This window comes from Tessaracoccus luoxuelianae (genome assembly GCF_055326245.1).
In genome coordinates this window covers 1-57,187 of sequence record NZ_JBUZNO010000011.1, presented here as the reverse complement: position 1 = coordinate 57,187, position 57,187 = coordinate 1, and the positions used below count along the sequence as shown (strand labels likewise).

49 protein-coding genes and 1 pseudogene (1 of these 50 cut by a window edge) are annotated in these 57,187 nt (G+C 68.3%); 26 read left to right on the top strand and 24 right to left on the bottom strand.

What is annotated here, in order from left to right; genetic code table 11:
- The 4 genes from ACZK39_RS14875 to ACZK39_RS14860 form a co-directional block, all read right to left on the bottom strand.
- Window positions 1–274, bottom strand: the start of a protein-coding gene (locus ACZK39_RS14875) for a hypothetical protein (RefSeq protein WP_463613751.1). 356 nt of this gene lie to the left of the window's left edge; only the first 274 of its 630 coding nucleotides appear in the window; the start codon lies at window positions 272–274; its stop codon lies off the left edge, out of view.
- Window positions 271–1,173: a carbohydrate ABC transporter permease gene (locus ACZK39_RS14870; RefSeq protein WP_463613750.1), complete on the bottom strand. Its 903-nt coding sequence runs from the start codon at window positions 1,171–1,173 to the stop codon at window positions 271–273. Before ACZK39_RS14870 ends, ACZK39_RS14875 begins: the two co-directional genes overlap by 4 nt.
- Window positions 1,170–2,054, bottom strand: a complete 885-nt coding sequence (locus tag ACZK39_RS14865) for a carbohydrate ABC transporter permease (RefSeq protein WP_255422278.1) — start codon at window positions 2,052–2,054, stop codon at window positions 1,170–1,172. Before ACZK39_RS14865 ends, ACZK39_RS14870 begins: the two co-directional genes overlap by 4 nt.
- A 142-nt stretch (window positions 2,055–2,196) precedes the next feature.
- Window positions 2,197–3,483 (bottom strand): ABC transporter substrate-binding protein, encoded by a 1,287-nt coding sequence (locus ACZK39_RS14860; protein ID WP_463613749.1) that lies wholly within the window; start codon window positions 3,481–3,483, stop codon window positions 2,197–2,199.
- Between the two features lie 349 nt (window positions 3,484–3,832).
- Here ACZK39_RS14860 and ACZK39_RS14855 point away from each other — a divergent pair, with 349 nt between their 5' ends.
- The 8 genes from ACZK39_RS14855 to ACZK39_RS14820 all read left to right on the top strand — a co-directional run bounded on the left by ACZK39_RS14855 (window position 3,833) and on the right by ACZK39_RS14820 (window position 12,304).
- Entirely contained in the window at window positions 3,833–4,822 is a 990-nt protein-coding gene (locus ACZK39_RS14855; RefSeq protein WP_463613748.1) for a serine hydrolase domain-containing protein, read from the top strand.
- 150 nt (window positions 4,823–4,972) lie between these two features.
- Complete coding sequence (locus ACZK39_RS14850) at window positions 4,973–5,905, top strand: TIM barrel protein (RefSeq protein ID WP_463613747.1); 933 nt, start codon at window positions 4,973–4,975, stop codon at window positions 5,903–5,905.
- Between the two features lie 20 nt (window positions 5,906–5,925).
- Window positions 5,926–6,930 carry a Gfo/Idh/MocA family protein gene (locus ACZK39_RS14845; protein ID WP_459055907.1) on the top strand — a complete coding sequence of 335 codons (1,005 nt, stop codon included), beginning with the start codon at window positions 5,926–5,928 and terminating at the stop codon, window positions 6,928–6,930.
- A 96-nt stretch (window positions 6,931–7,026) separates the two neighbouring features.
- Window positions 7,027–7,896, top strand: coding sequence for a sugar phosphate isomerase/epimerase family protein (locus ACZK39_RS14840; RefSeq protein ID WP_463613746.1), 870 nt, complete (start codon window positions 7,027–7,029; stop codon window positions 7,894–7,896).
- A gap of 128 nt (window positions 7,897–8,024) precedes the next feature.
- Entirely contained in the window at window positions 8,025–9,050 is a 1,026-nt protein-coding gene (locus ACZK39_RS14835; RefSeq protein WP_463613745.1) for a sugar ABC transporter substrate-binding protein, read from the top strand.
- Between the two features lie 63 nt (window positions 9,051–9,113).
- Window positions 9,114–10,613, top strand: coding sequence for a sugar ABC transporter ATP-binding protein (locus ACZK39_RS14830; protein ID WP_459055905.1), 1,500 nt, complete (start codon window positions 9,114–9,116; stop codon window positions 10,611–10,613).
- A gap of 17 nt (window positions 10,614–10,630) precedes the next feature.
- Entirely contained in the window at window positions 10,631–11,626 is a 996-nt protein-coding gene (locus ACZK39_RS14825) for an ABC transporter permease (protein ID WP_182800436.1), read from the top strand.
- Window positions 11,627–11,698: 72 nt separating this feature from the next.
- Window positions 11,699–12,304 carry a histidine phosphatase family protein gene (locus ACZK39_RS14820; protein WP_463613744.1) on the top strand — a complete coding sequence of 202 codons (606 nt, stop codon included), beginning with the start codon at window positions 11,699–11,701 and terminating at the stop codon, window positions 12,302–12,304.
- A 957-nt stretch (window positions 12,305–13,261) separates the two neighbouring features.
- Here ACZK39_RS14820 and iolG read toward each other — a convergent pair.
- A complete protein-coding gene (iolG, locus tag ACZK39_RS14815) occupies window positions 13,262–14,248 on the bottom strand; it encodes an inositol 2-dehydrogenase (protein ID WP_463613772.1) in 987 nt (328 codons plus the stop codon).
- A 176-nt stretch (window positions 14,249–14,424) separates the two neighbouring features.
- Here iolG and ACZK39_RS14810 point away from each other — a divergent pair, with 176 nt between their 5' ends.
- Window positions 14,425–15,285 carry a TIM barrel protein gene (locus ACZK39_RS14810; protein ID WP_463613743.1) on the top strand — a complete coding sequence of 287 codons (861 nt, stop codon included), beginning with the start codon at window positions 14,425–14,427 and terminating at the stop codon, window positions 15,283–15,285.
- A 69-nt stretch (window positions 15,286–15,354) separates the two neighbouring features.
- Here ACZK39_RS14810 and ACZK39_RS14805 read toward each other — a convergent pair whose 3' ends face one another.
- The 7 genes from ACZK39_RS14805 to iolC form a co-directional block, all read right to left on the bottom strand.
- Window positions 15,355–16,482 (bottom strand): zinc-binding dehydrogenase, encoded by a 1,128-nt coding sequence (locus ACZK39_RS14805; RefSeq protein ID WP_463613742.1) that lies wholly within the window; start codon window positions 16,480–16,482, stop codon window positions 15,355–15,357.
- A gap of 100 nt (window positions 16,483–16,582) precedes the next feature.
- Window positions 16,583–16,975, bottom strand: coding sequence for a phage holin family protein (locus tag ACZK39_RS14800; RefSeq protein ID WP_463613741.1), 393 nt, complete (start codon window positions 16,973–16,975; stop codon window positions 16,583–16,585).
- Between the two features lie 789 nt (window positions 16,976–17,764).
- Complete coding sequence (locus ACZK39_RS14795) at window positions 17,765–18,958, bottom strand: Gfo/Idh/MocA family protein (protein ID WP_463613740.1); 1,194 nt, start codon at window positions 18,956–18,958, stop codon at window positions 17,765–17,767.
- A 209-nt stretch (window positions 18,959–19,167) separates the two neighbouring features.
- On the bottom strand, window positions 19,168–20,673 hold the full coding sequence (locus ACZK39_RS14790; protein ID WP_463613771.1) for a CoA-acylating methylmalonate-semialdehyde dehydrogenase: 1,506 nt from the start codon (window positions 20,671–20,673) through the stop codon (window positions 19,168–19,170).
- Window positions 20,674–20,699: 26 nt separating this feature from the next.
- On the bottom strand, window positions 20,700–22,580 hold the full coding sequence (gene iolD / locus ACZK39_RS14785) for a 3D-(3,5/4)-trihydroxycyclohexane-1,2-dione acylhydrolase (decyclizing) (protein WP_182783207.1): 1,881 nt from the start codon (window positions 22,578–22,580) through the stop codon (window positions 20,700–20,702).
- Window positions 22,581–22,599: 19 nt separating this feature from the next.
- The gene (gene iolB, locus ACZK39_RS14780; RefSeq protein WP_463613739.1) at window positions 22,600–23,472 is read right to left on the bottom strand and encodes a 5-deoxy-glucuronate isomerase; all 873 of its coding nucleotides are present in this window, start codon (window positions 23,470–23,472) and stop codon (window positions 22,600–22,602) included.
- Window positions 23,472–24,467, bottom strand: coding sequence for a 5-dehydro-2-deoxygluconokinase (iolC, locus tag ACZK39_RS14775; RefSeq protein WP_182783205.1), 996 nt, complete (start codon window positions 24,465–24,467; stop codon window positions 23,472–23,474). Before iolC ends, iolB begins: the two co-directional genes overlap by 1 nt.
- Window positions 24,468–24,614: 147 nt before the next feature.
- Between iolC and ACZK39_RS14770 the strand changes: the two genes are divergently transcribed.
- Both ACZK39_RS14770 and ACZK39_RS14765 read left to right on the top strand, forming a co-directional pair.
- The gene (locus ACZK39_RS14770; protein ID WP_182800442.1) at window positions 24,615–25,361 is read left to right on the top strand and encodes a GntR family transcriptional regulator; all 747 of its coding nucleotides are present in this window, start codon (window positions 24,615–24,617) and stop codon (window positions 25,359–25,361) included.
- A gap of 147 nt (window positions 25,362–25,508) precedes the next feature.
- Window positions 25,509–26,585, top strand: a complete 1,077-nt coding sequence (locus tag ACZK39_RS14765) for a transaldolase family protein (protein ID WP_182783203.1) — start codon at window positions 25,509–25,511, stop codon at window positions 26,583–26,585.
- 261 nt (window positions 26,586–26,846) lie between these two features.
- Here the strand turns inward: ACZK39_RS14765 and ACZK39_RS14760 are convergent, their stop codons facing one another.
- Window positions 26,847–27,275: a hypothetical protein gene (locus tag ACZK39_RS14760; protein ID WP_463613738.1), complete on the bottom strand. Its 429-nt coding sequence runs from the start codon at window positions 27,273–27,275 to the stop codon at window positions 26,847–26,849.
- A 66-nt stretch (window positions 27,276–27,341) separates the two neighbouring features.
- Here ACZK39_RS14760 and ACZK39_RS14755 point away from each other — a divergent pair, with 66 nt between their 5' ends.
- The gene (locus tag ACZK39_RS14755) at window positions 27,342–28,778 is read left to right on the top strand and encodes an alpha-amylase (protein WP_463613737.1); all 1,437 of its coding nucleotides are present in this window, start codon (window positions 27,342–27,344) and stop codon (window positions 28,776–28,778) included.
- 805 nt (window positions 28,779–29,583) lie between these two features.
- Here the strand turns inward: ACZK39_RS14755 and ACZK39_RS14750 are convergent.
- From ACZK39_RS14750 to ACZK39_RS14730, 5 genes are all read right to left on the bottom strand, one after another.
- Window positions 29,584–30,609: a LacI family DNA-binding transcriptional regulator gene (locus ACZK39_RS14750; protein WP_463613736.1), complete on the bottom strand. Its 1,026-nt coding sequence runs from the start codon at window positions 30,607–30,609 to the stop codon at window positions 29,584–29,586.
- 10 nt (window positions 30,610–30,619) lie between these two features.
- A complete protein-coding gene (locus ACZK39_RS14745; protein ID WP_463613735.1) occupies window positions 30,620–31,483 on the bottom strand; it encodes a sugar phosphate isomerase/epimerase family protein in 864 nt (287 codons plus the stop codon).
- A gap of 3 nt (window positions 31,484–31,486) precedes the next feature.
- A complete protein-coding gene (locus ACZK39_RS14740; protein WP_463613734.1) occupies window positions 31,487–32,689 on the bottom strand; it encodes a Gfo/Idh/MocA family protein in 1,203 nt (400 codons plus the stop codon).
- A 161-nt stretch (window positions 32,690–32,850) separates the two neighbouring features.
- Window positions 32,851–33,960, bottom strand: a complete 1,110-nt coding sequence (locus ACZK39_RS14735; RefSeq protein ID WP_463613733.1) for a Gfo/Idh/MocA family protein — start codon at window positions 33,958–33,960, stop codon at window positions 32,851–32,853.
- On the bottom strand, window positions 33,957–34,865 hold the full coding sequence (locus tag ACZK39_RS14730; protein ID WP_463613732.1) for a DUF6807 domain-containing protein: 909 nt from the start codon (window positions 34,863–34,865) through the stop codon (window positions 33,957–33,959). Before ACZK39_RS14730 ends, ACZK39_RS14735 begins: the two co-directional genes overlap by 4 nt.
- Before the next feature lie 122 nt (window positions 34,866–34,987).
- Between ACZK39_RS14730 and ACZK39_RS14725 the strand changes: the two genes are divergently transcribed.
- Together ACZK39_RS14725 and ACZK39_RS14720 are read left to right on the top strand one after the other, a co-directional pair.
- Entirely contained in the window at window positions 34,988–35,614 is a 627-nt protein-coding gene (locus ACZK39_RS14725) for a bifunctional 4-hydroxy-2-oxoglutarate aldolase/2-dehydro-3-deoxy-phosphogluconate aldolase (RefSeq protein WP_463613731.1), read from the top strand.
- Window position 35,615: 1 nt separating this feature from the next.
- Complete coding sequence (locus tag ACZK39_RS14720) at window positions 35,616–36,719, top strand: sugar kinase (protein WP_463613730.1); 1,104 nt, start codon at window positions 35,616–35,618, stop codon at window positions 36,717–36,719.
- A gap of 239 nt (window positions 36,720–36,958) precedes the next feature.
- On the opposite strand, the gene ACZK39_RS14715 is transcribed toward ACZK39_RS14720, so the two are convergent.
- Window positions 36,959–38,104 (bottom strand): Gfo/Idh/MocA family protein, encoded by a 1,146-nt coding sequence (locus ACZK39_RS14715; protein WP_463613729.1) that lies wholly within the window; start codon window positions 38,102–38,104, stop codon window positions 36,959–36,961.
- A gap of 238 nt (window positions 38,105–38,342) precedes the next feature.
- Here ACZK39_RS14715 and folP point away from each other — a divergent pair, with 238 nt between their 5' ends.
- From folP to scpA, 3 genes are all read left to right on the top strand, one after another.
- Window positions 38,343–39,230, top strand: a complete 888-nt coding sequence (gene folP / locus ACZK39_RS14710; protein WP_463613728.1) for a dihydropteroate synthase — start codon at window positions 38,343–38,345, stop codon at window positions 39,228–39,230.
- A gap of 111 nt (window positions 39,231–39,341) precedes the next feature.
- Window positions 39,342–41,213, top strand: a complete 1,872-nt coding sequence (gene mutA, locus ACZK39_RS14705) for a methylmalonyl-CoA mutase small subunit (protein WP_182783194.1) — start codon at window positions 39,342–39,344, stop codon at window positions 41,211–41,213.
- A gap of 2 nt (window positions 41,214–41,215) precedes the next feature.
- The gene (scpA, locus tag ACZK39_RS14700; RefSeq protein ID WP_182783193.1) at window positions 41,216–43,396 is read left to right on the top strand and encodes a methylmalonyl-CoA mutase; all 2,181 of its coding nucleotides are present in this window, start codon (window positions 41,216–41,218) and stop codon (window positions 43,394–43,396) included.
- Window positions 43,397–43,789: 393 nt separating this feature from the next.
- Here the strand turns inward: scpA and ACZK39_RS14695 are convergent, their stop codons facing one another.
- Window positions 43,790–43,975 (bottom strand): DUF5302 domain-containing protein, encoded by a 186-nt coding sequence (locus ACZK39_RS14695; RefSeq protein ID WP_182783192.1) that lies wholly within the window; start codon window positions 43,973–43,975, stop codon window positions 43,790–43,792.
- Window positions 43,976–44,399: 424 nt separating this feature from the next.
- Between ACZK39_RS14695 and ACZK39_RS14690 the strand changes: the two genes are divergently transcribed.
- From ACZK39_RS14690 to ACZK39_RS14680, 3 genes are all read left to right on the top strand, one after another.
- Window positions 44,400–45,476, top strand: coding sequence for an NADH:flavin oxidoreductase (locus tag ACZK39_RS14690; RefSeq protein WP_463613727.1), 1,077 nt, complete (start codon window positions 44,400–44,402; stop codon window positions 45,474–45,476).
- Window positions 45,452–46,156, top strand: coding sequence for a ThuA domain-containing protein (locus ACZK39_RS14685; RefSeq protein ID WP_463613726.1), 705 nt, complete (start codon window positions 45,452–45,454; stop codon window positions 46,154–46,156). Before ACZK39_RS14690 ends, ACZK39_RS14685 begins: the two co-directional genes overlap by 25 nt.
- A 94-nt stretch (window positions 46,157–46,250) precedes the next feature.
- Window positions 46,251–47,030: a helix-turn-helix transcriptional regulator gene (locus ACZK39_RS14680; protein ID WP_463613725.1), complete on the top strand. Its 780-nt coding sequence runs from the start codon at window positions 46,251–46,253 to the stop codon at window positions 47,028–47,030.
- On the opposite strand, the gene ACZK39_RS14675 is transcribed toward ACZK39_RS14680, so the two are convergent.
- From ACZK39_RS14675 to ACZK39_RS14665, 3 genes are all read right to left on the bottom strand, one after another.
- Window positions 46,994–47,419, bottom strand: coding sequence for a hypothetical protein (locus ACZK39_RS14675; RefSeq protein WP_459055885.1), 426 nt, complete (start codon window positions 47,417–47,419; stop codon window positions 46,994–46,996). The genes ACZK39_RS14680 and ACZK39_RS14675 overlap by 37 nt on opposite strands.
- 98 nt (window positions 47,420–47,517) lie before the next feature.
- On the bottom strand, window positions 47,518–48,471 hold the full coding sequence (locus ACZK39_RS14670; protein ID WP_463613724.1) for a ribokinase: 954 nt from the start codon (window positions 48,469–48,471) through the stop codon (window positions 47,518–47,520).
- Window positions 48,468–49,415, bottom strand: coding sequence for a sugar-binding transcriptional regulator (locus tag ACZK39_RS14665; RefSeq protein ID WP_463613723.1), 948 nt, complete (start codon window positions 49,413–49,415; stop codon window positions 48,468–48,470). The genes ACZK39_RS14670 and ACZK39_RS14665 overlap by 4 nt, the downstream gene beginning before the upstream one ends.
- A gap of 142 nt (window positions 49,416–49,557) precedes the next feature.
- Here ACZK39_RS14665 and ACZK39_RS14660 point away from each other — a divergent pair, with 142 nt between their 5' ends.
- From ACZK39_RS14660 to ACZK39_RS14640, 5 genes and pseudogenes are all read left to right on the top strand, one after another.
- Complete coding sequence (locus tag ACZK39_RS14660) at window positions 49,558–51,174, top strand: alcohol dehydrogenase catalytic domain-containing protein (RefSeq protein WP_463613722.1); 1,617 nt, start codon at window positions 49,558–49,560, stop codon at window positions 51,172–51,174.
- 382 nt (window positions 51,175–51,556) lie between these two features.
- Complete coding sequence (locus tag ACZK39_RS14655) at window positions 51,557–52,012, top strand: nucleoside deaminase (protein ID WP_463613721.1); 456 nt, start codon at window positions 51,557–51,559, stop codon at window positions 52,010–52,012.
- 30 nt (window positions 52,013–52,042) lie between these two features.
- Window positions 52,043–52,759, top strand: coding sequence for an acylneuraminate cytidylyltransferase family protein (locus ACZK39_RS14650; RefSeq protein ID WP_463613720.1), 717 nt, complete (start codon window positions 52,043–52,045; stop codon window positions 52,757–52,759).
- A gap of 205 nt (window positions 52,760–52,964) precedes the next feature.
- A pseudogene (locus ACZK39_RS14645) lies at window positions 52,965–53,124 on the top strand (IS3 family transposase); the annotation flags it as partial.
- Between the two features lie 129 nt (window positions 53,125–53,253).
- Window positions 53,254–54,162: a glycosyltransferase family 2 protein gene (locus ACZK39_RS14640; protein WP_463613770.1), complete on the top strand. Its 909-nt coding sequence runs from the start codon at window positions 53,254–53,256 to the stop codon at window positions 54,160–54,162.
- Between the two features lie 65 nt (window positions 54,163–54,227).
- Here the strand turns inward: ACZK39_RS14640 and ACZK39_RS14635 are convergent, their stop codons facing one another.
- The gene (locus ACZK39_RS14635; RefSeq protein WP_463613719.1) at window positions 54,228–55,166 is read right to left on the bottom strand and encodes a glycosyltransferase family 2 protein; all 939 of its coding nucleotides are present in this window, start codon (window positions 55,164–55,166) and stop codon (window positions 54,228–54,230) included.
- A 422-nt stretch (window positions 55,167–55,588) separates the two neighbouring features.
- Here ACZK39_RS14635 and ACZK39_RS14630 point away from each other — a divergent pair, with 422 nt between their 5' ends.
- Complete coding sequence (locus ACZK39_RS14630; RefSeq protein ID WP_459055881.1) at window positions 55,589–57,010, top strand: IS1380 family transposase; 1,422 nt, start codon at window positions 55,589–55,591, stop codon at window positions 57,008–57,010.
- The last annotated feature ends 177 nt before the right edge of the window (window positions 57,011–57,187 follow it).

The window sequence follows — 57,187 nt, the reverse complement described above, 5'->3', positions numbered from 1 at the left end:
CCGCCCCTACCCCGACGCCGCCGGGCATCGCGCGGCGCACGTCGTCGACGAACTGCCCCACCGTCGAGGACTCACCCCGCAGGAATCGGCGCAAATGCGCGGCGCCGGCCGCGAAAGCCGCCGGCCAGGTGACCAGCGGCAGGCATGCCACCGCCATCAGGATGCCCACCCACAGCACTTCACCGAGGAGCGCGAACTTGGCCGTGGCGCCCGGCCACCGGAGCACGCTGCCATCGGCAGGCTCCTGTACCGCGAACCGCGGCCGTCGCCTCATCCCTTCAGCCCCTGCGTCGAGACGCCCTCCACGAGGAACCGCTGGAAGATGATGAAGAACAGCAGGATGGGAAGCAGCGCCAGGACGGACACCGCGACCGTCGCGCCGTAGTCCGACGTCGAGGTCTGGTCATTGAACACCCGCAGAGCCAGCGGTAGCGGGTAGTTCTCCGGAGAGTTCAGGTAGAGCAACGGCCCGAGGAAGTCGTTCCAGCTCCAGATGAACGCGAAGATCGACGCCGACACCAGGGCCGGCTTGATCAGCGGCAGGATGATCAGCCAGAAGATCCGCCAATGGCCGCAGCCGTCGATGCGTGCAGCTTCGTCCATGTCACGGGGCAGCGCCCTGATGAACTGGACGATGAGGAAGACGAAGAACGCCTCCACGGCCAGGAACTTGCCCAGTAGCAGCGGGACGAAGGTGTCGATCAGGTCGAGCCGCCGAAAGAGCATGTACTGGGGGATGATCAGGACGTGGAACGGCAGCAGGAGGGTGCCGATCATGATGGCGAACCACACGCCGCTTCCCCGGAACCTGACGCGCGCGAACGCGTAGGCCGCCAGCGACGCGGAGATCACGATGCCGATCACCGAGAACGTCGCCAGGATGAACGAGTTGGCGAAGAACCGCCACAGCGGCACCCCGCCGATGCCTTCCAGAACCTTGAAGTAGTTCTGGATGGTGGCATTCTCCGGCAGGAACGACTGGTTGGCGCCGAACTCGGACGTGGGCTTGAACGAGGCCGAGAACATCCAGGCAAGCGGGTAGAGGACCACTGCGGTGAGGAGCACCATGGCCGCTACCCATCCGACGGTTGCCCATGTGCGCCTGCTGCGCATGCCGCGGGGCCGCGGTCCCACGAGGGCGCCCCGCTCAGAGGCGGAGGTGGTGGCGGTCATCGCTTGTCTCCCGAGTAGTGCACCCACTGGTTGGAGGTGCGGAACATGATGAAGGCGATCACGCCGACAACAGCCAGCAGCACCCAGGCCATCGCCGAGGCGTAGCCCATCTGGCTGTTGGTGAAGGCCCGCGTATACAGGTAGACGGTGTAGAAGTTGGTGGCTCCCGCAGGCCCGCCGGTGCCCGAGCCGATGATGTAGGCCGAGGCGAAGATCTGGAAGGCGTGGATCATCTCGAGGAGCAGGTTGAAGAAGATGACCGGCGAAAGCATAGGCAGTGTCACACTGACGAACTTGCGGAAGGGTCCGGCGCCGTCGACGGAGGCCGCCTCGTAGAGCTCCTGTGGCACCTGCTTGAGGCCGGCCAGGAAGATCACCATGGGTGCGCCGAACTGCCAGACGGCCAGCAGGATCATCATGGGCAGAATGAGGGCGGGGACTCCCACCCAGCCCCCGATGTTGATGCCGAAGAGGCTGAGCGAGCTGTCCACGGGGCCACCGGTGGAGAACATGGCGCGCCACACGATAGCGATGCTGACGGATGCGCCGATCAGCGACGGCGCGTAGAACGCCGAGCGGAAGAAGCCGGTGCCCCGGCTGCGGTAGTTGAGCAGCATGGCCACGCCGAGGGCTGCGGCGAGCTTGATCGGGGTACCCACGAGCACGTAGATCAGGGTGATGCGCACCGACCCCCACCACACCTCGTCGCTGAGCATGCGCTCGAAGTTGCCGAGGCCGATGAACTCGGTGGTGCCGAAGATGCTGTAGTTGGTGAACGCGAGGTACAACGAGTAGATCATGGGGCCGGCGGTCAGCAGGAAGAAGCCCACCAGCCACGGCGTGAGGAACAGGTAGCCGGCCGCGTCCTCGCGGCGCTGCAAGGCCCTCCTGCGGCGGGGCGCGGAAGCCGCGTGCTCTGCTGCAGTGACGGGCCCCCCGCCGCGGGCCCGGCGAACCGGGCCCGCGGCGGTTGTGGCCGCACTCTTGGGTGCGATGGTCATGGTGTCAGGTCCGTTTCCGTGCTCAGCCGAGGATGACTTCGGTCTCGGCGAAGAACTGGTCGACGGCCTCGTCGACGGTCACGGCACCGAGCCCGAGCGCCTTGCCCAGGTCCCAGAACTTCTGCTCCAAGGCACCGTATCCGACGACCGGGACGGGCGGGGCGTCGCCGATGCGGTCCTCAACGGAGGCGAGGAAGTCGGCCACCTGCTTGTCGGGACCCTCCAGCACGGCGCCTTCGAGCTTGCTGCTGGAGGCCGGGAAGCCGAGGGTAGTGCCGAAGATCTCGCCGGCTTCGGGGCTGTTGACAACGAAGTCCAGGAAGAGCGCCGCGGCCTCCGGGTGCTCGGTGTTCTCCGAGATGGCCATCTGGAGGCCTGCCTGGCGGTAGAGGTCCTTCGACCCCTCAACTGCAGTGGGAGGCGCGATCATCGAGATCGATTCGGCACCCGAATCGGCCAGGTAGCCGCCCAGGAAGTTGCTCCAGCTGGTCTCGCTGACGGTGAGGTTGGCGCCGAAGCCGGACTTGGGCGCGATCTCCTCCAGCTTGTTCTGAGGGACGCCGATGCCGTCGCGGACGGCCTGCCCGGACTCCCAGAAGGCCTTCAGCTCCTCCTTGGTGAAGCCGAGCTCGCCGTCCTCGGTGTAGAGATTCTTACCCTCGGCGCGCAGCGACAACTCGAAGGTCTGGATCCGCTGCGTGACGTCGGTGCCGCCGTAGACGGTTCCGCCGGTCTTCTCGGTGACGTCTGCCATCCAATCGGTGAACTCGGCGAAGGTGGTGCCGCCCTCGGGCATCTCCAGCCCGTGCTCGGCGATCAGCCCATCGTTGACGAAGTTCGCCCAGGTGCTGTAACCGGTGGGGAGCGAGTACTGGACGCCCTCAAGCTGACCGGTGCCCTTGAGCCCGTCGTCGAAGGTGTCAAGAGTGATGTGATCGGAGACCGTGCCGAGGTCCAGCAGGTAGCCCGGCTCGGCGTACTGACGAAGGTAGCTGTCTGAGAACTGCCACACGTCCGGCAAACCGCCGCCTGCAGCCTCGGTCTGCTTCTTCTCCCAGTAGGAGGGGAAGTCCGTGAACGTACCGTTGATCTCGATGTTGGGGTAGTCCTCGTTGAAAGCAGCGATCAACTTCTCGTACCGGGCAGCGCGGTCGTCGTTGCCCCACCAGGTGAACGTGAGTGACACCGCCTCGTTGGGATCGAAGGAGGCGGTGGCCTCAGGGGCGGTCTCGCCGCCACCACCGCAGGCCGTCAGGGCCAGGGCCGCGCTGGCGATCAGCGCCACGAGGGTGTGCTTCTTGGGGAACATCAGTTGTGTCCTCTCGGGTTCGGAACGTCGTCGTTCTGGGCTGTGCGTGACGGGCAACTTGCCGCCCGTCACACTTGGAAAGCGCCTTCCCAAAAGTTAACACCCTTTGAAACGTTTCGCAAGAGCCGGGACATAACGAAATGGACACGGCGCCGAGGAACTTGATAGGACAAAAAGTCCTAGTCGGGACGCATGTGACGCAGCGGCACGCGTGGAATCGTTTCCAGCCGCTCCGCAGCTCCGCGCGGGGGCGTGGTCACCCTCGACCCCTCGCACTGGAGCGCTCATCGCGCCACTACGATGTCGAGCAGGCAAGCGCTGTCCCTTCACACTGCAACGAGGCGAACCAATGACGACCACCTCCCACGCCCCCGGCCTCGACGCCGCCTTCGACTACGTCTCCACCCTCGTCCGCGACGGCGCCCTCCCCACGGCCGTGCTAGGCGTTGCCACCCGCGAAGGCATCGTGGCCATGGAGTCGTTCGGGCGCACCGGCACCCGCGAGGCGCGGACGGGCGACCACTACCGGCTGTTCTCCATCACCAAGCCCCTCGTCGGCCTCCTCGCCGCCCGCGAGCTGGAGCGGGCAACACTCTCCCTCGACACTCCCCCGACCGACGCCCTCCCCGGGTTCGGAGCGGGCCGCGACGACGTCGTCTGCCTCCGCCACCTCGCCTCGCACACCTCCGGCATCACCGAGCCCGAGCTCGACGACCCGCGCCCGCTGCGCGAGACCCTCGAGGCAGCCGGCCGCGACACCCCCGTCGGCACCCTGCGCCGCTACTCGTCGCTCGCCTTCGAGGGCATCGCGGCGCTGATCGAGCACGCCGGCGGCGCAACCTGGGAGTCCGGGCTCAGCACCCTCAACGACGAGCTCGGGACCAGCTTCACCCTCGACGAGGCCTCGGACCCGCCGCCCGTCCTCGGGCTCGGAGCCTTCGACATGGCCACATTCGCCGCCCAGCACCACCCCGGCGCGGGCGTCATCGCCCGGGCGGAGGACCTGCTCAGGGTGGCCGTCTCGCTCCTACGGGGCGACGGCGCCGTCGTGCGCCCCGAGACCCTGGACCTGATGCGCCGCCCCCTCACCGTCGGCATCCCCGTCCACGAACCGCTCCCCCAGGACGACGGCGACGAGTACGGTTTCACCTGGAAGCTCCCCGGATGGGGCGCGACCGACGGCGTGTTCGGCCACGCCGGCTGGTCCGGCACCGAGTTCTGGATCAACCCGGCGGCGGGTGTGGCGTGGACGCTGATGACCAACCGGCCCGAGCGGCCCGGCTTCGAGGTGTCCACTTTGGAACGCCTTGTGAAGCAGGGCCACCAGGCCCTCCGGTGAGCCCCAGCGCAGCATTCAATGTGCGGACAACTCGGGCCATCGCGCCCAGAACCGTCCTAGCGAAGTCTTAACCGACCCCCCATTGACAGTACAAAGGGAAGGATCTAGGCTGGAGCCAGCTCAAGGAAGAGCACCCCCGAAAGGATGACGATGGCTGTCGACAAGAGCCGTAACACTGACCCCCGTTACTCCAAGCTGACCGTCGGAGTCTGCCCCGACCAGTGGGGAGTCTGGTTCCCCGAGCACCCGGACCAGATCCCGTGGGAGAAGGCACTCGACGAGATGGCCGAGGCCGGCTTCTCCGTGATGGAGACCGGGCCGTTCGGCTACTTCCCCACCGACCCCAAGCGCCTCATGGACGAGATGGGCAAGCGCGGCTTCCGCGTCGTCGCCGGCACCGCGTGGGGCATCCTCCACAAGGAGGAGGCCTGGGCCGAGACCGAGAAGACCTTCCGCGCCGTGGGCGAGACCCATGCCGCCGTCGGCGCCGAGTACGTGGTGCACCTGCCCCCCATGTTCCGCGACGAGATCACCGGTGACTTCACCGACGACCGCCACCTCGACGGCGCCGCCTGGGACCTCTACATCAACAACGCGAACCGCCTCGGGCGCATGATGAAGGAGGACTACGGCCTCAAGATGGTGCTGCACCCCCACGGCGACTCGCACATCGAGACCCGCGAGGACATCGACCGCATCTTCCAGGCCACGGATCCCGAGTACGTCGGCTTCTGCCTGGACACCGGCCACATCGTCTACGGCATGGCAGACAACATCTCGCTCATCAAGGACTACCCGGAGCGCATCAGCTACGTGCACATCAAGGCCATGGACCCCAAGCTCGTCAAGCAGGCCCACGACGAGGACTGGCCGTTCGTCAAGGCCGTGAAGGCCGGCTGCTCCGTCGCCCCGCCGGAGGGCGAGCCCGACATGCCCACCCTGGTGGAGGCCCTGGCCGATCTCAACAAGGAGCTCTACGTCATCACCGAGCAGGACATGTTCGGTTGCGACCCGGGCTACCCCCTGCCCAACGCCATCAAGACCCGCGAGTTCCTGGCCTCCTGCGGCCTCGGCCTCCTCTGATCCAGGAAAGACTGACTCACATGACCCTTCGTATCGGAATGATCGGCCCCGGTGGCATGGGCAAGGCCCACATCGAGCGGATCCACACCGTCATCTCGGGCGGCCGCGTGGTGGCCGTCAGCGACGTCAACCCTGACAACGCCGCCGCGGTGGCCGAGCAGATCGGCGGCACGGCCTTCGCGACCAGCGCCGAGCTGATCGCCTCGCCCGACGTGGACGCCATCATGATCGCCAGCTACGGACCGGCCCACAAGCCGGACGTGATCGCCGCCATCGAGGCCGGCAAGTACGTCTTCTGCGAGAAGCCCCTGGCGCCGACGGCCGCCGAGTGCGTCGAGATCATGGAGGCCGAGCAGAAGGCCGGCAAGAAGCTGGTCACCGTCGGCTTCATGCGCCGTTTCGATGCCTCGTACCGCGAGATGAAGAAGATCCTCGACGACGGCGAGGTGGGCGAGGCCCTCATGGTGCACAACGCGCACCGCAACCCCACCGTGCCCGAGATGTACACGTGGGACATGGCCATCAACGACACCGCCATCCACGAGATCGACACCATGCGCTGGCTGCTTGGCGAGGAGTTCGTCTCCGCGCGCGTCGACAAGCCGAAGAAGACCTCGCTGCGCTTCGAGCACCTGCAGGATCCGCTGGTGCTGATCCTCACCACGGAGTCGGGCGTCCGCGTCGACGACGAGGTGTTCGTGAACTGCCAGTACGGCTACGACATCCAGTGCGAGCTGGTGGCGGAGCAGGGCATCGTCCGCCTGGGCGACCAGGAGTTGGTGCACCGCGCCGACAAGCTCGGACGCCACAACCGGCTCACGATGGACCACAACCAGCGCTTCGGCCAGGCGTTCGTCACCGAGGTCCAGGAGTGGATCACCGCGGCATCGGCGGATCGCCACACCGGCTCCAGCTCCTGGGACGGCTACGCCGCCGCCGTGGTGTGCGACGCCGGCGTCAAGGCACTGACGGAGGACGGCGAAGTGCCGATCTCCATGATCGAGCGTCCCGCGCTCTACGCGTGACCTGAGGGCGCCCGCGTTCCGGCGGGCGCCCCTCACTCCGCCTCCCCTCCCCCCTCTCCCCGCTCCACCCCCGCCCAGCACGCCAAGGAAGCCGTCATGGTCAAGATCCTGCTCGACCCATCCATGTACCACCCCCACCTCACCGTCGCCCAGGAGTGCGAGAAGGCCGCCGACCTCGGCTACGGCTACATCGAGCTGTCGCCTCGCGCCGACTTCCACGAGTGGCACCACTACCCCAAGGTCGACAACGCCGAGATCGCGCGCGTCAAGAAGGCGATGAAGGCCACCGGCGTCAAGATCGAGACCTTCAACCCCGTCTTCAACTGGTCCTCCCCTGACGAGCAGGAGCGCCAGGCGCAGGTGCGCAACTGGCGCCGTCTCCTGGAGATCGCCGACGAACTCGAGGTGCCGATGATGGCCACCGAGTTCTCAGGTGATCCCACCAGGGCGCTCACGAGCGAGCATCAGTTCTACCGCTCCATCGAGGAGCTGGCCCCGGACTTCGAGAAGCGTGGCATCGAGTGCGTCGTCGAGGCCCACCCGTACGACTTTGTTGAGACAAACGACCGGGCCGTCCAGGTGGTGCGCGGCGTCAACAAGGACTGGTTCAACTACCAGTTCTGCCTCCCCCACCTCTTCCACCTGTCGTCGGGAAAGAGCAACCCGCGCGAGCTGATGGAGTACGCCGGAGACCGCCTCCGGCACATCCACATCGGCGACGTGTGGAACCATCTGGCAAACGTCGGCAACCGCTACATCATCAACCCCCCGGGCGTTGACGCACGTATTCACCAGCACAATGAGATCGGCAACGGAGAGGTCCCCTGGGACGAGGTCTTCGGGTACCTGCGCGAGATCGAGTACGACGCCCGCCTGTCCGTGTGCGTCTTCGGCTGGGAGGAGGACGCGGACGCCATCCACGTCCGGATGCGGGAGCGCCTCGAGGCCGAGTTCACAACGAACTGATAACATCTGAAATCTTTGTCTTGACATACAGTTCTTTGTCAGGTCATCATAGCGGTGTTGCAACGATGCGACACTCCCTCCCTGCGGAGTCACCAGACACCGCAACCACCCTCGGAAGAGAGACTGCAATGAAGCAAGGAATCAAGCTCGTCGGCCTGTTGGCCGCCGGCGCCCTCGCCTTGAGTGCCTGCGGCACCACCGCCAGCACCCCCACCACCTCCGCCGCCGAAGGATCCGACGCTCCCTCCTCGGCCCCCCTCGAGACCGTGAATTTCGAGCCCGGCGAGGTCGTCAAGCCCGCCGACGGCGAGGTCATCAAGATCGGCGTCACATTCCCGATCCTGGATCAGTTCCTGCAGACCGTCGCCGACGGCATCGAGGCCCGCGCCGCAGAAGCCGGTGTCGAGGTGACCATCGTGGCCGCCCAGGAGAAGGCAGACGTCCAGCTGGGCCAGGTGGAGAACTTCATCTCCCAGGGCCTCGACGGCATCATCATCATCCCCGTCGACACCGACGCGGCCGGCCCCATGACCGAGAAGGCCATGGACGCCGAGATCCCGCTCGTCTACGTCAACCGTCGCCCCTCCGACCTGCCCGTGGGCGTGCCTTACGTGGGATCCAACTCTCTGGTGGCCGGCCAGCTTCAGATGGAGGCGCTCGCCGAGCTCGCCGACGGCAAGGGCAAGGTGGGCATCCTCATCGGCGACCCCGCCAACGAGGCCGCGCGTGACCGCACCGAAGGCTGCAAGCAGATCCTCGAGGACTACCCGGAGATGGAGCTCCTGCGCGAGCAGGCCGGCAACTGGTACCGCGAAGAGGGCCTGGCCATCACCGAGAACTGGATCCAGTCCGGCGACGAGATCGACATCATCTGCGCCAACAACGACGAGATGGCCCTCGGCGCCATCCAGGCCCTGAAGAACGCCGGCAAGCTCGACGACGTGATCGTGGGTGGCGTTGACGCCACCGCCGACGCACTGGCGGCGATGAAGGCCGGCGAGCTCGAGGTGACGGTGTTCCAGGACGCAGCCGGCCAGGGCGCTGGTGGAGTGGACTCCATCATCAACCTGTACAACGGCGAAGAGGTCGCCGGCGTCATCGACGTGCCCTACCAGCTCGTCACCCCTGACAACATGGCCGACTTCGAGAAGTGACGGACCCAGGGGGCCGGGTGCGATGATCGCCCCGGCCCTCTGCTTCGGCAGGGAGGATAGGAAATGCAAGAGGTAATTCTGCGGATGCGCGACATCCGCAAGACGTTCCCCGGCGTGGTGGCCTTGGACGGCGTACAGCTGGACGTGCGAAGCGGCACGGTCCACTCGCTCATGGGGGAGAACGGCGCTGGCAAGTCCACGCTCATGAAGTGCCTGATCGGCATGTACACCCCCGACGCTGGCACCGTCGAGCTCGCCGGTGACATGGTCAGCTTCAAGGACACCAAGGACGGCCTCGAGCACGGCATCTCCATGATCCACCAGGAGCTGTCCCCCGTGCCGGAGATGATGGTGGCCGAGAACATCTGGCTCGGCCGGGAGCAGCGCGGCAAGTTCGGGCTGCTGGACCCCAAGCTGATCATCCGCAAGACGCAGGAACTCTTCGACGAGTGGGACATGAAGATCGACCCGCGCGCCAAGATGAAGGACCTCACGGTGGCCCGCCAGCAGATGGTGGAGATCGCCAAGGCCATCAGCTACGACGCCAAGATCATCATCATGGACGAGCCCACCTCCGCCATCCCCGAGCGGGAGGTGGACCACCTGCACAGGATGATCAAGAGGCTCACCGACTTCGGCGTGGCCATCGTCTACATCACCCACAAGATGGACGAGGTCTTCAAGATCTCCGACGACATCACGGTGTTCCGCGACGGCAAGCACGTCGTCTCCCTCCCGGCGAAGGAGCTGGACCGCAACAAGCTGATCCAGCTGATGGTGGGCCGCGAGCTCACCAGCATGTTCCCCAAGCTGGAGGCCGAGATCGGCGAGGTGGTCCTGTCGGTCCGCAACCTCAACCGCGGCCGGTTCGTCCAGAACGTCAGCTTCGAGGTGCGCCGCGGCGAGATCCTCGGCTTCGCCGGGCTCATGGGCGCGGGCCGCACGGAGGTGCTCGAGACCATCTTCGGGATCGAACCCGCTGACAGCGGCGAGATCTTCGTCGAGGGCAAGCAGCTCAAGGTCCGCGAGCCGAAGGACGCCATCGCGGCCGGCATCGGCATGCTGACGGAGGACCGCAAGCACAACGGCATCATGGGTGTGCTGTCGGTCCGCGACAACATCACCATCGCCGCGCTGCCGAAGTACAGCCCGAAGGGCTTCCTCAACATGGCGCAGATCCGCAAGGACAGCGAGGCCCAGCGCCAGGCGCTGCGCATCAAGACCCCCACGCTTGAGCAGTTGATCAAGAACCTCTCCGGCGGCAACCAGCAGAAGGCGCTCATCTCGCGCTGGCTGCTCACGGTCCCTGAGATCCTCATGATCGACGAGCCCACCCGAGGAATCGATGTGGGCGCAAAGAGTGAAATCCACCGCCTCATGTCCCAGCTCGCGCAACAGGGCAAGGCCATCATCATGGTCTCGTCCGAGCTGCCCGAGGTCCTCGGGATGAGCGATCGCGTCATCGTCATGCACGAAGGCCGCATCTCCGGTGAGCTCTCCCGTGCGGAGGCCAACCAGGAGTCCATCATGCAACTCGCCACCGGCGGCACCGCGGCCGCGTAGGAAGGAACCAACTACTCATGTCTGACACCACTGTCGAGGCCAAACCGAAGTTCAACGCGACGGCGGCCATCAAGAAATACGCCATCCTCCTGATCCTCATCGGGTTCATGGTGATCCTCGCCATCGTCACCGGGGGAACGTTCCTGAGGTCACAGAACCTCATCAACGTCGTCGTCCAGGTGGCCCCCATCGGCATCGTCGCCCTCGGCATGATGTTCGCCATCATCACCAAGGGCATCGACCTGTCGGTGGGCTCCACCGTCGCCCTGGTGGCCGTCGTCTCGGCCAGCCTCGCCCAGGTCCAGAGCGACACCGCGATGTTCCCCGGCCTCCCCCCGATGCCGATCTTCGTCTCGATCATCGTGGGCCTGCTCGTCGGCGCCATCGTGGGCGCCATCGTCGGCACCCTCGTCGCCTACTTCCGCATCCCGCCGTTCGTGGCAACACTGGGCATGATGACCGCCGCTCGTGGTCTGGCGAACATCTACACCGGCGGACGCCCCGTCTCCAACCTGGCGGACGGATTCAACTGGCTGGGCCAGGGCGCCATCCTCGGCATCCCGGTGCCGATGATCATCTTCCTCCTGGTGGCCGTGGTCATCTGGGTGGTCCTCAACCGGACCCGCTTCGGCCGGCACACCTACGCCATCGGCGGCAATGAGCAGGCGGCCCGCGTCTCGGGCATCAGCATCGGCAAGGTGCAGTTCCTCATCTACACCCTGATCGGCCTGCTGGCCGGTCTCGCCGGCATGATCCTCGCCGCCCGCATCGGCTCCGGCCAGCCCACCCTGGGCGTCATGCTGGAGCTCGACGCCATCACGGCCGCAGTCATCGGCGGCGTGTCCTTCAACGGCGGCATCGGCGTGGTGTGGGGCGTCGTCGTAGGCGCGCTGATCATCGGCGTCATCAACAACGGCCTGGATCTCATGAACGTCTCCCCGTTCATGCAGATGGTCGTCAAGGGCGCCATCATCGTCGTCGCAGTCATCATCGACGAGCGCAAGAACCGCTAGTCAAGACAGCAGTTGCAGGGGCGGGGCCGGTGCGGCTCCGCCCCTGTGGCATGCCCCCGGTACGGTGGACCCATGCGCCTGATCCTGATCCGACACGGGGAAACCGAGAGCAACGTCAACCGCCAGCTGGACACCGCCTACCCCGGTGCTCCCCTGAACGAGAACGGGCTGACGCAAGCCCAGGCGCTCGTCGAGGCCATCGCGCACGAGCGGATCGAGGCCCTGTACGCCTCCACCCTGACGCGCGCGCAGCAGACCGCCGCGCCGTTGGCGGAGGCCAGGGAGCTGGAGCTCATCATCGCTGACGGGATCCAGGAGATCGCCGCCGGGATCGAGGAGATGAACACGGACTGGAGCGTGTACGTGGGCATGCTCAATTCGTGGGCGCCGCACAACCTCGACGCGGGGCTGGAGGGCGGAGAGACGGCGCGCCAGTTCCTCACGCGGTTCACCAACGCGGTCGCGGCCATGGAGCAGGCGGGCGACGAGGTGGTCGCGCTGGTCAGCCACGGCGCCGCGCTGCGGGTGTGGGCGATCTCGCAGGACCCGTCGATCGGGGTCGAGAACGCACAGCCGCTGCACAACACTCAGTGGATCGTGCTCAACGGGTCGACCACCGACGGGTGGAGGATCGAACAGTGGGGTGACTACGTCACCTCCACCGACGAAACCGACTGACCCTGACACGAGGCCCGTGCGGCCCTTGTCCCCCGTTGGTTGAGCCGCGACTTCTTCCGCTGGGTGAGCCAGCCGCGGCGCGTAGCGCCCGCTGCTGCGTCGAGGCCTCCAGCGCCCGGTGCAGCGAGCCCTGACACGACGCCCGGGCGGCCGTTGTCCACATTCTCCCTGCTGATCGCGGCAGAATCCTTGGCTGGGTAGACGAGGCCGCCCGGGCCTCGTCTCACTGCTCCCTGCACTCGATTCCCTATGGCGTGGTCACTTCCGGGCGTGCGCCGTCAGGGCGGCCCTGGTGACAGTCTGCCCTGGCGGGACGCCAGTCCGGCGATCCCCGACCTGGGCTTCCCGACGCAGAGCCGCCCTGCCGTCCCCCACCCTCGCATTCACGTCCCGTCCCGTGCCGCGACTGGCGCGGTCGCCTGACTGTCACCTCTGGTGCCGTAGCCGACACTGTAGGTGGCACTTCTGATGCCGTAGTCGACCCCAGAAGTGACGGTAGGAGAGTCCACCCGATCAGGTGTCGCGACACCGCCCCGGCTGGGCCGGGTTGCGCACCGACTGAGGCGAACGCTCTGCGGTCACCTCCCGTCCCGCCCACTCGGACGGCTTGATGACCGAACGGGGGGTGCGCACGAAGGTGGGGGACGGCAGGTCGGCTGGGTGCAGGGATGCCCAGCCCGCGGGGCACCCAGAAGAACCCGCCTGAGACAGACCCACACCAAGGCCGACCTGCCGGCACACGCCTGGACCGAACCACGCCACGCAGGTACCAGTGCAGGGAGACGTGAGACGAGGCCCGGGCGGCCTCAACTACCCGGCCCCTCACAACCGGGCGGTCGAGGAGCAGGAGGTGGTCAAGGGCCGCACGGGCCTCGTGTCAGGGCTCCCGGCACCAGACAGCGCCAGGACCCGGCCAGTGGAGGTCAGGGACCAGTGCAAGTAGGGGTGACGCCTCGGTCAGAGGCAGACGGTGCGACCCTCGTGGGCGCTGATGGTCGCGGCCTCGGCCAGCTTCAGCGCCTCGACGCCGTCGATCACGTTGGGCGAGACGTCGCCGTCGGCCACCACCGCGTCGATGAAAGCGCCCAGCTCGTCGCGGTAGGCCGCCTCGTAGCGGGACAGGAAGAAGTTGAGCACTGGTCCCCTGGCGTCGGTCTGCGTGGCGCTGGCGGCGCGGACGGAGGTCGCGGTGAGGTTGTCGGCGGAGAGGGCGCCGTCGGCCCCGAACGCCTCGAGGCGCTGGTCGTAGCCGTATGCGCAGGTCCGCGAGTTGACGATGGTGGCCAGGGCGCCGTCGGCGTTGCGCAGGAGGACCATCGCCTGGTCGAAGTCACCGGCGGCCTTGATTTCCTCGTCGGCGTTGGTGCCGAACGCGCTGACCTCGACGATGTCGCCCAGGAAGAAGCGCACCATGTCGAAGTCGTGGATGGTCATGTCCTTGAAAATGCCACCCGAGCCGGCAACGTAGCTGGCCGGCGGGCCCTGGGGGTCACGGGAGGTGACGGTCAGCTGCTGCAGCGCGCCGATCTCGCCGGCGGCCACGCGGGCGTTGACCTCAGCGAAGGAGGGGTCGAAGCGGCGGTTGAAGCCCAGCATGACACGCGAGGCTTCGGCACCCAGCTCGTCCATACAGCGGTTCGCCTCGTCCATGCCCAGCGCGACCGGCTTCTCGCACATGACCCGCTTGCCGCCCTTGACGGAGCCGAGGATCTGCTCGACGTGCATCGCGGTGGGCGAGCCGATGATGACGGCGTCGACGTCGTCGGCGTTGTAGACGTCCTCGACGTCCAGGGTGTAGCGCGCCCCGTGCGCCTCCGCCAGGCCCTTGGCGGGCGCCTCGAAGGCGTCGTAGACCAGCGCGAGCGTCGCCTGAGGGTGGGACGCGATGGCGCGTGCGTGGACCTGGCCGATGCGTCCGGCCCCGATGATCGCGAAGCGGATCATGTGTGCTCCTGTGGGTTGGCCGCGCACCAGCGTCACGGCGGTGTATGTCAGCACATATGGTACTAGACCGTGCATGGGGCCACCATTCAGGGGGTGGTCAAACATACGGATGTTTGGCAGGACATAATGGTTCCCAACGAGTCGCGCGAGGCGGCTTGGCTGCGAAGGAGCTGCACATGAAGATTGCCGGCGCACCCATCAGCTGGGGCGTGTGTGAGGTACCGGGCTGGGGCTACCAGATGTCCCCCGAGCGCGTCCTCACCGAGATGAAGGAGATCGGCCTCACCGCCACTGAGTTCGGCCCCCAGGGCTGGCTCCCGGTCGACGCAGAGGAGCGGGCCGCGGTCGTCTCCGAGTTCGGTCTCAAGCCGGTCGGGGCCTTCTTCCTCGCCGTCATGCACGACCCCGATTTCGACCCCATCCCCATGGTGGAGGCCGAGCTCCGCGCGTTCGAGATCGCCGGCGGCGAGTTCCTCGTCCTGGCGGCAGATTCCGGCCAGGACGGCTACGACGCCCGCCCCGAGCTCGACGAGCAGGGCTGGCAGACACTGTTCTCCAACCTCAGCCGGATCAGCGACGTCTGCAAGGCCAACGGCGTCACCGCCGTCCTCCACCCCCACTGGGGCACCATGGTGCAGAACGTCGACGAGGTGGAGCGCGTGCTGGACAACTCCACCGTCGGCCTGTGCCTGGACACGGGTCACCTTGCCTGCGGCGGCGCCGACGTGGTGGCCCTGGTCACCAAGTACGCGGACCGCGTGGGCATTGTGCACGCCAAGGACGTGCGCCTGGACATGGCCGCCAAGCTGCTGCCGGGCGAGATCACCTGGTCCGAGGGCATCAAGGGCGGCATGTTCGTCCCCATCGGCGACGGTGACATCGACTTCGCCACCATCGTGCGCCTCCTGGATCAGGCCGGCTTCGACGGATACTGGGTCCTTGAGCAGGACATCATGATTGACGAGGAGCCGCCTGCGGTCGGAGGACCCATCGACAACGCGGCGAAGTCCTTAGAGGCCCTCAAGGCCCTCGCCTGAGGCATCCTCGGAACGCGCACAGGGGCGGTCACCGTGATGGTGACCGCCCCTGTCGTTTTGCCCAGAGGGTCAGAGGCTCATGTCGACGATGCCTCGGCCCGACATGGTGCCCGCTCGCAGCTTGTCGTAGCCGATGTTGACGTCGTCCAGGCTGAACACCTGGTGGACCACGTCGTCGACCTCGATGAGGCCTCGCGCGGCCATGTCAACCACGGCCGGGAGGTCGACGCGGGTGCGCGCCCCGTACGAACCGATGATCGACTGGCTACGGCGCACCGTGCGGTTGATCTGCACCTCCGCGGACTGCACCCCGGCGCCCAGGCCGATGGGCACCATGCGGCCGCCGTCGGCCAGAATGTCCAGTGCGGTGTTCCAGGTGGCCGGCCGGCCCAGCGCCTCGAAGGCGACGTCCACTCCGTAGCCGTCGGTCATCTCCATCACGGCCTCGCGGGCGTCCGTATTCAGGAGGTTGACGGTGTGGGTGGCGCCCATCGTCCTCGCTGCTGCGAGCTTGTCGTCGTCGACGTCGAGCGCGATGACCTGGCGGGCGCCCATCACCTTGGCGAACTTGAGGATCATCGACCCCACGCCGCCGGTGGCGACGACGGCGACCGTCTCTCCGAACCGGAGATCCGCCCCCCGCCGCACGGCGCCGTAGGCGGTCATCGCGGCGCAGCCCAGGATGGCCGTGTTCTTGGGCGACAGGTTGTCCGGGATGGGCGTGACCGACGTGGCCGGGACAACGCAGTACTCCGCCAACCCGCCCATGGAGTACATCCAGATGGGGTTGCCGTCGTTGTCGGCGAGGCGGGTCTCACCGTCGTAGAGGACGCCCTTGAGGCGGTTGAGCTGGAAGAAGGGGTAGCAGAGGTCGTCGCGACCGGCGCGGCAGGCCTTGCACTGGCCGCACGGCATCAGGAAGGCGCCGGCCACGTTCTGGCCGACGGCGAGCTCACCGGTGAGCATGCCGGGGCCGAGTTCGACGATGGTGCCCGACACCTCGTGGCCGAGGACGCAGGGCGTGGGGAAGGCGATGGCGCCGCCGAGGACGTGGAGGTCCGAGTGACAGAGGCCGCAGGCCGCAACCTTCAGCAGCACCTCGTTTGCCCGTGGTCGCGGGGTGGGGATGGTTTCGATCGACAGCGGTTCACCCGGAGCCCGAAGGACTGCGGCGCGCATCGTGGCAGGAATGTCCATGCTGGCTCCTCATTGACTTTGTGTGGACAAACTCAGTATGGACCATGAGATACCGCGTGTCACTAGCGGGGGGGGATAAACCAGCGCCGATTATTTGTTCTTACATGGAATGATTGGTGGAATCGTTTGCACCCAGCGCCGAGGCCACGAGAGCGGAGATCACGGAGATGATCAGGGAGCCGAACACGGCGTTCCAGAACCCGTCGACGTGGAAGCCGAGGCCGAGCTCGCCGGCCAGATATGAGGTGAGCAGCAGCATGCCCGCGTTGATCACGAAGAGGAACAACCCGAACGTGAGGATGATGAAGCAGGCGCCCAGGACGAAGGCGAAGGGTCGGACGATCGCGTTGACGATCCCGAGGATGACGGCCACGCCGAGGAGGGTGAGCGCCTGGTCGACGTTGGAGTCTGCGGTGAGGGTGATGCCGGGGAGCAGCCACACGGCGACGGCGGTCGCGACGGCGGTGGCGACCAGGCGGAGCAAGAGCTTCATGCGTCTGAGCGTAGGGGTCCCGGCGTGTCTCGCGCCTCAGGGAACTCCCCGACCCACTCCCTGAGGCGCTTCGCCAGCCGAGTCGCCGGGGTCCGTCTGCAACTTGCGATGTGGAGAGCGGTTTGTGTGCATATACGCAGAAGCCGCGCTCCTCATAGCAAGTTGCAGACCCGCCCTTCCTCGACGGGCCGGTCGCGTCGGCACCACGCCCGAGACGCACCCGGCACCAGACCACAGCCAGCCAAGGTCGGTTTCGACGCGGGCTGCGCCGCTTCGCGGCTCGGCCCGGCTCAACCAGCGGGAATGGGCGAGGGTGCGGGACGGCAGGGCGGGTGTGCGCAGTGATGCCCAACCCGAGGATCACCGACTGGCGTCCCGCCTGGGCAGACCCGACCCGGGCCCGCCACGCCGTCGCGCACCCGGACCCGACCACGCCCCGGGCAGACGAGTGCGGGGAGACGAGTGCGGGGAGACGGGAGGCGAGGCCCGGGCGGCCTCGACACCTGACCACAGACAAAGCCCGCAGAAACCGGCAGGCCTTGGTCAACGGCCGCTCGGGCGTCGACTCACGGCTCACCGCACCCGACCACGAGAATTGCGGGAAGGTGGTAGTCACGACCCTTCGAGACGGGCCACGCCGCTGCGCGGGCGGCCCTCCTCAGGGAGCGATGGGAGCGGGCCAGTTCCGCGGGCGGCCCTCCTCTGGGAGCGATGGGGACGGGCATCGACTCACGGCTCACCGCACCCGACAACCTTGAGTCAACGTCCGAAACGGGGCGGGCGGAGGGGTCAGAGGCCGAAGGTGGTGACCGCCTCGACCGTCGGGACCTCGTGCCACTGGCCGTCCGCTGCGGACGCCACCACTGCCTCGTCGATCTCGGCGGCGGCCCAGCCGTCACCTGCAGAGGGCGCGACCTGCTCCCCCGTCGTCACGGAGATGAGGAACTTCGCCGCTTCGACGGCCTTGAGGTCGTCGAAGCCCATCGAGGTTCCCGCGCCCGGCTGGAACCGGTCGAAGTCCGGCATGCCCGGACCAGCCATCACGCGGGTGTAGCCCTGGACAGGGCCCTCGCCGCGGCCGATGCACACGTCGAGGTGGTTGAGGGACTCGAAGTTCCACCGCACCGACCCCTCCGTGCCGTACACCTCGACGATGTACTCCGCACGCGGCCCGACCGAGACCCGACTGGCCTCGAGCACCCCGACGACGCCGCTGTCGAACCGTGCCAGCACCGCGACCCAGTCCTCGTTGCCCACCGGGCCCTTCTCCTCGCCGACGGTGTAACCGGAGTGCCCGACCCCGCCGGATCCGATCGGGATGGGCCGTTCCTTGATGAACGTGTCCGTCATCGCCGAGACCGACGAGATGCGTCCCACCAGGTACTGGGCCAGGTCCGCGCCGTGAGACAGGAGGTCGCCGACGATCCCGGCACCAGCCCGGGCCCGGTCGTAACGCCAGGTCAACGGCCCGTCGGGACTGGAGGCGTAGTCCGCGATGAACCACACCCGGCAGTTGGTGATTCGCCCCAACTTCCCGTCGCGGATCAGCTCCCTCGCGTACTGGATGGCCGGAACGTGCCGGTAGTTGAAGCCGACGGCTGTGGCCAGTCCGGCGCCTGCCGCGGCCTGGGCGATCTCCCGCGACTCCGTCGCGCTGACTCCCATGGGCTTCTCGATCCAGAACGGCTTGCCGGCCTCAGCGGCCGCCAACGCGATCTCGTGGTGCAGGAAGTTGGGCGCGCAGATGGAGACCACCTCGACCTCAGGATCGGCGAGGAGGTCGCGGTAGTCCGCGTAGGCTCGGTTGAAGCCGGCCACATCGACCGCCCAGTCACGCGTCGCCTCCACCGGGTCGCACGCGGCAACCAGGTCGCAAGCGAGCCCGAGCTCAGGATAGCGCTCGGCGAGTGCCTTGTAGCTGCGGGTGTGCAGCCGGCCCATCCAACCGAGAGAGATGACGCCGACGCCGATGCGCTTGGCCATGACAAGTTCCTTACTGGCGCTTCACGCCACGATGACGAGCACGTCCAACACAGGCGACGTGCGGGCGACGGCGCCCGCCAGGCCGATGGACAGTGCGGAAGTGTGAGGGTGAGCGACCCCCCTGGGCCGATCCGCATCGTGCATCGATGCTCGATGCGGATCGACCCCGGGAAAGTGCTCGTGGTGGTGCGGCGTGGGCCGCGGGGGGGCTACTTGGTGGCGACGAAATCCAGGCCGATCTTGTCGTGGCTGCCGGAGCCGGCCCAGCGCGTCGTGACCACCTTGGTGCGGGTGTAGAAGTTCACGCCCTCCTGGCCGTGAATCCTGTGATCGCCGAGCAGCGAGTTCTTCCAGCCGCCGAACGAGTAGTAGCCCACCGGCACCGGGATGGGCACGTTGATGCCCACCATGCCCGCGTTGACGTCGAGCTGGAACTGGCGCGCCACCTGGCCGTTCTCCGTGAAGATCGCCGAGCCGTTGCCGAACGCGCTCGAGTTGACGATCTCGATGGCCTCCTCGTAGGTGTCGGTCTTCACCACGACGAGAACCGGCCCGAAGACCTCCTCGCAGTACAGCTGGGTCTCGAGCGGGACGTTGTCCACGATGGTGGGGCCCACCCAGTTGCCGTTCGCGGTGCCCTCGACCTCGGAGCTGAACCCGCGACCGTCGAGCACCACGTTGGCGCCCTTGGCTTCCGCGTCGTTGATCCAGGAGAGGATCCGCTCACGGGACTTCGACGAGATGACCGGGCCGAGCTCGTTGGCGGGGTCCGAGCCGGGGCCCACCTTCAGGACCTCGGCGCGCGCCTTGACCTTCTCGATCAGGGCGTCGTGCGCGTCACCCACGGCCACAACGACGGGCAGGGCCATGCAGCGCTGGCCGGCCGCGCCGAAGGCGCCGGAGACGATGTGCTGGGCCGCGAAGTCCAGGTTGGCGTCGGGCATCACGATGGCGTGGTTGTTCGCGCCGCCGAGGGCCTGGAACCGCTTGCCGGAGGCGGCGCACCGGCTGGCGACGATCTTGGCCACCGGGGTGGAGCCGACGAAGGAGACGGCGTCGATGCCGGGGTGGTCGAGGATGTGGGAGACCACCTGCTTGTCGCCACACACCACCTGGAACAGGCCGTCGGGCAGACCGGCCTCCTTGTAGAGCTTGGCCACCATGAGCGACACGGACGGCACCGGGGTGGCGGGCTTGAGGATGACTGCGTTGCCGGTGGCGAGCGCCATCGGGTGCATCCACATCGGCACCATCATCGGGAAGTTGAACGGCACGATGGCGCCGACGACGCCGACGGCCTGGCGGAGGGTGTGCACGTCGACGCCGGTGGCGGCCTCGACGGTGTGCTCACCCTTCAGCGCGTTCTGGATGCCGCAGGCGAACTCCACGATCTCCAGGCCGCGAGCGATCTCGCCGAGCGCGTCGCCGCGGGTCTTGCCGCCCTCGCGGACGATGACGTCTGCCAGGTCGTCCTGGCGCTCGATGAGCAGCTGGCGGAAGTTGAACATGACGCGGCTGCGCTTGGCCAGCGACGCGCGGCCCCAGATCTTCTGGGCGGCGCGGGCTGACGCGATGGCGCGGTCGATGAGCTCGGTGCTGGCCTCGGCGACGCCGCCGATGACCTCGCCGGTGGCGGGGTTGTCGATGGGCAGAACCTCGACACCCTCCTCGAAGTACTCGGCGCCGTCGATCCAATGGGGCATGGTGATGGACATATCAGTCATTCCTTTAGTGTGCTGGCTCAGAAGAAGCGGCGCTGGCCCTTGACGGCCTCCGCGTACTCCTCGTAGGCCTTCTGGGTGGATTCGAGCGTGGAGGCGGCCGTGACGGGCACGTCCCACCAGCCCGTGGCGGGCGGGTTGGGCCCGTAGAGGTCGGTCTCGATGTGGATCATGGTGGCCTTGTCGGAGGCCACGGCGGTGGCGTAGGCCTCGCGGAAGTCCGCGATGGTGCTGACCTCGATGACGTCCAGGCCCCAGGAGCGGGCGTTGGCGGCGATGTCGACGGGGATCAGCTCGTCGCTGCGCCCACCGTCGGCGGCGCGCATCCGGTACTTGGTGCCGAACCGCTGCGAGCCGCGCGACTCGGACAGGCCACCGATGGAGGCGTAGCCGTGGTTCTGCAGCAGGACGAAGATCACCTTGGCGCGCTCCTGCACGATGGTGGCGAGCTCCATGGGCAGCATCTGGTAGGTGCCGTCGCCGACGATGGCCACCACTTCGGAGTCCGGGGATGCCATCTTGCAGCCCAGCGCCGCGGGGATCTCGTAGCCCATCGTGGAGAAGGCGTACTCCACGTGGTACTGACCCGGGGTGCGGGCGCGCCACAGGGCCTGCAGGTCGCCGGGCATGGAGCCGGCGGCGTTGATGACGATGTCGTCGTCGCCCAGCAGCTCGTTGAGGGCGCCGAACACCTCGGTCTGTGCCGGGAGCGGGCCGTGGCCAAGGTGGTAGCACTTGTCCGTGGCCTCGGCCCAGGCGGCGCGCTCGTCGGCGATCTTCTGGGAGTAGGCCTCGTCGACGCGGTGCCCCTCAAGGGCCTCGGTGAGCGCGGTGAGCGCCTCGCGGGCGTCTGCCACGAGCATCTGGGCGCCCTGCTTGGCCGCGTCGAAGGAGCCGACGTTGATGTTGAGGAACTTCACGTCCGGGTTCTTGAACTGGGTCTGCGAGCCGGTGGTGAAATCGGAGTAGCGGGTGCCGATGCCAATGATGAGGTCCGCCTCGACGGCCAGCGCGTTGGCTGAGCCGGCCCCCGTGGAGCCCACGCCGCCGACGGCGCACTCGTGGTCCCAGTTGATGCCGCCCTTGCCGGCCTGCGTGTCGGCTACCGGGATGCCGGTGGCGGTGGCGAACGCCCGCAGCTCCTCTGTGGCGGCGGAGTAGATGGTGCCTCCGCCGGAGATGACCAGGGGACGCTTCGCCGCACGGATGGCCTCGACGGCGCGCGCGAGGGCTGCGCGGTCCGGCACGCGGCGGTCGATGTGCCACACCTTCTTGGCGAAGAACTCCACCGGCCAGTCATAGGCCTCGGCCTGGACGTCCTCGGGGAGGCAGACGACCGCGGCACCGGTATCGGCGGGGTCCGTGAGCACGCGCATGGCCCGGGGCAGGGAGACCATCAGCTGTTCGGGGCGGTTGACCCGGTCCCAGAACTTCGAGACGGGGCGGAACACGTCGTTGGCGCTCACGTCGGGGTTCGTCGGGTCTTCAACCTGCTGCAGGACCGGATCCGGCATGCGGTTGGCGAAGATGTCCGAGGGGAACAGCAGGACGGGGACGCGGTTGGTGGTGGCCAGAGCGGCACCGGTGACCATGTTGAGGGCTCCGGGGCCGATCGAGGAGGTGACTGCGAGGGTCTGCATGCGCTCGGTCTGCTTGGCGAAGGCGGCGGCCACGTGGACCATGCCCTGCTCGTTGCGGCCCATCCAGTACTCGAAGGGCTCGTCGAAGGCCGGGTCGACCTCGTGCTGCAGCAGCGCCTGGCCCACGCCTGCGACGTTGCCGTGGCCGAAGATGCCGAACATGCCGGGGATGAAGCGCTGCTCGACGCCGTCGCGCTCGGTGTACTGGTGCGCCAGGTAGCGGACGATGGCTTGCGCGACCGAAAGGCGGATGGTGGTCATGTGAGGATTTCTCGCTTTCTCAGGCGTCGAGCCGGGTGGGTGCGTAAGGGAGGCGGTGATCGACATCGGTGTCATCCCAGGTCTGGCGGAGCCAGCCGTAGCAGGGGTCGTCCACGGAGAGCCACTCGGGCCCGCCGGGGCCGGCCATCACGTTGAGGTAGTACAGGTCGTAGCCGGGGGCCGCGACGCACGGGCCGTGCCAGCCGTGCGGAACCAGCGCGGTATCGCCCGTGTTGACGCGCAGGGCGACGTCGATGGGCCGCTCGGGCGTGCCGTAGGTGGAGTGGAACGCCATGCCGGGGCCGTGCTCGTCGGCCTTGATCTCGAAGTAGTAGATCTCCTCGAGCTCGCGCTCGTTCTCGGTGGTCTCGTCGTGCTTGTGCGGCGGGTAGCTGGACCAGTTGCCGCCGGGCGTGATCACCTCGCACACCAGCAGGCGGCTGGTCTGCAGCGTGTTGTTGAGGGCGTAGTTGGTGACCTGCCGCGACATTGTGCCGGCGCCGCGGAGGCCGACGGTGGCCTCGTCGGCCGGGCAGTAGCGCACGTCGAGCGTCTCGCTCGCCACCGCGCTGGGCAGGGCGTAGCGGCCGCCGTCGACCGAGGTGAGAGTGGCCTCGGCGCCGCGGGGGAGGTAGAGGTAGTCGGTGACCTCGCCGAAGATGGTGGAGCGCCCGTTGAGCGTGTGGGTCTCCCCGCCGACGGTGACTGTCGCGGCGCCCTCGAGCGGCAGTACCAGGCACTCGGACTCGCCCGTGCCGAATGCGTAGGACTCCCCCGCGTCCAGCACCGCGACCTTGAGGCCGGAGTAGGCCCAGTTGGCGGATTCCGGGCTCACGTCCACGGCGAGCGGCGGCCGCCCGGTGGAGCCGGCGGGCAGGACATGGTCGGTCATCAGTTCTCCTTGACGCGGTGGCGGGTCTTGGTATCGACGGGGTTGCGGCGCACGGCCGCGAGCAGTTCGGGCTCGCTCGGCATCGCCGTCGAGCATTCGAGGCGGGTGGCGACGAGCGCACCGGCGGCCGAGGCGGCCACCAGGGTGTCCACGAGCGGCCATTCCTTGATCAGGCCGAAGCACAGCGCGCCGCCGAAGGCGTCCCCGGCGCCGAGGCCGTTGACCACCTCGATGGGGGTGCCGGCCACCTCGATCACTCTGTCGGCGTCCATCGCGAGCACGCCGTCGGGGCCACGCTTGACCACCGCGACGTCCACGCCGCGGGCCATCAACGCCTCGGCGGCCCGCTCGGGGTCCGACTCGCCGACGGCCACCTCACACTCGGCACTGTTGCCGACGACGATGTCCACGTAGGGCAGCACCTCGGCGATGGCCTCACGCGCGGCCTCCGGCGAGGGCCAGAACTGCTCGCGGTAGTCCAGGTCCAGGATGGTGAACGGCCTGCGCCCGCGGGCCTTGAGCGCAGCCAGGTGGGTGGAACGGCTGGGCTCACGGCTCAGCCCCGTCGTCGTGATCCAGAAGACCTTCGCCTGGACGATCGCGTCGATCGGAAGGTCCTCGGGTCGCAGCCGGAGGTCCGGGGCGGTGGGGCGGCGGTAGAAATAGAGGGGGAAGTTGTCCGGGGGGAAGATCTCGCAGAAGGTGACCGGGGTGTTGAGGTCGCCGTCGACCTTCACATAGTCGTCGAACACGCCGAGGTGTCCCATCTCCGCGCGACAGAACCGGCCGAAGGGGTCGTCGCCGACGGCGGTGACGACGGCGGCGGAGCGACGGAGGCGCGCGGCGGCCACGGCCACATTGGTGGCGCTGCCGCCGAGGAACTTGCCGAACGAGGTGACGTCCTCGAGGCCCACTCCGTGCTGATGGGGGTAGATGTCCACGCCGATTCGGCCCATGGTCAGCACATCGACGCTGCGCGTGCCGAAAAGTCCCATGATGTGTCCCGCTTCTTCGAGGAGGTGCCCTCTTATCGTAACCAGTGACGGGCATTTGTCAAGACAAATCGTCAACTCCTGACAAAGGTCTAGCTACAACCTGACATTGGCAGTACAATGTGTGCACACGACGACGTGAGAGACCAGATGCCACACAGCGCCCCGTACATCGCGCAGATCGAGATCGATCGCACCAGCGCCACACCGCTCCACGCCCAGATCGCGGAGCCGCTCGCCAGGCTCATCGAGGACGGCACCATCGAACCCGGCACGCGCATCGAGGACGAGGTGTCGATGGCGGAGCGGCTGAAGGTGTCACGGCCGACGGCGCGCCGGGCCATGGAGACCCTCACCAACCGCGGCCTCATCGTGCGACGGCGCGGCGCCGGCACGCAGGTCACCCCCACCCGCGTCCACCGACCCATGGCGCTCAGCTCGCTCAACGACGACCTCGAGAAGTCCGGCGTGGACCCGCGCACCACCGTGCTGGAGTGGGAGATCGAAGGTGCGGCGCCGGGTGTCGCGGCGGCGCTCAACATCGCTCCCGGTTCCGAGGTGGTGCACATGCGACGCCTACGGATGCTCCGGGACGAACCCCTGGCCCTGATGAGCAACTGGCTGCCGGCGGCCCTCGCGCCCACCCGGGCCGAGCTGGAGTCCGGCGGCCTGTACGCCCGCCTGCGCGAGCGGGGCGTGAAGGTGACGGTGGGGTTCCAGCAAATCAGCGCCCGCCTGGCCACGGCCGACGAGGGCCGCCTCCTCAACGAGCCCACCGGCGCCGCGCTCCTGACCATGCAGCGCACGGCCTACGACGAGCAGCACCGGGCGGTGGAGTTCGGCATGCACGTCTACCGCGCCTCGATGTACTCCTACGACCAGACGGTGATGGCCTGAGTCAAGCCCGGCGCCGCCGTCGCCAAGAAAAGTTCGCCTTGACCTGCAATTTGTTCTGACATATCCTTGACAGGACAAACCAATGTAGTGTCCAATGGTGTCAGGCCTCATCGTCGAGACCGCACCACCGCTTGAGAAGGAATCGCCATGACCATCGAGTACACCGAGGGACCGCTCCTGACCGCGGCCCGGACCACCCCGACCGCCCTGTGGAACGACTCGGCCGACCTTGAGGAGCTCCGCCAGTCGATCTCCTACGGCGGCGTCGGCGCCACCTGCAACCCCGTCATCGGCTACACCACCATCAAGCAGCACAAGGACATCTGGGGCCCCCGGATCCAGGCCATCGCCGCCGCCAACCCCACCTGGGGCGAGTCGGAGATCGGCTGGCAGGCCATCAAGGACATGTCTGTGGAGGCCGCCGAGCTGCTGCTGCCGATCTTCAAGGAGACCAACGGGCGCAACGGGCGCCTGTCCGTGCAGACGGACCCCCGTCACCACCGCGACGCGAAGGCCCTGGCCGATCAGGCCGTGGAGTTCTCCGAGCTCGCCCCCAACATCATCGTGAAGATCCCCGCCACCAAGGTGGGCATTGAGGCCATCGAGGACGCCACCTACCGCGGCGTGGTCATGAACGTGACCGTCTCCTTCACCGTCGCCCAGGTTGTCCGCTCCGGCGAGGCCATCGAGCGTGGCCTGCAGCGCCGCGTCGCTGAGGGCAAGTCCATCGACGACATGTGGCCCGTGGTCACCCTCATGGTGGGCCGTCTCGACGACTGGATGAAGGCCGAGGCAGAGCGCACCCAGCTGTTCATCGATCCGGGCCACATGGAGTGGGCTGGTGTCGCGGCCATCAAGAAGGCCTACCAGATCTTCCAGGAGCGCGGCTTCCGCTCCCGCGTGCTGTCCGCGGCGTTCCGCAACGTGCTGCAGTACAGCGAGCTCATCGGCGGCGACCTCGTCGTCTCCCCGCCCTTCAAGTGGGCCAAGCGGATCAACAACTCGGACTACGTGGCCGAGAGCCGGATCGACGTCCCTGTGGACCCGAAGATCATCGAGTCGCTGCAGCGTATCGAGGACTTCAACCGCGCCTACGAGGAGGACGGCCTGAGCATCGAGGAGTTCGAGAACTTCGGCCCCACCCGCAAGACGCTGCGCCAGTTCCTGGGCGCCGACTGCGACCTCGACGCCCTGGTGCGCGACTTCCTCATCGCCCCCGCCTGATCCTTATCCCCGTCCGGGTGTGATCCCCGGAATCCGAGCCACGCAGGCCCCGGTCCGCTCCTGACGGACCGGGGCCTGCGTGTGCCCGGTGGGGTGTGCGTGCGTCCGGGGGTGGGTGGGGTTTGCGTGTGCCCGGGGGTGGGTGGGGTTTGAGCAAATGGCAGGGGTCACGGGTCGGGTCCCGCTCAGTCTGAGCGTGGGCCCCTTCGTGACCCCTGCCATTTGCTCAAACCCACAGCCGCAGAAGCCCCCCGGGGTGGGTCAGCTGGCGCGGGGGTCGTCGGCGGGGAGCTGCTTCTGCAACGACGCCAACCTCTGGTTGATCTGCTCCAACAGCTCCGCGGTCTCCGCGTTCAGCGCCTTCATCGCCTTCCGCCTGGTCCCACCGGAGTTCGCTCCCCAGATGAGCTCACCTCGGACACGCAGCGCCTGCGCGTGTCGATGCCAACCCGCGGGCTCCGTCGCCTCCGGGAACGCCAGCTCGACGGCGTCCGCAGCGGTGTCGATGGCCGCCATCTTCGCGTCGAAGCGGATCTTGGGGTTGTTCGCATCCGTGGCCGACTTCAGCTTCCCCACCAGATCATCGAGACTCTTGGCGATCTGCGGATTCTCCCGCAGCGCGGAGACCAGCGTGACGGTGGTGGCGACCGCGGCGCCGGTGGTCTTGATGATGATGCCGAGCTTGCTCATGCGGCCAGTCTAGGTTCGACGCCAGAACCGGGCGTCCGATCCCCGCGACCGCCTACGCTGGCCGACATGCGACGACGCGTCCTCACCCCGGTTCTGCTCCTCGGCGCCGCTGCCCTCGGCGCCTGCACCGCGGCCCCCGAGCCCGCCGTCGAGACCACCCCCACCGTCGGGGTTCAGCTCTTCCAGTGGCCGTGGCGATCCGTGGCCCAGGAGTGCACCGAGGTGCTCGGGCCTCACGAGTTCGGGTTCGTCCTCCTCTCCCCCGCGCAGGAGCACATCGACGGTGAGGCCTGGTGGACGTCGTACCAGCCGGTCAGCTACCAGCTGGAGTCCAAGCTGGGCACGCGCGAGGAGTTCGCCGAGATGGTCACCGCGTGTGGGGAGGCCGGTGTGGACGTGATCGCCGATGCCGTGATCAACCACATGGCGGGGATCGACGGCGGCACTGGCGTCGCGGGGACGGACTTCACGCACTACGACTACCCCGGTCTGTACGGTCCAGAGGACTTCCACGACTGCCCCATGACGGTCTCAGGCGACATCGAGAACTACTCGGACCAGCAGCAGGTGCAGGAGTGCGAACTGGTCAACCTCGCGGACCTGGACACCGGCAGCGAGAAGGTCCGCGACACCATCGCCGCCTACCTCAACGACCTCACCGACCTCGGCGTCGCGGGTTTCCGGATCGACGCGGCCAAGCACATGTCCGCGACCGACGTGGAGGCCATCGTCGGGAGGCTCGACGGGGAGCCGCTGATCATCTCCGAGGTCATCCGAGGGGGCGGCGAGCCGATCCAGCCGGAGGACTATCTCGACGCCGGCGCCGTCTTTGCGTTCCAGGTGGCCAAGGACATCTCCGGCGTGGTGCCCGGCGGCGCCGTCTCGCGCGCCCTAGAGATGCGCGACGGGGAGGTTCCGTCTGAGCAGGCGTTCACGTTCATCACCAACCACGACACGGAACGCAACGGGCAGACCCTCAACTCCAAGGATGGGGACCAGTTCAGGGTGGCCACGGCCCTGCTACTGGGGATCGACTACGGCACTCCGATCGTCTACTCCGGCTACGCGTTCTCGGACCACGACGCCGAGGCGCCGCAGACGGACGGCCGGGTCGACGACGTAGCGTGCGCGGCGCCGTCGGAGGATCCGGAGGATGGTGCCTGGTTGTGTCAGCACCGGGATGTCGCGGGGTTGGCTGAGTGGGTCGCGGTGGTGGGCGACGCGCCCGTCGAGAACGTGTGGAAGCAGGGGTACGCGGTGGCGTTCGATCGAGGCGACCGAGGCCTCATCGCCGTCAACGACACGAGCACCCCGGTGAGCGCCACCCTCACCACGAACCTGCCCGACGGCGCGTACTGCGACGCGGCTGCCTCGCCGGCCCCGCCCACCGCGGAGGATCGCTGCGAGGAGGGCCCGTTCGTGGTGGCCGACGGCAAGGTCACCGTCGAGATGCCCGCCATGGACGCGGTGGCCCTCCACGTCAACCTCCGTGCGGCCGGTTGATCACTCGGCGCTTGGTGGGGTCGACAAGTGTGGTCGGGTCTGGCGCCGTGTGGTGGGGGCCGGGCCGCCCATGATGCCGGCGACGGCGCTTCGCGCAGCCGCGCCGTCATCAACGCCCACCCAGCCTGCCCAGCCCCCAACAACCCGCCGCCCTACCGTCCCGTCCCAGTCGCCTGTCTTAAGTCTCGGCGCCTGCCTTACGTCTCGACGCCTGCCTTACGTCTCGACGCCTGCCTTCCCGACGCCTGCCTTACGTCCCGACGCCAGCCTTACGCCTCGACGCCAGCCCTGTATCGCAGGCGGCCCGGAGCCGCCTGACCTACGTTCAGCCGCCCGCGCTACAGCGCAGGCGGCCAGACTTACCGCAGGCGCCACGGGGCCCGCCCGCGCCGATGCGAGTCGACGATGGAGGTCGGTTGGGTGCGAGGGTGGGCGACGGCAGGGCGGCTGCGCGCCGTGATGCCCAACCCGACGATCACCCAACTGGCATCCCGCCTGGGCAGACTGTCACCAGGGCCGCCCTGACGGCGCACGCCTGGAATGGACCACGCCACAGGGGAGCGAGTGCAGGGAGCAGTGAGACGAGGCCCGGGCGGCCTCATCTACTGAACCAAGGACAGGGCTGCGATCAACAGCGAAAGTGCGGGCAACGGCCGCCCGGGCGTCGTGTCACCGGTCCCTGCACCAGGCGCCAGGGGCTTCGACGCAGCAGCGGGCGCTACGCGCCGCGGCTGGCTCACCCAGCGGCGGAGGTCAGGGCTCCCGGCACCCGGTGCCGGACTTGAGCCGCCACCGTTGAGCAGGGTCAGACTGTGAGCGGAGGGGTGCTGTCACGCAGGTGGACCTCGAGGGGCAGGGGCGACGGCACCCAGTCGGCGTCGATCGCCGCCCTGACCGCCTGGTAGCCGACCTCTTCCAACGGGATGCGGACCGAGGTCAACTGCGGGGTCACGTCGCTGGAGGAGGGGATGTCGTCGAACCCCGCCATCGCCACGTCGGCGCCGAGCTCGCGACCCTCCTCGCGCAGTTCCCGCACCGCACCCAACGCCACCGCGTCGCTCAGCGCGAACACCAGCGTTCCCGGCTCGATGCCGGCCGTCAGCGCCTCGCGCATCGCCTCCGCGCCGCCCTCGCGGGTGAACGCCGCGCGGTGCACCCGCTCGATCTGACCGCCCCCGGAGGTGAAGCCGTCCGTGAAACCCGCCTGGCGTTGGTCGGTGGTGATCAAGCCTCGCGGCGCGGCGAGCACGACGGCCCGTCGATATCCGCGCGCTGCCAATGCCACGCCGAGCGCCCGGGCCCCGCCCCAGTTGTCGATGAGCACGGAACGGAGCTCTGACGCGCCAGGGCCCAACGCGATGACCCGGCCGCCCATCCCGTGGATGGCGTCGATCTCAAGCTGCACCGGCTCGTGCAGCATCGCCATCCGCGACGCGGCCAGGATGACCCCGCGGGGCCGCTGCCCACGCAGCACCCGCAGCAGCGCGGCCTCCTTCTGCGGATCCCGCCCGGTCGTCGCGATGGTGACGAGAAATCCGGCCTCATCTGCCGCACGGGCAACGCCGGCCGCGACCTGAGCGAAGTACGGGTCCGCGATGTCAGCCACGAGCAGCGCGATGAGGGCGGAGGCCCCGCTGGCAACTGCCTGCGCGGAGACGTTGACGCTGTAGCCAAGCTTGTCCGCAGCCTCGCGGACGCGCTCCCGATACGACTCGGCCACCTTTCGCGTCGAGCCGTTCAGCACGCGCGACGCCGTGGCCAGCGAGACGCCCGCCTCCTGCGCGACGTCGACGAGGGTGGCGGTACCGTAGCGGCGCTGCTGGTGGTTCACGGTCATGAGTCTAGGGCCGCAGATGGGGGCCGACCCACCGTCCGAAGGCGTCGACGGTGTCACGCGCCACGACCTCGAAATCGGTCGCCCAGATGGCGGCGTTGAAGATCTCCACCTCGACGTCGCCGTCGTATCCGGTGTCCTCCACAGCGCGGGTGAGGGTCTCGAAGTCGATCACGCCCACACCTGGCTGATGCCGGGACAGAAGGACGTCGACTTCGAGGGGCGCCCGCCAGTCACACACCTGGTAGGCGGCGATCCGGTCCTCACGGCCGGCACGCGCGATGGCCGGGAGAACGTCCGGATCCCACCAGATGTGAAAGGTGTCCACCGTCACCCCCGCGACACTCGAGTCAAGCCCGGACACGAGGTCCAGCGACTGCCCGAGCGTGGAGACGACGGCGCGGTCCGCCGCGTACATCGGGTGGAGCGGCTCGACGGCGAGCGTCACGCCCGCGGCCGCCGCGTCGGGGGCGAGCTCTTCGAGGGCCTCGCGGACCCGGGCGCGCGCGCCGATGAGGTCCCGCGACCCCTCCGGCAGCCCACCGGCGACGAGCACCAGCACCGCCCGCGACCCAGGCGCCCCGGCGGCAGCCAGCACGGCCGTCTCCTCGATGGCGCGACGGTTATCGTCCAGCGAGTCGCTCCGCTCGGGTCCCGCCACCGCGGTGAAGAAGCCGGCGCGGCAGTAGGACGACATCCGCAGCCCGGAGTCCGACAGCATCGCGGCCGCCTCCCGGAGTCCCACGTCGGCCACCGGTTCTCGCCAGAGCCCGATCGACTGCATGCCGACGGAGGTGGTCACCGTCAGCGCGTCACGGAGGGTGGCGTGCTTGATGGTGGCCTGGTTGATCGAGAGCCTGGGGTGCGTCAAGGATCAGCCCAGCAGCAAATTGTCGAGGACGACCTTGCAACCTTCGCGGCTGGAACGCAGGCCCGCGTCGGCGAGTTGAACTCCGCGGGCGCCGGCGAGCAGGTCGAACGGGTACGGGGTGCCCTGCACGTAGGAGGCGAGGAACTCCTCCCACTGCTGCCGGAAGCCGTTGTCGAACACCTCATTGGTGGGCAGCTCGGCCCAATCCGCGGCGTAATCATGATCATCGGCCAGGTCCGGGTTCCACACCGGCTTCGGCGTCCCCACTCGGTGCTGGATCTTTGCGCCGAACAATCCCACCACAGCGGACCCGTGCGTCCCGTCGACCTGGAACTCCACCAGCTCGTCGCGGTTCACCCGCACCGTCCAGGAGGAATTGATCTCCGCGACGATGCCGCCGTCGAGCTCGAAGATGCCGTACGCGGCATCCTCCGCGGTGGCCTGATATGCCTTCCCAGCCTCATCCCACCGCTCCGGAATATGGATCGCCGCCTGTGCGTAGACGCTGCGCACCGGCCCGAACAGGTTCTCCAGCACATAATTCCAGTGCGGGAACATGTCGACGATGATGCCGCCGCCGTCCTCAGCACGGTAGTTCCACGACGGACGCTGTGCGGGTTGCCAGTCGCCTTCGAAGACCCAATACCCGAACTCCCCGCGCACCGAGAGGATGCGGCCGAAGAAGCCGGAGTCGATGAGGCGCTTCAACTTCTGGAGGCCCGGCAGGTACAACTTGTCGTGGACGACACCCGTCTTCACGCCGGCGGCGTTGGCGAGGCGGGCCAGTTCCAGGGCCTCCTCGACGGACTCGGCCGTCGGCTTCTCCGTGTAGATCGTCTTCCCCGCAGCGATCGCCTTCCGCAGCGCCGCCCCACGCGCCTTCGTCACCAGGAAATCCGAATAGATCTCCCACCGCGGATCCGCCAGAGCAGCATCCAGATCAGAGGTGTAGTCCTCGATCCCGTGCCTGGCGGCCAACTCGGCCAGCTTCGACTCGCTACGGCCCACGAGCAGCGGCCGGACGGTGACACGGGAACCGTCAGACAGCTCGATGCCTCCCTGATCCCGGATCGCCAGGATCGACCGCACCAAGTGCTGCCGGTAACCCATGCGGCCGGAGACACCATTCATGATGATCCCGATCTCACGCACGGAACGGGATCCCTGCACCATCTCGGCGGGCAGAGGCTTCAAAGTCGTTGACACTCTCAGTTCCTATCTATCACTTGCGTTTGGACGACATTGGTAAACGCTTTCCCCTATCCTGACACGTCACTGCCCCGCGCCACAAGAGGACGCCCCAGTTTTGTCCCAAGAAGCTTGGTTGTGAGGACCGTAAAGGATCCTGGGAAACGTTTACCATCGGATCACACTGTTCCCCGGTGGTCACGCTCGACCCGCATGTCGGTGACGGGGCTCGTGAACCCGTGCCGGTGAGTGGGGTGGGCTGCGAGATCAGCGGGGGTGATGGCAGCACCGTCAGCTGCGGCGGAGGCATAGATCGCGGCCACCATCTCGATGGAGCGGGCGGGCTGATCGGCCGTGGGTGGAAGCGGCTCTCCGGCAAGAAGCGCGTCGAAGACGTCTCGCAGCAGAGGCGCATGGTCACTGCGCTCCTCGTACTCGGGGAAACGCCACGCCTCGGCCTCGACTTCGAACCCGGGGGCGGGCGTGATCTGCCAGTTCTCGTGCCCGTGGCCGTAGAGGTGCTCGACGGAGACCGTCGCCTTCTGCGTGTCGATCCGCACCGCACTGACCTGGCGCGGAGAGACCGCGCTGGTGACCACCTGAGCCACCGTCCCCCCGGCGAACGTGATGGTCGCGGTGGAGGCGTCCTCGGTCTGGGTCTCGCGGTCCAGCCGCCACAGACGCCCCTGCACACTGGCCCAGTCACCCAGCAGGAAGCCCAGGAGGTCCAGCTGGTGGATGCCGTGCCCCAGCGTGGTGCCGCCACCCTCGGTGGCCCACTTCCCGCGCCACGGCACGGCGAAGTAGTCGGCGCCACGGAACCACAACGTCTCACAGACCGCGATGAGCGGGCGCCCCAGGGCGCCACTGGTGAGCAACTCGCGGACATGCGCCGCGGCGGTGCCGGTCCGCTGCTGGAACACCACGGCCAGCTCCTTGCCGGCAGCGGCTGCTGCTGCGCGCATCTCGTCGAGCTCATCGAGCGACGGCGCCGGAGGCTTCTCCACCACCACGTGCGCGCCCGCGGCGAACGACGCGACCGTCTGGTCGCGGTGGACGCCCGGCGGGGTGCAGATCAACACCACGTCCGGATGCTCCGCGGCCAGGAGTTCGTCGAGGGTGTCGTAGACGGCCGGGTTGCCCCACTGGGCGGCGAAGGCGTCTCCCTTGGACCGCGTCTGGTTGGTGACCGCAACGAGCTCGGCCTGCGGATGGGCCTCAACAGCCCGGGCGTGGAAATGTCCGACAGCGCCGGTGCCGACGATGGCGCAGCGAAGGGTCTGGGTCATGCGGTCACGTCCGAATCCGTGCCGGCCGTAGGAGTGATGGCCCGGAGTTCAGCGACGAGTTCCGCCCCGACGCCCGCCGCATGGCCGGCCACGTCGGCGTCGCCGACGACGAGCGCCGCGGACAGCACGAGCGTCTCCCCCGGCGGCAGCAGCGTCTCGGTGAAGAAGAACGGTGCGGGGTTCAGGCCGGCGTACTCCTCGCTGCGGGCGAACCACGGGCTCGGCGCCACAGCGCCGTCGAGCATGAGGACTCCGGCGGAGCGGTCCGCGGCCGCGAAGGCCAGCCATGGGCCCGGTTCACCGCGTGCCGCGTCGCCCGCGGGCCCCGACGGCGCCAGGATCTCGCCACCGGTGAAAGTGTCGGGGCCACGCCAGAAGATGCCGCAGTAGCCGGCGTTCTCCCGGCCCTTGGACGTCGGCGACCCGAAGCCCAACTGCTCGCCCGAGACGTTCGTCAGCGCACTGTGCCAGGTCAGCGCCCAGGTGGCGTCATCAACGGGACGGGCCGTGAGGCGGCGCTCCTCGGTCAGCACCAGCGAACCGTCTTCAGCCACCCAGTCCAGCTGCTCCACGAGCTCGGCCGGGCCGTCGTCGGTGCCGATCTCGAAGGATCGGTGCACCTGGGCGCCGTTGTTGGGCAGCTGCACATAGCCACTGCCGTGGACGTAGGTGGGGCCACCCCAGAAGTTGTGAGCCCCCACGACGGGGAGCGCCAGCGACAGCCCCTTGTGCCAGACATGGTCTGCCGGGCGGTAGGCGGTGACATCCGCGCCGGACCGCGTCCGAAGGAGTGCGTAGGGACGCGGGGACTCCAGCTGCACCTCCGTCGGTGCGTAGACGTATTCGGCGACAGTGACGTCGCCGTCGACGAGCAGGAGACGACCGGGTTGAGTGTCGAACTTCATGGGACCTCCACGGTGAGGATGGGCCGGGCACCCGCCACAGCAGGCATCAACCACACTAGAGGAAAGGAAGGGAAAGCGCTATCCTTGCCAGGACTTCATCCCACGCAAGCCAAGGAGGGCTCATGTATGTGGCCGACAATCGGATCATCCCGGTGGTGGTCATCAACCAGGCAGACCGCGCAGAGCCGCTCGGCGAAGCACTGGTGGCAGGCGGCATCCCGATCGCCGAGGTGACGTTCCGCACGGACGCGGCGCCCCAGGCGATCCGGCGCATGAGCGCCAACGCAGACCTGCTGGTGGGGGCTGGAACCGTGCTCAGCGTGAGCCAGGTGGACCAGGCGGTAGACGCCGGCGCGCAGTTCATCGTCAGCCCGGGCTTCAGCGCTGCGGTCGTTCGGCGCGCCCAGCACCACGGCCTGCCGGTCTTCCCGGGCGCGGTCACCCCGTCGGAGATCATGGCCGCCCTCGACCTCGGCCTGACCACGCTGAAGTTCTTCCCCGCCGGCGTGTACGGCGGGGCCCCCGCACTCAAGGCCCTAGGCGCCCCCTTCCCACAGGTGCGGTTCATCCCCACCGGCGGTGTGTCCATGGGCAACCTCGCCGACTTCCTCACACTGCCCAACGTGGCCGCGGTCGGCGGCTCCTGGATGGTTCCCGCCGGCGCGGTCGACGCCGGCGACATGGACACCGTCCGCCGTCTGTGCACCGAGGCCTCGGCCGCGGTCGCCTCGTTCGGAAAGGCGGCCTGACATGGGCACCCTCACCCTCCGCCCAGCCGACGACTGCCGCTATCAGGCCGTCTCGCTCGGCGAGGTCATGCTGCGCCTCGACCCAGGCGACCTGCGCATCCGCACCGCCCGCTCCTTCACCGCCTGGGAGGGCGGCGGCGAGTACAACGTCATCCGCGGCCTCTCCCGCGTGTTCGGCCTGCCCACCGCGGCGGTCACCGCGCTCGTCGACGACGAGGTCGGCCACCTCGTCGAAGGCTTCATCCTCGCCGGCGGCGTCGACGCCCGATGGATCAACTGGGCGAAGAGCGACGGCGTCGGACGCACCGTCCGCAACGGCCTGAACTTCACCGAACGCGGCTTCGGCATGCGCGGCGCCAAGGGCGTCTCCGACCGCGGCCACACCGCGATCTCCCAGCTGCGCCCGGACCAGGTCGACTTCGACCGCCTCTTCGGCGAGCAGGGCGTGCGCTGGCTCCACACCGGAGGAATCTACGCCGCCCTCTCCGAGCAGTCCGCCGAGACCGCGCTCGCCGCGGTGAAGGCCGCCAAGAAGCACGGCACCGCCGTGTCCTACGACCTCAACTACCGCCCCAGCCTGTGGCAGACCATCGGCGGCCAGGCCCGCGCGCAGGAGGTCAACCGCGAGCTGGCCAAGTACGTCGACGTGATGATCGGCAACGAGGAGGACTTCACCGCGGCCCTCGGCTTCGAGGTCGAGGGCGTCGACGAGAACCTCGCGGAGCTTCCGATCGAGGGCTTCAGGGCCATGATCGAGAAGGTCGCACAGGCCTACCCGAACATGGGCGTCATCGCCACCACCCTGCGCACCGTCCGCTCGGCCTCCACCAACGACTGGGGCGCAGTCGCCTGGTCCGCCGACACCGGCCTGGTGCAGGCCACGCACCGCGAAGGCCTGGAGATCCTCGACCGGGTCGGCGGTGGCGACTCCTTCGCCTCCGGTCTGATCTATGGCCTCCTCACCGGCGAGCCGCTCTCCACCTGCGTGGAATACGGCGCGGCCCACGGGGCGCTGGCCATGACCACTCCCGGCGACACCTCCATGGTGACCGCCGCCGAGGTCCTCAAGCTCGCCAGCGGCGGCAACGCCCGGGTTGACCGATAGCGGGATCGTTGGCTGAGGTGGCGCGGAGCGGGCCCCCACCGTTGGCTGAGGCGCCGCGGAGCGGGCCCCCACCGTTGGCTGAGGTGCCGCGGAGCAGCCCACACCGCTGGCTGAGGCGCCGCGAAGCGGCCTCGAAGCCTAAGAGAGTGTCCTTGTCAGCTCGCCTTTCCCAGGCTTCGAGGCTCGTCGCTCCTCAGCCAGCGGGTGCGGTTCGTCACCCAAACTCTGATAACGATGGTCTACGGGACCCAGCGGGTGGGTGCGGTGGTCGCCCAGGGCGCGTCGACGCGCGAGAACGGGCGGCCCTGGCGCACGGCCCGGCCCAGATCGTCGGCGATCCCGTGGATCACGGGGACACGCGCGTCGCCGTCGCCGGACCAGGTCACGAACGCGGGGTCGACGGGCTGCGGCTCCGGAGCGGTCTGGCTGGCCTCCAGGACGCACATGAACGCGCCCGTCTCCACGAGCGGCACCAGTAGCGCGGCGCCATGCTCGCGGTGGTCCAGCAGGTTGGCCAGCAGACCCTGCCGCGACACCTGCTCCGTGCGCTCCGGCTCGCCCTCCAGGCGCCACTCCACCTCGTCGTCGGTGTAACGGAGGACCACGGAACCGCGATCCCCCACCACCGCGACACTCGGCGACGGATCACCCTTGGACTCCGCGCACAGCGTCAGCGCGGCCTGGACCGGGACGCCCACCGTGGTGCCGACCTCAACCCAGGCAGTGTCGTCGGTGTCGATGTCGTGCGCGCGGTACAGCTCGGAGTCCACCCATCGCACCTGGTCAGCGCGTTGTGCTCCAGCGACGGCAAGGGCCGCGGCCACGGCGTGAGCCAGCGGGTTGGTCACCACGCCGTCGGCCACCCGGGCGCCGTTGAAGACGCGATGCCCTGCCCATGGGCTTCGGCTGTAGTAACCGACGTCGCGGCTCCACTCCCCCCAGGCCACGACGCGCGCATTGCCCCCGACCTTGCCGTCGGCGAGCACCACCTGCAGGATGTCGATCCCGTCCGAGCCGAGCGCCTGGAAGCCCACCTGCACGGCGCGGCCCGTCCGTTCGGCCGCGTCGAGCAGCGTGCGGAACTCGGCAAGCGAAGCGGTGGGCGGCTTCTCGAGCAGCACGTCGGCGCCGTGCTCCAGCGCCAGGACGGCCAGCGCGGCGTGGGCACCGATGGGCGCGGCGATACTCACCAGGTCGGCGGGATGCTCGGACAGCGCTTGCTGGACGGTGTCGTAGACGGGCGCGGTGTCGAAGGCGCCGGGCTGCGGATCGACGGCGGCCACCAGCTGCGCCCTGCCGAGGGCCTGCATCTCGGCGATGGCCTCGAGGTGATGCCGGCCATATCCATTGACGCCGACCTGGATGATTCGCGCGGGGGAACTCACCTGACCATCCTGTCACTCCCCAACTCCCTCCCGCTGGGAAGCCTCTCCCCGATCCCTGAGGAGGCCCGCGTCGCGAAGCGACCGTGGGTCGTCTCGAAGGGTCGCGACGCGACATTGGGCAGAGGCTGCCTTCCGGTTCGGGCCACGACCCTTCAAGACCGGCCAGCGGTCGCTTCGCGACGCTGACCTCCTCAGGGATCGGTGTGAGCGGCCGGCAGACCCCACCTAGACTCTCCGAGTGACCCGTCCTCAGCCCGCCCCGCTGGTCCTGCGCGGACTCCGCTTCGACGCCTCCCGGCCCGCCGTGATGGGCATCATCAACCGCACTCCGGACTCCTTCTACGCCTCCGCCCGCTACCTCGACGACGACGCCGCGCTCGCCCGCGCCGTCCAGATGGTCGACGAAGGGGTGGACCTCATCGACGTCGGCGGCGTGCGCGCCGGCCAGGAGGGTGAGTGGATCGACGAGGCCACGGAGATCGCCCGCGTCCGCCCCTTCGTCCTGGCGCTCCGCGAGCGGTTCCCACTGCTCCCGATCAGCCTCGACACCTGGCGCGCCGAGGTTGCGCAGGCCTGCGAGGGCGCCGTCGACCTCGTCAACGACACCTGGCAGGGCGCGGACCCAGATCTCGTCCACGTGGCCGCGACACTCGGCGCCGGCTACGTCGTCTCCCACACCGGCGGGCTCCCTCCGCGGACCGATCCCAGCGGAATCGATTACGGACCCGGTGAGGCTGTCGTTGAAGATGTCCTCCGCGTCCTCCGCGACGGCGCCCAGAAGGCACTCGACGCCGGGATCCGGCCCGACGGAGTCCTCGTCGATCCCACCCTGGACTTCGGCAAGACGACCCCCAACTCCCTCGCCCTGGTCGGGGCCACGGACCGCGTCGTCGCGCTGGGGTTCCCGGTGCTTCAGGCCATCAGCCGCAAGGACTTCGTCGGCGAGACCCTCGACCTGCCCGCCGACCAGCGGCTCGAGGGCAGCCTGGCCGCCACCGCCGTCGCCGCCTGGCTCGGGGCAACCGTTTTCCGCGCCCACGACGTGCGCGCTACCCGTCGCACCCTCGACATGGTGGCTTCCATCCGCGGCGACCGACCCCCGGCCATGGCCGAACGCGGGCGCTGAGAATACCAGGAGAGGTCGGTCTGACCTATCACCGCCCCAGCCTCGGAGGGGTACCCCGCTGGTTTAGTGTGGTGGCGTGGGTGTAAACCCCCCGAGACAAGACGGAGAGCGATGAGCGATCAAGCCACCAGTGCGGCCGACATCAGCCTGGCCGCAGACTTTGACACTCCCTCCCAGGCGGACTGGGAGAAAGAGGTCCTGAAGGTCCTGAACCGAAAGCGGCCCGAGGGCAAGGAGCTCACAGTCGAGCAGGCGTACAAGCGCCTGTCGAGCTCCACCGTCGACGGCCTCACCATCAAGCCCCTGTACGTGAAGAGCGACGGCGTGGAGGAGCTCGGCTACCCAGGCGTGGCCCCCTTCGTCCGCGGCACCACGGTGCGTGACGGCGAGATGGACGCGTGGCACATCGCCCAGTTGCATGAGGATCCCGACGCGGCCGAGACCCGGCGCGCCATCCTCACCGATCTCGAGCGTGGCGGCACCGCCGTCTATGTGCGCGTGGATCCCGACGCTGTCGCGGTGGCGGACCTGCCGACCGTCCTGGCCGACGTCCTCCTGGACCTCGCCCCGGTCTACCTGACCTCCAAGACGCAGCAGCTCGAGGCAGCCACAGCGCTGGTCGAGTTCCTCGCCGCCTCGGACAAGGACGCGGCCACGCTCACCGGCAACCTCGGCGTCGACCCGATCGGAGCGGCCGCCCTGGCCGGCACCGACGCGGACCTCAGCGTCCTGGCCCAGGCCGTCGAGCTGGCCAAGCCCTACCCGGGCGTGCGGCCGGTCGTCGTGGACGCCACCGTCTACCACAACGCCGGAGCCGGCGACGTGCACGAACTGGCCTACGCCGTGGCCGTGGGCGTCGAATACGTCCGCGCGCTCACCGAGGCGGGCCTCACCGTCGACGAGGCCTTCGACTCACTCATGTTCCGCGTCTCCTCCACCACCGACCAGTTCGCCACCATCGCCCGCCTGCGCGCGCTGCGCGGCCTGTGGTCGCGGGTGGGCGAAGTGCTGGGCGTCACCGAGTCCAAGCGGGGCGCCATCCAGCACGCCGTCACCTCCGAGCGCCAGATCGCGCGCGACGATGCCTACGTCAACATGCTGCGCGGCACCATCTCCTGCTTCGCGGCCTCCGCGGGTGGGGCCGAGATTCAGACCGTCCTTCCCTTCGACACCGCGGCGGGCCTCCCCACGGACTTCTCCCGCCGCACCGCACGCAACACGCAGGTGGTGCTGGCTGAGGAGTCCAACGTCGGGCGCGTCAACGACCCGGCCGGCGGCTCGTGGTTCGTCGAGTCGCTCACCAGGCAGCTCTCCGACAAGGCGTGGGCCGTGTTCCAAGGCCTCGACGGCGAAGGCTTCGCCGCGGCGCTGGCCGACGGCACCGTCAAGGCCCAGCTGGATGAGGTCAACGCCGCCCGCGCGGCCCAGCTGGCCACCCGCAAGATTCAGCTGACCGGCGTGTCGATGTTCCCCAACCACGAGGAGGCCGCGCTCGAGCGCAAGGCCCGCCCCGCGGCACCGGAGCTCGGCGGCCTGAAGGTGGTCCGCGACACCCAGGTGTTCGAGGACCTCCGCGACCGTTCGGCTGCCGCCCGCGAGGCCGGCAACGCGCCGTCGGTGCTGCTGGCCTGCCTCGGCGCCCGCCGCGACTTCGGCGGCCGCGAGGGCTTCACCTCGAACCTGCTGCACGTGGGCGGGCTCGACACCATCGTCGCCGAGGGCGAGACGCCGGAGGACTTCGCGCGGCAGCTCACCGAGTCGGGCGCGAAGGTCGCGGTGCTGTGCTCCAGCGCCAAGGTCTACGCCGCCCAGGGCGTGGCAGTGGCCGAGGCCCTGCGCGCCGCCGGGGCCGAGACCGTCCTGGTCGCCGGCCAGATCAAGGAGCTGGGCGAGGGCGCCGAGGGCGCCGTCGACGGCAACGTGTTCGACGGCATGAACGTGGTCGAACTGCTGACCACCACCCTGAACAAGATGGGAGCCTGAGCATGACCGTCCCCCGTTTCACAGACATCGAGCTGACCGAGGCGGTCTCGGCTGACGCCGCGGCCAAGTTCGAGGCCATCATCGAGTCCACCGGGCACTCCGCCGGCTGGCAGACCCCCGAGCGCATCCTGGTGCCGCCGCTGTACGGCGATACGGACCTCGCCGGCCTCGACTTCCTCGAGACCGCGCCCGGCATCCCGCCGTTCCTCCGCGGCCCCTACGCCACGATGTACGTCAACCAGCCGTGGACGGTCCGCCAGTACGCGGGCTTCTCCACCGCCGAGGAGTCCAACGCGTTCTACCGCCGCAACCTGGCCGCCGGCCAGAAGGGCCTGTCGATCGCGTTCGACCTCGCCACCCACCGCGGCTACGACTCGGACCACCCGCGCGTGGCCGGTGACGTGGGCATGGCCGGCGTCGCCGTCGATTCCATCCTGGACATGCGCCAGTTGTTCGACAAGATCCCGTTGGATCAGATGTCTGTGTCCATGACGATGAACGGCGCGGTGCTGCCGGTGCTGGCGCTGTATGTTGTCGCGGCCGAGGAGCAGGGCGTCAAGCCCGCGCAGCTCGCCGGAACCATTCAGAACGACATTCTGAAGGAGTTCATGGTCCGCAACACCTACATCTATCCGCCGGCTCCGTCGATGAAGATCATCGCCGACATCTTCGCCTACACCTCGGCGAACATGCCCCGGTTCAACTCGATCTCCATCTCCGGCTACCACATGCAGGAGGCCGGGGCGACGGCGGACATCGAGATGGCCTACACCTTGGCCGACGGCGTGGAGTACATCCGCGCCGGCGAGTCCGTGGGCCTCAACGTGGACCAGTTCGCGCCCCGCCTGTCCTTCTTCTGGGCCATCGGCATGAACTTCTACATGGAGGTCGCCAAGATGCGCGCCGCGCGCATCCTCTGGGCCAAGCTGGTGCGCCAGTTCGGGCCGAAGAACCCGAAGTCGATGTCGCTGCGCACGCACTCGCAGACCTCCGGCTGGTCGCTGACCGCGCAGGACGTGTACAACAACGTCGTGCGCACCTGCGTGGAGGCCATGGGCGCCACGCAGGGCCACACGCAGTCGCTGCACACCAACGCGCTCGACGAGGCCATCGCGCTGCCGACGGACTTCTCCGCACGCATCGCCCGCAACACCCAGCTGTTCCTGCAGCAGGAGTCGGGCACCACCCGCACGGTGGACCCGTGGGCCGGTTCCGCGTATGTGGAGAAGCTCACCGAGCAGCTCGCCCGCAAGGCGTGGGAGCGGATCCAGGAGGTGGAGCAGGCCGGCGGTATGGCCAAGGCCATCGAGCAGGGCATCCCGAAGATGCGCATCGAGGAGGCCGCGGCCCGCACTCAGGCCCGCATCGACTCCGGCCGCCAGCCGGTGATCGGCGTCAACAAGTACAACCTCGACAGCGAGGACCCGCTCGAGGTGCTGAAGGTGGACAACAAGTCCGTCCGTGCATCCCAGATCGCCAAGCTGGAGCAGCTCCGCGCCGAGCGCAACGAGGCCGAGACCCAGCAGATGCTGGAGCGCCTCACCTGGGTGGCAGCGAACCCCGACGCGACAGATCCTGACCGCAACCTGCTCAAGGTGGCCATCGACGCAGCCCGCGCGAAGGCCTCCCTCGGCGAAATCTCCGACGCGTTGGAGAAGGTTTACGGCCGCTACACCGCTCAGATCCGTACGATCTCAGGTGTGTACAACACCGAAGCCGGCTCCAACGAGGACATCGAGACAGCCCGCAAGCTCGTCGAGGAGTTCGAGAAGAAGGAGGGGCGCCGCCCGCGCATCCTCGTCGCGAAGATGGGCCAGGACGGTCACGACCGTGGCCAGAAGGTCATCTCCACCGCCTATGCCGATCTCGGCATGGACGTCGACGTAGGCCCGCTGTTCCAGACGCCGGAAGAGGTGGCCCGCCAGGCCGTCGAATCCGACGTCCACGTGGTGGGTGTCTCCTCCCTGGCCGCCGGTCACCTCACGTTGGTGCCCGCGCTGCGTCAGGAGCTGGACAAGCTGGGCCGCGAAGATCTGATGATCGTCGTGGGTGGCGTGATTCCGGCCCAGGACTTCGACGAGCTCCGCGAGCACGGCGCAGACGCGATCTACCCGCCCGGCACCATCATCCCGGCGGCTGCGATCGATCTGCTGACCAAGCTGAACGAGCGCCTGGCCGACTGATACCCGGCGAACGACGAGTGGCCCGCCCCCTGAGGGGCGGGCCACTTGCCATTTCCGCTGATCGAGCCAACCGGCCCTACTCCGCTGATCGGGCCGGGCCTACACCGCTGGTTGAGTCAGGGTCGCCCCTCGCGGGGCGCCCGTTCAGCGCGGAAAATGCCGTATTCAGCTAATCGAGCTGACTAGGTGCGACGGGGCATTTTCGGATTAGCCAACCGGCGCGAAGCGCCAGCTGCGTCGAAACCGACCCGCGCTTGTTCATGGGGCTTGGACTGGAGCTTGGAAGGCAGCCCCCGCGGTAGGTGTTCCACCAGATCGGGTCTCGAGCTCCTCAGCGACCCGAGGCCCACTCTGGAGGAACACCCACCGCAGGCTGGCGGGGTGCCGCGGTCGTCAGCCGCCCGACTTCCTCCTGAATTCGCGCTTGCCGCCCACCTTGCCGTGGGTGTGGCCCTGGCCGCGGTCCGCCTCGACGCCCTGCGCGGCCGACAGGTGCTCTGCCGCCTTCTTGCGCTCGAGGGCCTGACGCATGGCCTCCTTGGGATCCAACTTCTCTGTGGGTTGTTCTGACTCTGACATGCGGCCCAGCCTACGCGGACGGCGATGGGGCCGCGGCCCAACCGTCGCTCGCTCCCCCGCCCCCTCGGAGGCCTGGCCTCCCCCCTCGTGCACGACACGCCGTCCGACCCGCTCTCCATGCGCACATGCGACGGCGAGAGGCAGGTGCGACGGCGTGTCGTGCACCCAGGTGCGGGCCGCATCAGGGCGGCACCCTGCTGGATGTATGGTTCACCACCTGCTGGATGTATGGATCGCCACCTGCTCGACTATGGTTCGCGACCGCGGATCGCCCCTCACCCCTCTCCCGAGACTCCTTCCGAGTGAGATTCCGGGGAGATAGGGCACATACGGGGCCATCTCCCCGGATTCTCACTCTCTTCGTCGCCGCCAGGACCGTGGGCCCCCGGCGGGGGCCTCGTGCCCGCCAAGTAGTCTCAGTCTCGTGACGCAGCTCTCCGATTCCCTCGATTTCTCGCACGGCCCCGCCTGGCGCAACCGCCTCGCACTGGCGCCGCTCACCAACAAGCAGTCCAACCCCGACGGCACGCTCTCGGACACCGAGATCAACTGGTTGCTCGCCCGCGCCCGCCACGGCTTCGGCATGGTGATGACCGCCGCCGCGTACGTGGCGCAGCCCGGCAAGGCCTGGAACGGGCAGCTCGGAATCAGCGACGAGTCACACCTGCCTGGTCTCGAGCGGCTGGCCGCAGGCATCCGCGAAGCCGGGGCCGCGTCGCTGGTCCAGATCCACCACGGCGGCGCGAAGGCAGACCCGGACGCATCCGGCGAGCCCGCCGTCGGTCCCTTCGACGACGCCAGCACGGGCGCGAGGGCGCTCAGCACGGCCGAGATCGAGGACGTGGTGGCCCGATTCGCGGCAGCCGCCGCCCGTGCCGAGCAGGCCGGATTCGACGGCGTCCAGCTGCATGGGGCCCACGGCTACCTGCTGTGCCAGTTCCTGGACGCGCACAACACCCGCGACGACGGCTACGGCGGCGACCTCCACGGCAGGTCGCGCATCCTTCGCGAGACCATCGCCGCCGTCCGCGCGGCCACATCGTCGGACTTCCACCTCGGGCTCCGGTTGTCTACCGAGCGCTTCGGCCTCAGCACCCCCGAGATCGCTCAGCTGAGCGCCGAGCTGATGGCCGAGGGCGGTCTTGACCACCTCGACCTGTCCCTGTGGGACGTCACCAAGCTCCCCGAGGGGGCCGCCGACGGCGACGCCCCGCTGGTCAGCCACTTCGTCGACCTTCCCCGTGGAGGCACCCGGCTCGGGATCGCGGGCAAGGTGACCAGCGCCCCCACCGCGACAGCCGCGCTGGCCACGGGCGTCGACTTCGTCGTCGTCGGCCGCGCCGCCATCGCGGACCAGCGGATCGCGGAGCGGATCCTCGCCAACCCCACCTACGCCGGGCCGTCGTTCCCGGTCTCGAAGCAGCAGCTCCGCGACAACTGCGTGGGCGAGCCCTTCGTCGAGTACTTCTCGACGGGGTGGCCACAGCTCGTGGCCAGCTGACGGCCGTGCGCGCGCTGATCGCCAGCGGCACCGGCCGCTACGCGGACCCGTGGCACCCCTTCGACCGGACCACGCCCAGGATCGCCGGGGCACTCGTCGAGGCCGGCTTCATCGTCGAGGTTGACCACGACGTCGACCACGCCATGACCAGCCTCGACGGCGTGGACCTGGTGGTGGTCAACGCCGGCGACCCGTGGGCGGACACCGATCACCGCCTCCCTCCGGACGCCCCCGGTAACGCTGGGCTGGCGGCCGCGCTCAGCCGCGGCATCGGTGTGCTGGCAATCCATATCGCGGTGGCGAGCCTGCGCGACTACCCCGAGTGGGCGGCCGCCGTCGGGGCCATCTGGGTGCCCGGACAGTCCTGGCATCCGCCGCTGGACACCGCGACAATCCAGCGCATCCCGATCGAGGAGGACGGCCAGCCCACCGAGTTCAGGGTCGAGGACGAGCGGTATCTCAGCCTCCAGTCCGTGGGTCGGAGCCACGTGGTGGCCACCCACGCGGGCCCGGGTGGCCCGGAGCCCACCGCCTGGATCCGGCAGCACGGCGCGGCAAGGATCGCGGTGGATCTGCTCGGCCACGACGAGCGCTCCTACGACTCGGCGGGTCACCGCGACCTCATCCGGGACCTCGCCGTCTGGGCGGCAAACGGCTCGGGTCCGCTGCACCACCCCTGACGCGTGGTTTCGGTCCGGGCCGCGGAAGGGTCGAGGCACCCCATTGACCTGACAAGGGTCTCGACATGCGGTGGATCAGGTGGCAGGCTGAACCATGGACTCGACCCAGGTGCTGGTCAGAGCTGTGGCGGACGTCCTGGAGGCGCCGGCAGCGGGTGTCGCACGCATACGGCTGGCCGAGGCTCTCCGCGATGCGACCGGCACGGCCATCGTGTCGCGGGTGAGTTTCACCTGCCGTTCGGTGAGCTTCTTCGTCGACGGCGCCCCGCCAGCGCCGCCGCCACACCTCCTGCCCACCCCTTCGGATCTTGCATTGCATCCGCTCACGCGCTTCCATGCCCGGGTCGGCTCAGCCACGCCTGCTCTGATGGTGGACGCCCTGCGCTCCGGCCTCGGGCTCCTGCCCTCCACGATGGGCGTCATCGAACGGCTCGGGCTCAGCGTTCACCAGCTCAGCGTGCCGCTCGACCCCATCAGCGCGTCCTCCCCGTATACAGGCTGGGTGCTGGTCTCCGACCACCCGATCACCCAGCGCGCCGTCGAGACGATGGCGGTGTTCCAGCCCCTGCTGCGGGCCCTCGACCGCCACGTCGCGGCCCTCGCCACCGTCGGAGAAACGGAGGAGGTGTGCCCCCTGACGCCCCGGGAGCGGGTGGTGCTGCAACTGCTGGCCGACGGGCTCACGGCCCAGGCCATCGCCACCCGGCTCGCAGTTTCCAAGCGGACGGTCCACAAGCACCTGGAGCACCTGTACCGGAAGTTGGGCGCGGCGGACAGGCTGACGGCGGTGCTACGGGCGCAGGGGCGGGGATGGCTCCCCGGCCCCATCCCATCAGGTCAGTCCGGCAGCTCTGACGCGCACTCGGCCACGTAGCCCAGGAGCGATTCCGTCAGCGAGCCGAACTGCGCCTCAGTGAGGTAGCTGAACGGCTTGGGCGCCTTGCCCTTGGCGTATGCGCCGCCGCCGGTGACCGCCTTGGAGTGGATCAGGGGCTCCTGCTCGAGGCCCTCTGCCTCCATGAAGTCCTGAACCGCGGTGTCGGCAGCCCAGCCGCAGGCCTCCTTGAGGTGGTCGGGGATGAGGAACTCAGCGCCCATGTCGCTCAGCGACACCCACGCGGTCCCTCCCGCCAGGTGGTGCTGGTAGGCGGCGTCGGCCCATTGGTCCTTGTAACAGTGGTGCGCCGAGGCAACCGTGGTGGTCCCCAGCAGGACGACGCTGCTCGCAGCCGCCATCTTCAGCCATATCCGCTTCGCGCTCATGGGTGAGCTCCCCTCTCGTGTCGGGCCCGCTGTCCGGGCGTGGCACCACACTCCCCCAGCGGGGGCGCACGGGAAATACGCACAGGTGCGTATCCCGCTCAGGGCAGCACAGGCAGCTGGTCGTCGAGGCCGGGGTAGGAGTCCTGGGCTCCGGGCCGCGTGCAGGCGAAGGCGCCCACACGCGAGGCGAAGCGGGCCGCGTCGACCAGCGTCTCGCCCGCGGCGAGGCGTGAGACGAGTGCGCCCACGAACGCGTCACCTGCTCCGGTGGAGTCGACGGCGGTGACCGGTGCCGACGGAACGGCGGTGAGTTCGGTGTCGCGGCCGACGACGAGCGAGCCCTGGGCGCCCAGCGTCATCACCACGGACGCCACCCCTGCGCCGACCAGGGCACGCGCCACCTCAGTGTGGGCGTCATGCTGAGAGGCCTCGCGTTCAGGGCCCAGCATCGCGAGGACCAGCCCCGCCTCGTGCTCGTTGACCACGAGGGGATCGGCGCGACGGATGACCTCCAGCGGGAGGGCGGTCACGGGAGCCAGGTTCAGGACGAAGCGGCCGGCGGTCAGCTCCGCGGCCCGGACTGTGCCGGAGGCCGGGATCTCCCCCTGCGCGACGACGACGTCCGCGGCCCGGATCGCGTCGGCCGCCTCATCGACGAATGCCGCGTCGACGTGCCCGTTCGCGCCCGGCACCACGATGATGGAGTTCTCGCCCACCGCGTCGACCACGACGATGGCCAGCCCCGTCGGTCCAGGAACCATCCCCAGGTGCGTCCGGTCGAGCCCGGCCGCGATGATCCCGGACAGCGCCACCTCGGCGTTCGCGTCGTCACCCACGGCGCCCACCATCGCGACGGTAGCCCCGAGCCGGGCGGCAGCGACCGCCTGATTGGCGCCCTTCCCGCCGGGGCGCATCGACGCGTCCCGGCCCGGCAGCGTCTCCCCCGGGGTGGGGTGCCTGGCCACCTCGACGGAGAGGTCCGCGTTGATCGACCCCACCACCACGACGGTGCCCGGCATGGTCTCGGCCAGGGGCTCCGAAGGCGAGGTCATGGGGGCGTCGGCCGGCCCAGCAGGGCCTGCGCCGTCGGCTCGTCGGTGACTAGCACGTCGAGGTAGCGGCCGGCGATGGCGCCGCGGATGGCCTCGACCTTCTCGGCCCCGGCGGCCACGCCCACCACGTTCGGCAGGGCTCGCAGCTCGGTGAGGCTGAGCGAGACCGAGCGGTCCGAGGCGGAGCCGGGGATCTCCTCGCCGCGACGTCCGAACCAGTGGCCGAGCATGTCCCCCACCGCCCCGGCGGCCGCGTAGGCCGCGACGTCATCGTCGGTCACCATCCCGGTCCGGACCGCCGACCCTCCAGGGCGCACCGCGCCCACCCCAGTCAGTGTCAGCGTGGCGCTGCGGGCCAGGTCAAACACCTTGGCGACGGCGTCCTCGGTCCGCAGCGACTCCGCCAGCTCGGCGCTCGAGACGAACAGCGGCGACGGGACAGTGCGGAGGCAGCGGACAGCCGCCGGGTTCTCCGCGACGAGCTGCGCGACGTTGTCGATGGTGCCGGCGGCCGAGGCCAGCGTCACGCCGTCGAGCGACTCTGCCGAGAGCATGGTGAGCGCGCGTGCGACGGTGTCGCTCCACCCGACCCCCACGACGACGCCGGGATGCAGGTAGCGCCTGGCGTAGGCCGCGAGTGCGGCCGCGACCCTCTCGTTGGTGCGCTCCCGGCTCATGGGTCCGCTGAGCATGGGCACGACGACGGCGTCGGTCAGCGGGGTCCGCTCGCGCAGCTGGGTGGCCAGGCCGAGGGCGGCCAGGTAGTTGGCGTCCATCTCGATCCGCACGATGCCCTGCTGGCGCGCCGTCTCGAGCAGCCTGCCCACCGTCTGCCGCGACACATACAGCCGCGCTGCCACCTGCGCCTGCGTCAGGCCGTCCTCGTAGTAGAGCCAGGCCGCGCGGACGGCGAGGTCGAGATCGCCGGCCTCTGGGGTCAACATGACCTGTCTCCTTCGTCGGCCGCCCCGGCTGAAGCGCCGTGGGCGGATGCCCAATTGCCTGCCGATAGCTTCTCACGGGGGCGACGCTGGCATAGATTTGAGGGCAATACAGCACACAGTCATGCTCGACGAAGGAGTAGCAGTGACGGAGTTTCCGGCCACGCAGCACGCCATCCAGATCACCGGGGTGGACGAGTTCATCCACAACACGGCCAAGGCGGTCGACCCCGTCGGCCCCACCCAGTTGCTGCTCAAGGTGGAGTCCTGCGGCATCTGCTTCAGCGACACCAAGCTCCTGCACGCCTTCGACTCGCACCCGCGCAAGGCCCAGGTGGTCTCCGGGATCGACCTCGACGCCCTCGCCGAGATCCCCAGCTACCACCCCGGTTCCGCCGCCGTGGTGCCGGGGCATGAGCCCGTGGCCCGCATTGTCGCGGTGGGCGAGCTGGTGACGCACTTCGCCGCCGGCGACCGCGTCCTGGTGCAGGCCGACTGGAAGCACCTCAAGACCCCCGCCTCCAACGGCGCTTTCGGGTACAACTTCGACGGCGCCCTGCAGGAGTACGTCGTCGTCGACGAGCGCTGCGTGGTTGCGCCCGACGGCGAGAAGTTCCTCATCCACGTCACCGACGGCCCGTCCGCCGCGGCCGTGGGCCTCATCGAGCCTTGGGCCACCGTCGAGGGTTCGTACGCGTGGGCCGAGCGCAACCACCCGAAGGCCGGCGGGCGGATGCTAGTGGTGGCCGACGGCGAGGTCTCCGGGCTGGATGCCCTGACCGAGTCGAACCAGCCGGCCGAGATCGTGCGCCTCGAGCCCGGCGACGTCGAGACGCTCGCGGGGAATGCGTTCGATGACATCATCTACCGCGGCTCGGACGTGGCCGTGCTGGAGCGCCTGGGCGGGCTGCTCGGCATGCGCGGGGTGCTGTGCGTGGTGCTCGACGGCGGCCGCATCGAGGGCCCGGTCAAGCTCGACATCGGCCGTGTGCACTACGACTTCATCCGCTTCTGCGGCACCACCGGGTCCGACCCGGCCGACGGGTACGCCTGGATCCCCGCCAACGGCGAGATCCGCGAGGGCGACAAGGTGGCCATCATCGGCGCCGCCGGCCCGATGGGGCAGATGCACACCATCCGTGCGCTGACCTCGGGGATCGCGGGCATCACTGTCGCGGGGACCGACCTGAGCGACGACCGCCTGGCGCACCTCGAGTCGCTGACCCGGCCGGTCGCGGAGAAGAACGGCATCGAGCTCAGCATCATCAACACCGGCACCACGAAGCTGGAGCCCGGCTACACGCACCTCTCCTGCATGGTGCCCGTGCCGGCGCTGGTGGCACAGGCCGTGGACCTCGCAGCCGAAGGCGCGATCATCAACGCGTTCGCCGGCATCCCGGCCGGCACCACCGGCGAGTTCGACCTGCAGGGCATCATCGAGCGACGGATCTTCATGCTCGGCACCAGCGGATCGGACGTGTCCGACATGCGCACGGTGCTGCGGAAGATCGAGGAGGGGATCATCGACACCCACATCTCCCTCGACGCGGTCACCGGCATGGCCGGTTTCCGTGACGCCATCGAGTCGGTGATGAACCGCACCTCGGGCGGCAAGATCATGGTCTACCCGTCGCTGCACGACCTCCCTCTGACCCGCCTCGTGGACATGGCGGAGAAGCTCCCGCACGTCGCGGCGAAGCTGAACAACGGCGTGTGGACGAAGGAGGCCGAGGAGGCCCTGCTCGCCACAACCGCTGGCTGAGGTGCCGGGACCCCTCCGCTCGACCCCGGGCGCGCGGAGCTGCGCTCCTCACGGCCCGGGGCCCCCACCGCTGGCTGTGGTGCCGCCCCGCAGCTCCCCCACCGCTGGCTGAGGTGCCGCCCCGGCGCTCGAAGAGCGCTTCGGGCGGCCTCGAAGCCTAAGAAACTCATGCTGACAAGCCCACCTTCCCCAGCCTCGGGTGGCTGACCCCCGCGTCGCTGCGCTCCCCACGTCCCGGACCCCCTCTCCGCTGGGTGAGCCAGCCGGGCGCGAAGCGCCCAGCTGCGTCAAAGCCCCTGGCACCCGGTTCGAGGACCCAGCGAAGGCCCAGCTGAACCACCCGCAGGAGCGACCTCACTACAGTGGGCCGCAGGAGGCCCCCATGACCGATCACCTGCAGCGCGCCATCGACCTCGCCGTCGCGAACGTCGCCGATGGCGGCGGCCCGTTCGGCGCCGTCGTGGTGGCGCCGTCGGGGCAGGTGTTCGAGGGCGTCAACCGCGTCACGGCCGTCCCCGACCCCACCGCACACGCCGAGGTGCAAGCCATCCGCGCGGCGGCGGCCGGACTCGGCACCCACGACGTCACCGGCTGCGTCCTCTACGCCTCCTGCGAGCCGTGCCCGATGTGTCTGGGTGCGGCACTGTGGGCGAGGGTGTCGCGGGTGGTGTTCGCGGCGGACCGCCACGACGCCGCGGCTGCCGGCTTCGACGACGAGGCCTTCTACGCCCAGCTGTGCGACGGTGTCACGACGATGGGCTGGACGCAGGAACGCCAGCCGGATGGCCGTGCCCCCTTCGAGGCATGGCACGGCTTCGCAACCCGGATCGCGTACTGACACGATGGTCCTGCCTTGGAGAGGAAACCGATGACCACCGTCTGCGTCATCCCCGTCCGCGGGGGCTCAAAGGGAATCCCCCGCAAGAACCTGCTGCCGATCGCCGGCAAGCCCCTCGTCGTGTGGAGCATCGAACAGGCGCTGGCTGTGCCCGGGCTGCGGGTGATCGTCTCGACGGAAGACCCCGAGATCGCCGCCGTCTCCCGCAGCGCCGGAGCCGAAGTGATCGACCGCCCCGCCGAGCTCGCCCAGGACGCCACGGCCTCCGAACCCGTGATCGAACACGCCATCGCCACGCTGACCGAACGAGGAGAGCGGCCCGACGTGGTGATGTTCCTCCAGGCCACCTCTCCCGTGCGCCTGCCCGGCACCTTGGCCCGCGCGCTGGCCGAGTTCGAGGCGTCCGGGGCCGACTCGATGCTCTCGGTTGTCCCCGAGACCCCGTTCCTGTGGAATCTCGGCCACCCGGCGACGGCCGATTACGACTACACCAGCCGACCCCGCCGCCAGGACATCGCACCGGAGAGCATGAAGTACCGCGAAAACGGCTCGATCTATGTGACACGCACCGAGATCTACGAGACCTTGCACAACCGCCTCGGTGGTCACATCGAGCTGTTCGTCCTCGACGAGGCGGAGTCCGTCGACATCGACACCGCAGCGGATTTCGCCCGCGCCGAGCAGGTCCTCGGACGCGTCGGCGGAGCCACAGCACGACGATCCGCCGGCAGCACATCCAGCATCTGATCCTAAAGCCCGGCTAATGATGGCCGGAGGTCTATCCCCTCTTCGCTGACCGTGGAGGTGTTCAGCAGTGGCGACGAAGGATTGGGCCCGCGAAGACGAGCGATGCGCGCGGGTGCGGGTCGGCAGTGGCATGCGGATCGGGTGTTGCGTCCGCCGATGTGGTCGCTGGGAGGCCTGAGCTGTCGCGGGCGACGCGCCGCCGCCCATGGAGAGCTTCCTCGCGCTACTGCAAGAGAACGTCCTCGACCGCCGCTCTTGGACAATGCACGGTCCGCTACGGATCGCGGTCGTGCACCTGGATCGAGCGGACTTACCACCGCAGCCAATGTCAGCCCCTCCTGGGCCATTTGATCGTGTTCAACTTCGGACCATCACGAACACGCAAGACGTGCCCGCTGCAGGACTCGGAACTGTCACCTGCCCGTGCAGCAGCCCCGGGAGTCTCCTCGTCGGACTCGCTCGCTCCAACCTGGTCGCCAACGTACTATGGAGACATGGCCTTCTCAGCGCTGAATGCATTGCGTCGTTGGACACCGCTTCAACGACGAGTGGAGAGGTCGATCCGTCTTGATAGACCAGCAAGGGGGCGCCATCTCCCCGGCAGCGTCTGGGGGGTTTGTCTGGCCAAGAACGAAGCCGACATCATCGAAGCGACAGTCCGGCACAACCTGGAGCAGGGGCTGGATGCGGTCATTGTCGCAGACAACGGTTCAAATGATGGAACCCTCGAAATCGTTCGCGGATTGGCAGATACACTGCCTGTGTTCGCAGCTGTGGATACACTTCCGGCCCACCACCAGGGTCGAAAGACTTCCTACCTCGCACATCTCGCACGACTCGGGGGTGCGGAGTGGGTGGTCCCTTTTGACGCGGACGAGCACTGGTATGCCCCCGCTGTGTCCGTCGCGGAATGGCTGCGATGTTGCCCCGGTGACGCAGCGAGCGCCAAGATGTGGAACGCCTTCCCCACAGTGGACGCTCGGCCGGGAATACAACTGAGCCGATTCCCTATGTGGTCGACAAAGATAGCCTTTCGATCGACGGGCTGGGCATGGGTTGGTGAGGGGAATCACCGAGTATCGGTCTCCGACCACCCATGTCCCGGGCTTCACATCATCCACTACCAATATCGATCCTTTGAACAGTATGATCGGAAAGTCGTGGACGGCTCGGCGAGTCTTCAAGCGGCAGCAATGCCCCCAGAGATCGGCGGTCATTGGCGAGCCGCCGCCGCCCTGAGCCGTGATGAGCGCAGGGCCTTGTGGTTGGCATATCTCACTGGCGCCGCTCAGGATGACCAAGTGAGTTCTGACCGGCAACTCGTAGATGTATCGGACTGGGCCGTTTGGGACCCTCAGGGCCTTTTCCTCACAAACGATGAGAACGCGGCCGAGCGGACTTAACGCTATCCATGCCCACCAGCGAGCACATGGCGTCCCCCCAAGGATAGGCGAGCTTCGATTCCGGTCTACGATCTGGCGCCGCCAGTCGGGTCAAATGCGTGCGCCATCTCAACTCTCGGCACCTTGCCGAAGACTCGGTATCGAAGCTGACCTTCAAGGTTACCGAGTACGTCTCCGGCTCTTGCCGCCCAAGAGAGCCGCGACGCTCGACTTCTTCTGCTCAACAACCAAGCTGGTGGTAGCCGGAGACTGTTTCGAATCGCCCATCGGAGTGACATGCCCTTGAGAGGACGGGAACCGTCTCGACTTCGAAGCCACGTGATGACTCGTGCCCGCGCATAGCCCCTCCGCTGCTTGAGGACTGCCCGGGGACTGCTGCGGAGGCGAATGTGCACTACGGCGCCCTCGACGATGATAAGCGGTATGCCTGCCTCCTGCGCGCGCCAGGCAAAATCTACGTCTTCATGACCCCCTTTGTAAGAATTGTCCATTCCACCCAACGCCAGATAGTCCGATCTGCGAATCCCCATGTTCCCACCAAACGCGAAGGGCAAATAGCCCTCGACGGCATAGGGCCTAATGGTCTTTTCTTCTCCAGCATATAGGCGCCACAGGAGTTCATCATTGAGGTACGCCAACTCCACCGGGCCAGTCACAAGCGCAGGCCGCTTGGCCAGTTCCTCATACAGTGCACGCACCCATCTCTCGCCAACTACGTCATCTGCATCGCAAAATAGGAGGTGACTTCCTTTAGCGAGGAAAGCGCCCTGGTTTCGCGCATAGCTTGCCCCTTGACGCATGGAAGCCGGCTCTAATCGCATGTGCAGTTCCCCAGAAAAATCCGCTACCAGCGAGAACAGATCATCGGTGGAGTTGTTGTCCATGATCAGCACCTCGAAAGGAGGAGGATCCACCTGCTCAGTTAACGCCATCAACTGCGCTCCAAGGGTTCTCGTCCCATTGTGCACTGCAATGACGACGGTAACCTCAACGTCAGGTTCCATGCCTTCCTCCAACCGCTCGCATCGATCATACCGAGAGCCGCACCGGGTCTCATAGACGGAGTGCAGAGGATCACGGGTCTGAGCCCGCCGCGAGCAGGGCACCTGGCAATGTGGTTGACCTCTCATCGCCTCAAGAGGTGGTGGCACCATCAAGTCGGTCCTGGGCGTCGATCAGCAGTTCTGCCTGGCCCTTCCCGCTCTGATGGCGGTTCTCCTCCGGGTTACTGATCGCGGACGCCACTGGCTCCGCAGAATGGCCCCTTCAGATCGGACTGGGCGGCCTCGCCCTCGTCTCGCTTTAGCCTCGATCCACCGATGGGTTGGGTGGGTTGAGCGTGCCGTGACGAACGAATGCCCTTGCTACTGGGATATTGGGACTTGTCTAGAGTCAAAAATCACCAAGTAGGAAGAGCATCCGTCAGATGCAACTCTCTCATACTCCTCACGCTGTTTCTGTCAGCTTCGATGACCCGAATCTTGTGTCGGCCGCTGGGCTGGTCCCGACGATGAGACTGGCCCAAGCTGCGGGGCTGCAGGACCTGGGCGATGCGCACTTGAGTGTCCCCACCGACAAGGGCGCCAACGCCGGCGCGAAGGTCACATCGTTGGTGGCCGGGATGGTTGCCGGAGCAGACTCCATCGATGACATGGCCCTGCTGCGCCACGGCGGCATGAAGAAGCTCTTCTCCAGCATCTATGCCCCCTCCACGTTGGGGTCGTTCCTGCGGAAGTTCACCTTCGGGCATGTCCGCCAACTCGACGCCGTCGCGTCCCGGTTCCTGGCCGCACTGACCGGGCTGACCTGGCTGCTGGGCAACCCGCAGCAGGCTTCCAGGACTCCCGGGGTCGCGTTGCTGGATGTTGATGACACCATCATCGAGGTCCACGGCCACCAGAAACAGGGCGCAGGGTTCGGCTACTCCCGGGTGCGTGGGCTCAACGCCCTGATCGCCACCTTGGCCACCGCGACCACGGCCCCGATCATCGTGGCCCAGCGGCTACGCAAAGGGGCCTGCGGGTCCCCGCGCGGGGCGAACCGGTTGATCGCCGACGCGGTGAAACAGGCCCGCCGTCTCCTGCCAGCGGGAACGCCGGTGCTGGTGCGGATGGACTCGGCCTACTGGGGTCGGCCCTCGCTCTGGGCCGCCATTCGCGGCGGGGCCAACGTGTCAGTGACCGTCAAGATGAGCCCCACCATCAAAACCGCCATCGCGACCATTGATGAGCAGGCCTGGACCACGATCAAGTACACCGACGCCATCTTCAACCCCGACACCCAACAGTGGATCTCGACCGCAGAAGTCGCCGAGGTCGCCTTCACCGCGTTCTCCTCGCAGAAGAAGGCTGAGCAGATCCCTGGACGGTTGGTGGTGCGCCGGATCCCGGACTTCAACGCCGCCACCAAGGCCGCCGCCGGGCAGGACGGACTCTTCGACACGTGGCGGTTCCACGCCTTCTTCACCACCACCGACCCGACGGTGTTCAACACCATCACGGCGGACACAACCCACCGCGGCCACGCGGTGATCGAGCAGGTCAACGCCGACCTGAAAGCCTCCGCCCTGGCTCACCTACCCTCGGGGGTGTTCACGGCCAACGCCGCCTGGCTGGTGCTGGCCGTCATGGCCTTCAACCTCACACGCGCCGCAGCCACCCTGACCGGGACTGGACTGGCAAAGGCCACCACCGCCACCATCCGCCGCACACTGATCACCGTCCCAGCCAGGATCGCATCCTCAGCCCGCCGGCTCGTGCTGCATCTACCAACAGCCTGGCCCTGGGAAGCCGCCTGGACTGACCTGTTCAACCGGGTCAACGACCCACCCGCCCCAGCAACGGCCTGACCACCCCAGCAGCCACCCCTGCGCAACCCCAAGGAACCCTGGACACCACGGACAGCAAGGTCCGATGCCCCTTCACACCCTCACACCAGAAACCCGGCACCACCAGCCAGAACCGCACGGGCACAGTCGAAAACCCGTCACGCAGCACACAGGCTCTCATCGGTCGGTGGATCGAGG

Excerpts from the sequence above, each read along its gene's own strand:
- ACZK39_RS14805 (WP_463613742.1), bottom strand. The coding sequence starts at position 16,482 with ATGGACATTCCTGCCACGATGCGCGCCGCAGTCCTTCGGGCTCCGGGT.
- mutA (WP_182783194.1), top strand. The coding sequence starts at position 39,342 with ATGAGCGATCAAGCCACCAGTGCGGCCGACATCAGCCTGGCCGCAGAC.
- ACZK39_RS14825 (WP_182800436.1), top strand. The coding sequence starts at position 10,631 with ATGTCTGACACCACTGTCGAGGCCAAACCGAAGTTCAACGCGACGGCG.
- ACZK39_RS14730 (WP_463613732.1), bottom strand. The coding sequence starts at position 34,865 with ATGAAGTTCGACACTCAACCCGGTCGTCTCCTGCTCGTCGACGGCGAC.
- ACZK39_RS14665 (WP_463613723.1), bottom strand. The coding sequence starts at position 49,415 with ATGTTGACCCCAGAGGCCGGCGATCTCGACCTCGCCGTCCGCGCGGCC.
- ACZK39_RS14720 (WP_463613730.1), top strand. The coding sequence starts at position 35,616 with ATGGGCACCCTCACCCTCCGCCCAGCCGACGACTGCCGCTATCAGGCC.
- iolB (WP_463613739.1), bottom strand. The coding sequence starts at position 23,472 with ATGACCGACCATGTCCTGCCCGCCGGCTCCACCGGGCGGCCGCCGCTC.
- ACZK39_RS14635 (WP_463613719.1), bottom strand. The coding sequence starts at position 55,166 with ATGGAACCTGACGTTGAGGTTACCGTCGTCATTGCAGTGCACAATGGG.
- ACZK39_RS14755 (WP_463613737.1), top strand. The coding sequence starts at position 27,342 with ATGCGACGACGCGTCCTCACCCCGGTTCTGCTCCTCGGCGCCGCTGCC.
- ACZK39_RS14870 (WP_463613750.1), bottom strand. The coding sequence starts at position 1,173 with ATGACCGCCACCACCTCCGCCTCTGAGCGGGGCGCCCTCGTGGGACCG.
- ACZK39_RS14655 (WP_463613721.1), top strand. The coding sequence starts at position 51,557 with ATGACCGATCACCTGCAGCGCGCCATCGACCTCGCCGTCGCGAACGTC.
- ACZK39_RS14800 (WP_463613741.1), bottom strand. The coding sequence starts at position 16,975 with ATGAAGCTCTTGCTCCGCCTGGTCGCCACCGCCGTCGCGACCGCCGTC.
- ACZK39_RS14695 (WP_182783192.1), bottom strand. The coding sequence starts at position 43,975 with ATGTCAGAGTCAGAACAACCCACAGAGAAGTTGGATCCCAAGGAGGCC.
- ACZK39_RS14630 (WP_459055881.1), top strand. The coding sequence starts at position 55,589 with ATGCAACTCTCTCATACTCCTCACGCTGTTTCTGTCAGCTTCGATGAC.
- ACZK39_RS14855 (WP_463613748.1), top strand. The coding sequence starts at position 3,833 with ATGACGACCACCTCCCACGCCCCCGGCCTCGACGCCGCCTTCGACTAC.
- ACZK39_RS14835 (WP_463613745.1), top strand. The coding sequence starts at position 8,025 with ATGAAGCAAGGAATCAAGCTCGTCGGCCTGTTGGCCGCCGGCGCCCTC.
- ACZK39_RS14735 (WP_463613733.1), bottom strand. The coding sequence starts at position 33,960 with ATGACCCAGACCCTTCGCTGCGCCATCGTCGGCACCGGCGCTGTCGGA.
- ACZK39_RS14640 (WP_463613770.1), top strand. The coding sequence starts at position 53,254 with ATGGCCTTCTCAGCGCTGAATGCATTGCGTCGTTGGACACCGCTTCAA.
- ACZK39_RS14760 (WP_463613738.1), bottom strand. The coding sequence starts at position 27,275 with ATGAGCAAGCTCGGCATCATCATCAAGACCACCGGCGCCGCGGTCGCC.
- iolC (WP_182783205.1), bottom strand. The coding sequence starts at position 24,467 with ATGGGACTTTTCGGCACGCGCAGCGTCGATGTGCTGACCATGGGCCGA.
- iolG (WP_463613772.1), bottom strand. The coding sequence starts at position 14,248 with ATGATCCGCTTCGCGATCATCGGGGCCGGACGCATCGGCCAGGTCCAC.
- ACZK39_RS14675 (WP_459055885.1), bottom strand. The coding sequence starts at position 47,419 with ATGAGCGCGAAGCGGATATGGCTGAAGATGGCGGCTGCGAGCAGCGTC.
- ACZK39_RS14795 (WP_463613740.1), bottom strand. The coding sequence starts at position 18,958 with ATGGCCAAGCGCATCGGCGTCGGCGTCATCTCTCTCGGTTGGATGGGC.
- ACZK39_RS14820 (WP_463613744.1), top strand. The coding sequence starts at position 11,699 with ATGCGCCTGATCCTGATCCGACACGGGGAAACCGAGAGCAACGTCAAC.
- ACZK39_RS14765 (WP_182783203.1), top strand. The coding sequence starts at position 25,509 with ATGACCATCGAGTACACCGAGGGACCGCTCCTGACCGCGGCCCGGACC.
- ACZK39_RS14650 (WP_463613720.1), top strand. The coding sequence starts at position 52,043 with ATGACCACCGTCTGCGTCATCCCCGTCCGCGGGGGCTCAAAGGGAATC.
- ACZK39_RS14770 (WP_182800442.1), top strand. The coding sequence starts at position 24,615 with ATGCCACACAGCGCCCCGTACATCGCGCAGATCGAGATCGATCGCACC.
- ACZK39_RS14845 (WP_459055907.1), top strand. The coding sequence starts at position 5,926 with ATGACCCTTCGTATCGGAATGATCGGCCCCGGTGGCATGGGCAAGGCC.
- ACZK39_RS14830 (WP_459055905.1), top strand. The coding sequence starts at position 9,114 with ATGCAAGAGGTAATTCTGCGGATGCGCGACATCCGCAAGACGTTCCCC.
- ACZK39_RS14725 (WP_463613731.1), top strand. The coding sequence starts at position 34,988 with ATGTATGTGGCCGACAATCGGATCATCCCGGTGGTGGTCATCAACCAG.
- ACZK39_RS14810 (WP_463613743.1), top strand. The coding sequence starts at position 14,425 with ATGAAGATTGCCGGCGCACCCATCAGCTGGGGCGTGTGTGAGGTACCG.
- iolD (WP_182783207.1), bottom strand. The coding sequence starts at position 22,580 with ATGACCACCATCCGCCTTTCGGTCGCGCAAGCCATCGTCCGCTACCTG.
- ACZK39_RS14860 (WP_463613749.1), bottom strand. The coding sequence starts at position 3,483 with ATGTTCCCCAAGAAGCACACCCTCGTGGCGCTGATCGCCAGCGCGGCC.
- scpA (WP_182783193.1), top strand. The coding sequence starts at position 41,216 with ATGACCGTCCCCCGTTTCACAGACATCGAGCTGACCGAGGCGGTCTCG.
- ACZK39_RS14850 (WP_463613747.1), top strand. The coding sequence starts at position 4,973 with ATGGCTGTCGACAAGAGCCGTAACACTGACCCCCGTTACTCCAAGCTG.
- ACZK39_RS14840 (WP_463613746.1), top strand. The coding sequence starts at position 7,027 with ATGGTCAAGATCCTGCTCGACCCATCCATGTACCACCCCCACCTCACC.
- ACZK39_RS14680 (WP_463613725.1), top strand. The coding sequence starts at position 46,251 with ATGGACTCGACCCAGGTGCTGGTCAGAGCTGTGGCGGACGTCCTGGAG.
- ACZK39_RS14790 (WP_463613771.1), bottom strand. The coding sequence starts at position 20,673 with ATGTCCATCACCATGCCCCATTGGATCGACGGCGCCGAGTACTTCGAG.
- ACZK39_RS14670 (WP_463613724.1), bottom strand. The coding sequence starts at position 48,471 with ATGACCTCGCCTTCGGAGCCCCTGGCCGAGACCATGCCGGGCACCGTC.